This is a genomic window from Leptospira ilyithenensis (assembly GCF_004771005.1).
In the GTDB taxonomy this organism is placed as follows: domain Bacteria; phylum Spirochaetota; class Leptospiria; order Leptospirales; family Leptospiraceae; genus Leptospira_A; species Leptospira_A ilyithenensis.
Genome location: NZ_RQHV01000043.1, coordinates 57,672 through 115,342, shown reverse-complemented (window position 1 = coordinate 115,342; position 57,671 = coordinate 57,672). Strand labels below are relative to the sequence as shown.

The following is a 57,671-nucleotide window of genomic DNA, read 5'->3' as shown; positions in this document are numbered from 1 at the left end:
TCCTTCCAGATTATTGATTCTGAAAATGAAGAATTGAAAACTTTACTCGCGGAAGCCAGAGGAAAAAAACTGATTCGATTGGTTACGAATACTCCGTTTTTATCGCCTGGCGATTTTTCCCAAGGGAAGTTTGCTTTGGCGGAAGGATTAGGTACCGCTTATAAAAATAAGGATCAAATCTTGGGACAATTTGTTCTACCGGGTTTCCCATTCTAGAGTTTTCCTTTTCTTGTTTTTGTAATTTATATTTTTACTTTCCGAATATAAAACTATACTAATGTGGTATTTCACTTTATGGAATGGAAATCCGTAAATTATCCAAATTTATCCGCATTTTGTCCTACTGGTTTTTATTTATACTCTAGCACCGATTATGATTTTCATTGCGGACTCTAATGCGGAGAGTTATCAAGTGATTGATAAGCTTGTTAAGTGCCACGTGAATCGTCTTTTTTAATTGATAGGGGTTTTTACTAGGCTCTTATCTTTTTTGAGCATTTAATAAACATTATGTGTAGTTTTTTAAAATATAAATAATTTAAGAAATATTTATGAATATTCCTGATTTTGTCTAAGTAAGGTTCACTTAATTTGTGATAGGGCTTGTTTAGGAAGCATAGAATTCATTTCTTTATGAGTCATTTGGTGGCACATCGCAAACTTAAGATATTTAATTTAGAGGATATGGGTGCGTCAGAGGACGAAGATTTTTCAATTTGTATTTTTGAAAATCCGTCTGCTGAAAATTTCAAATGGACCGCCTTAAATACTCATAACTTTTCTACTTTAGTTTTTGTCACAAAAGGAGAGGCTAAAATCGAAATAGATTCCCGTATTTATATGATTTCTGAACAAAATTTGTTTTATCTGCCTCCTTATCTTTCTCATCAGTGTGAGTGGAACAAAATTACACAAGGAGTTTCCATCAAGTTTCAGGAGTCCTTTCTGTTCGGGTCAGGAAAAATAGGGTCCTTTTACAAATACCCCACTTTTTTCAGGACAAAGACTCCGGTGATTTTAAATATCAAAGATTGTTCTTCCATACAAAATAGTTTTCATTTTTTAAAAGAAGAATGGAATTTGGGATCAAAACTGGAAAAGGCTATCATCAAAAATTTTACCGAACTGATACTGTTATTCGCCGGTCGCTGTAATATATTGCCATTTCAGGAATTGCCGACCAAGGTGAATCGAATTGTTTATGATTTTATTTCTCTTTTGCAAGGTTCGCAAGGAGAGATTCGTTCAGTCCAATATTATGCATCGAAATTGGAAGTCACTCCGGGACATTTAAATGATACGATTAAAGAAGTAACGGGTCGTTCCGCTTCTGACTTTATAAAGGAAAATGTAACCCGGGAAGCACGTAGATTATTAGAATATACCGATGCTCGAATTTCAGATGTTGCTTCTCAATTGAATTTTCATGATTCTGCATATTTTACCCGTTTTTTTAAAAAAGAAATAGGAATCACTCCTTCGGAATTCCGACAAAAACAGAATCCGCAAATTATCCAATCCAATCCGTAATATGTCCTGTCCTTTTTGCTGTATTTGGTAGCAAACGTTAGTATTTTGATTGTGAGATATAATATTATGTTTTACTGATGATGATGAAATGAATGTCTCTTTTGAATCGGAATTTAAACCGCTGCTGAATGAATTATATTTCTATAAAAGTTTAAAACATGTACTTGATACTATACCTAGAGGCAGTTATGCGATATTTGATTCAAATCTGAGGTGTAAAATTATTGCGGGAAAAGACTTTGCTATCGACGATTTCTATAAGGACGGAATGATCGACAAGGATCTCGAAGAGATTCTCGGTTTGCCGTTTTTCTCAGATTCCAATCTTGATATCACATCTTTTCGAAACGCACTGAACGGTGTGCCTTACGAGAAAAATAGCATCATAAGACAGGAATTATATTCATTTACCATATCTCCGCTATCGCTGCCTGATGAGAGTCGGGATGTTACAAATACTAGCGAATCAGAAAAAAAATATATCCTACTTTCCTGTTTTCATTCTCCAAATCACAAGCTAACGGAGAGCAATCTGAATGATATTTTAGAAAAACAATCCTTGGTGATCGAGTATGAGGAAGAATTGTTTCGGGAGATAATTGAAATTTTCAATTGGCGTAGGGAAATGGAAGGCAAAGGGAAGCACAAAGTTTGGATGCGTAAAGCACTGCCGAATTTAAATACCAGCCTTATGCAAGGTTCAGGGTTAGGCGGTCTTGTTACATCAATGGGTGCGATGCTTCGAAAGGCTGAAAAATCGGAAACTCATGCAATGGTGCCTCTTCGGCATTTGGAAATGGTGGAGGAGAATTTTAAGAGTACTAAAAAATTAGTAAAATCTCTCGCGGATGCACAAGTTCTCTTTGAAGAAACAAGTTCTTTGTCTGAGAAAGTTGATTTGCAGGATGTGATAGATTTAATTGAAGAAGAAAGTCGTAGTTTGACAGGCATGCTTTCTATCAAAAAACAAAATGTCGTTGTTTCCATACTTAAAAATACCAAAGAATATTTTTTAAATATCAATAAGAATACTCTTAAAACAGCTGTTAGGGAAATATTAATCAATGCTATGAAATACTCCCCGGATGGGATCAGCATTATAGTTCTTTTTCTTATGTCGGAAGGGAAATTTATCATCAAATTTATCAATCCGACAAATGATTCCAGCATTCAATCTTTGAATTTCAAAGAAGCGGAAGACTTGGCTTTATTTCAGCCTTTTTTTCGGTTGAACAAAACTGTCGATGAAAGATACGAAAAAGAGGAATTCAGTCTGGGGCTTGGGCTAGCAGTTGTTAAAAAAGTAATAGAAGATATGAAAGGTCATATTCATATCAATTCTATCCAATCGGGAATTTATAAAAATGTACTGCGATCCGATAGCCAGCACTCTCTTCTTTCCGAAATTTGCATCACTTTGGAATTTCCGATTATTTGATTTTTATTTGGAATTTGTGATATTTTTTTTCTTAATTTGCAAATCTTCCGTTAATGGAACATTCAATATTTCCCTAGGGTGAACTCCCAGGGCATTTGCAATTCTGAAAAGGCTTTGAAGATTGGGAGCGTTTCCGCCTGATTCAATCCTCTGATAAGCTCTAACACCCATTTCCAGGCCGGAAACTTCCTCTTGAGTCATCTTTTTCTCTAAACGCAAATCTTTGATTCGCCGACAGACCTTTTCTTGAAATGTTACATAATCCATAACTATATTTTAGAAAAAATTAGACAATTACGCCATGACGATAAAGATACGTCATAAAAGACGTCGACATAATTGGCGTGTAAATTACGTTATACTTTAACATAGAGATAAAAAATGAGATTATCTGATTTATATTCCTTTGCGTTGTCTGGGTATTTTAGACGAATAAAAATAGATTCCTCTTCAATAAAGATAACAAAGTTCTTTTTTATTTTAGTAATTATCCTAGTTCCACTTTTAACTTTCAGGGCCGGCTGTTTTGCACGTGCCGGAATGTTAAATGCCTTTCATCATTCGGATACCTTATCAATAAATTGGGCTGGTGTTTCGAATTTATGTTTGGTTGTGAGATTCTTTCTTTTACAGCATTCTTTCCATTCGAAATATTCCGATTAAAATTGTTTCAACGTATGCTCATACTTGCTTACTTTCAATCGTTTCGGATCCTTGTTTCAAGCCTTATATAATGTTAGGATTTTGGTTTAATACTTGATTTTTTTATTATATCATATTAATCTTTGCCCTCAGGAAATTTGATTTCAGTTCGTCCAAAATAATCAAAAGATACAATTTGTACACATGAACATAAACACGTGGGAATCCGAAACAGCACCATACTTAGAATTAGTACTTAGTTCACTTCCGTATGGAAACTACGCTATCTTAGACGAAGATTTGCAATTCCTACTCATTACCGGAAAAGATTACTTGGCGAGAGGTTATCATTCGGATGCATTCGTTGGTAAAACCATTTTTGAAGTTCCACAAAGTTATCGTAGTCACTGGGAAGCTCATTTTAGGAACGCTTTGAACGGTGAAGTGTTTCAAGATGAATATCGCGTGGACGATGAAACCTATTTTGTCAAGATTTCACCGATCCGTTTTCCCAGCTCCGCACAACTGTTCATTCTGTTCTCGGGTTTAAACATCACCAAATACAAAGGGATTGAGAAACAGATGTTTGAGATTCTGGAGAAGCAAGGCACCCTCATTGAATATGAGGAAAATTTGCATAAAGAAATCATTCAAATCTTCAACTGGCGTCAAGAGATCGGAGGAAAGGGAGGAAATAAGCAGTGGATGGAGCAAGCTCTTCCCAATCTGAATACTTCTTTGATGCAAGGTTCGGGCTTAGGTGCTTTGGTGACTTCGATCGGAGCTATGCTCAGGAAATCCAAAAAGGAAGAAAAAATCGCAACTGTTCCTTTGACTCATTTGGAAATGGTGGAAGAGAACTTTAGAAGTACTAAAAAATTGGTAGAGACTCTCGCCAAAGCTCAGTTAATTTTTGAAGAAACCAAATCCGCGCAGGAAAAAAAATCTTTAAAGGAAATCATGCAGTACTTTGAAGAAGAACAAAAAAACTTAGAACCCATGCTCGCCATCAAAAAACAGGATCTAATCGTGTCTACTCTCAAGAATGCGGATTCATCCTATGTTTTGATCAACGAACATGCTCTTCGCAACGTAGTCAGGGAAGTTTTAATCAACGCTATGAAGTATTCTACGGACAAATCAACGATTGTTGTTCTTTTTATGCGTTCGGAAAGTCATTTTATCATCAAGGTAATGAATCCACCCGCTTATCCGGCCATCCAAAATTTGGATTATAAAAAGTCGGAAGAAGTTGTTTTGTTTCAGCCTTTCTACCGATTGAGTAGAGCAGTGGATGAACGTTATGATGCGGAAGAATTCGGTCTTGGTTTGGGGCTTGCGATTGTGAAAAAAGTGATAGAAGATATGAACGCTCGGGTTTATTTCAATGTGATTCAATCCAATATCTATTCCAAAGTAGGATCAGAAGTTTGTGTTTCTCTGGAGTTTCCCATTGCCAGTAAGTAAATTGATGAGTTTCGCAAAGATGATTGCTTTCCATCTCAATGTTGATGAGAATAGAACCCGAAAGTCTTTATTTTAAATAATTATGTCACAAGTTGGTAAAGAATGAGCGCATCTGATTTTGATATGGATCGCCTTAACGACGATCAGGACGATTTTGACGACGATGAAGATACGTTAGACGGTAGATTCCTGATTTTTTCGTTAGGCGAAAGAAACTACGGAATCGAAATCAAATATATTATCGAGATCGTGGGTTTGCAGACTATCACAGAGATCCCCGATATGCCCAGCTATATCAAAGGTGTGATTAATCTACGTGGTAAAGTTGTTGCTTTGATTGATGTCCGCAATCGTTTCAAGATGACGGAAATCGGTTATACGGAAAAGACCTGCGTGATCATTTTGAATATCCACGGGCAATTGGTCGGCTTGATTGTGGATACCGTGAGAGAAGTGATCAAAATCAATGCAAATCAAATGGAAGAGGCGCCTCGTTTCAGTGAGACGGAAGGCAGTCGTTTTATCAAGGCTCTTGCCAAAGTGAAGAATGATGTCAAAATCCTTCTGAATACCGACAGGATCATCAAAGAAGAAGATGCTAACGCATTAGAGACCGTTTTATCAAATTAAAGTATAGGTGATAGGAAATGAAAAATAGCAAATCCATGAGTGTAAAAACTAAACTAATTTTAGGATTCGCATTACTAATCGTATTTCTCGGTATTGGTGTATCTTCCGGAATATATTCACTCAATATCTTTAACTCCAAACTGACGGATATAGTGGAGATTTACAGCAGGAAAGTAGAACTTTCGTTAAACCTTCGCACGGCAGCTGTTTGGTTGAATCGAAACGAAAGAAACCTGATTCTGGAATTGGAAGATGCTAAAATGGCAAAACTCGTCGGAATGAGAACGGAGAAAATCACAGAAACTGACGAACTTTTTAAAAAATTGGAACTAATTTCCAACAAGCAGGATATGAAGTTTTTAAATGATTTGAAAGCTATCTATACTGAATATTCAAAGGAAGCAAATGCCCTCATCGCTTTGGCATTGCAAAATAAAAACACGGAAGCACGTCTTATTGGAAATGTCATAACCAGGCCCCTTGCAGATAAGTTTGAAAAAGTAGCGGACCAGGTAGTGACTTTTGCATCCGATGAAATGGATCGGGTAAATAAGGAAACGAATGAATATTATAATTCTACATTTATTTTTTTGATCTCGTTATTTGCCATCTCCGTTGCAGTAAGCATGGGTATGGCCACCTGGATTATTTTAAATATTACCAAAGCCTTAAATTCCGCCGTAGAAATTGCAGCTTCCGTGTCCAGCGCGGCGCAACAGGTGTCTTCCACTTCCTATACTTTGAGTCAAGGTGCGAGTGAACAGGCAGCTTCCATTGAGGAAACCACCGCATCCATTGAAGAGATGTCTTCTTCCGTCACTCAAAATTCCGAATCCGCTTTGGAAACAAACAGAATTGCTTCTACTTCCGCAAAGGAAGCTACCATTGGCCAAGACTCCGTTTTGAAAACTCTCGAAGCTATGAAAAATATTTCTTCCAAAATCAAAATCATAGAAGAGATTGCCTATCAAACCAACTTACTCGCATTAAATGCTGCTATTGAAGCCGCTCGCGCCGGAAAGCATGGAAAAGGTTTTGCGGTTGTTGCCGATGAAGTGAGAAAACTTGCGGAAAGAAGTCAGGTTGCCGCACAGGAAATCAATCAATTGTCTACCAATAGTGTTTCTCTTGCGGAGGAAGCAGGAAGGGTAATTGCAGAGATCGTTCCCAGTATCAAAAAAACAGCGGAGCTTGTTTCCAGCATTGCCGATGCATCGAGAGAACAATCCGCCGGAATCACGCAGATTTCGTTGGCTATGACTCAAATGGATCAAACGACACAACTATCCGCTTCTTCATCGGAGGAACTTGCTGCCACTTCCAATGAATTGAAAGAACAAGCAAACCATTTACTCACGATCATGGGAACGCTAGTTACGATTGATGAAAATAGATTGATGGCAAGTCATAAGAAACATTCTCAAGTTTCAAATCCGAATGAGTTGAAAAATATTGCTTTGGAATTCGGAAAAGGATCCAAAGCAGGCTATATGCTCGGCAATCAGCAACCAAACTTCGGTAACGGGCAACAGCCGAGGCCGCAATCCGGTAGCTCGGAAATCAGCGGTCCTGCGGAAAGGTTTTAATTTGAGAGTATGAGTAGAGAACAGCTCTTACTCGATTTTATTCCGGAAGCATTTGATCTCATCCAGGATTCCGAAACGGCAATCTTGGAGATTGAAGAGTTATGGGATAGCGGTGGTTCTTATAATGAAGAGCTTATCAATAATTTATTCCGATACTTCCACACTTTAAAGGGTTCCGCAGGTTTATTAAAATTAGAAACGATAGTTCAGGTGACTCATGAAGCCGAAACGCTTCTTGATATTTTGAGAAAGGAATCAATTTTACCTAGTGCGCATACATGCCAGATTCTTATCAATACTTGCGATCAGTTAAGAAAATTATTTCAGGTAGTTGAAGCTACCAAAGTGAATCCCGATCTGGAAGAAGAATCCTTGACGTTGATTGAAGCTCTACAAGGTGAAATCAAATCTCTCGGTAAAGCGGATGCGGAAATCAAACTGAAAAATACCTATGAAATCTTTGATTCTAGGAAAGATAAAAAGTCCAGTTATGAGATTTTTAATGATCCTGCCCCTCAAATAATTATAAAATCCGGTTATGAAATTTTTGAAGATCCTCCTGTTATAAAAAATGCAGCGAATCTAAAATTGCAGGCGCAGCCTGAAAGAGAAAATCTAACATGTGTTCGTTCCAGTCTCCTGAAAAAAGAAATCAAGGTTTCCAATGAAAAGTTGGACGCTCTCATGGATCTTATGGGTGAGCTGGTTATCGCCGAATCGAATGTAACTCAACATGCGGTTGTAAAACGATTAAAAAACGATGACTTCCATCTATCTTTGAACCGACTTAGGAAAATCGTTGCGGACTTGCAGGAAGTCGCTTTTTCCACAAGGATGATCCCTATTTCGGGAGTATTTCAGCGTATGTCCCGATTGATTCGGGATTTACAGAAAAAATCTATGAAAAAGGTCAGCTTGTACGTATCAGGCGAAGAAACCGAAATAGACAAATCCATTGTGGATTTGATTGCAGATCCTATCATTCACATCTTGCGCAATTCGATTGATCATGGGATAGAAGCACCTGATGATCGTTTGGCTGCTCTGAAATCGGAAGAAGGAAATATCTACCTTAGTGCCAAACAATCCGTAAATGAAGTTTGGATTATGATTCGTGATGATGGAAAAGGGCTGGATAGGGATAGAATCATTGCGAAAGCCGTTGAACACGGCATTTTAACTACCGATCCGAGTTTGCTTACGGATAAAGAAGTATTTCAGCTTATTTTTGCTCCTGGTTTGTCAACTGCAAAAGAAGTAACCGATCTTTCCGGACGAGGAGTCGGGATGGATATCGTAAAACAAAATATCGAAAGACTGGGTGGAAAGATCGATATTCATTCCAAACAGGGACTCGGTACAACCTTTGTACTACGTATTCCTCTTACGCTTGGAATCATGGAAGGAACTGTCGTTCGTATCGGAGACAAATACTTTACCATTCAAACGATCGAGTTACGCGAATTTGTCAGTCTATCGGATAAAGAAAAAATCCGCTTGGATGAAGGTCAGACGGTGATCGATGTCAGAGGAAAATTCATCCCGGTTTTCGATATTAATCAAGTATTGAACCATCGAATTCCTTTGGAATATGATGGAACCGATTTGCTGGCTGTTATCATCGAACATGAAGGCAGTTTATTCGGAATTCAAGTGGATGAAATAGTCGGAAATTATAATGTTGTAATAAAACCTTTGCATGGCCTTATGGAGAACGCGACTGGTGTGAGCGGTTTTACTATCCTTGGAAGCGGAAATGTGAGTTTGATTCTGGATGTTAAATCAATCTATACCAAGTTGCATGATGTTGTTCGATGATAAGGGTATTAATAGTCGATGATCAATCTTTGGTTCGGAATGTATTAGAAGAAGAACTGAACAAACATTCCGAAATCAAAGTTATCGGTAAGGCATCCAATGCCGCAGAAGCAAAAACTCTTCTCCCCACTTTAAAACCGGATTTGATCAGTCTTGATGTGGAAATGCCGGGAATGAGCGGGCTTGATTTTCTGGATTGGTTGTTTGCAAATTTTCCTACACCTGTGATTATGTTGAGCTCCTATACCGAGGTAGGTGCTCAAACTACCGCAAAGGCTTTGCAAAAAGGTGCGAGTGATTTTGTTCATAAACCTAACGGAACAGAAGAAGACTTTTTACGGATGTTAAATGAACTTACTTATAAAATCAAAAAAATAGGTTCTAGTTCGATCGCTGGGCAAAGAACTCCTCTCTCAGAAAAACGCATTACTACACATGAATCCACGACCAGTCAAATCAAACTCATTGCTATCGGGGCATCGACAGGAGGAACGCAAGCAATTGATTATATTCTGAATCAATTGCCGAATTTTCTCCCTCCGATTGTTATGGTTCAACATATGCCTGAACATTTTACCACTTTATTTGCAAATAGACTTGCGCAGACAAGCGGTTTCATTGTAAAAGAAGCCGCCAACGGTGATCTTTTGGAAGACGGTACCGCCTATCTCGCGCCAGGTGATCATCACCTCCTTGTGCGGAAGCTGGCGGGAAGGATGTATTTGGAAGTGGAAAAATTCGATAAAGTTTCAGGGCATAGACCTTCCGTTGATGTGTTATTCGATTCCATCGCAAGAGCAGGTCTTGCATCCAAGACACTCGGAATTTTACTTACCGGAATGGGAAGGGACGGAGCAAACGGTCTGCTTGCCATGAAGGAAAAGGGCGCAAGGACCATCGGTCAGGATGCAACTTCTTCAGTAGTATACGGTATGCCCAGAGAAGCCTTTGAACTGGGTGCAGTGGAAAAACAAGCGAGCTTAAATGATATACCAAGCGAAATTTTAACAATGATTAGATTCAAATAAGAGGATATATGTCAAAAAAAATATTAATCTGCGATGATGCGCCAACGGCACTTAAACTTATGGAAATGGTTTTGGCTGACGAGGGTTATGAAATACATAAGGCTGAAAATGCCGAACAAGCAATGATTCTGATTGATCAGAAAGGTCCCTTTGACGGCGGTGTTTATGATGTTAATATGCCGGGTAAAAACGGAATTGAACTTACCAAAGATACATTAGCGCATGCTAACGGAAAAAACATGAAGATCCTGATTGTTTCTACGGAATCAAGCGATCATTTGAGACAAGCAGGCAAAGAAGCCGGAGTGAAAGCTTGGATCGTAAAGCCGTTTGAAGATGAAGATTTGATTGAGGTTTTGGGTAAAATCTTAGTCTAAATTAAAATCGGAGGTAAATCTTTTGGACGGGAATGAAAAAAAAATTCTATTTGTCGATGATGACGAATCAATTACGAATCCGATTCGATCGGCTTTGTTCGGATCCGATATCTTTGTCGAATTCGTTCAGAACGGAATGGGCGCGTTAGAGAAAATAACACATGATTTTTTTTCAGTCGTTGTAGTAGATTTAAATATTCACGGAATGGACTGTTTGGGGTTGGTTAATCGTTTGAATTCTCTTCCGAACAAACCAATAATACTTGTTAGTTTTAAGTCTGGCGAAATTAATTCTGTTATCAATTTGTTCCAAGTCGGGGTTTATGATTACATTCAAAAACCCTATCGCTCCGTAGAGCTTCTTCATCGTATTCAAAAAGCACTGGAAGTCGCTGAGTTCCGATCCATTAATAATCAATTAGAAACGGAAAAAAAGAAACAGGTTCGAAAACAATCGAATTTGAATTTAAGGAAAGAAAAAATCATCAACGGGAATTCCGATGATTCTTCTGATGACCAACTGATCGGAAACATTCGTACGTCACTTAGCCAAGGGGCGGGATTCGGAGCTTTGGTCAGTCTGATCAAAAGGATAGAGAAAAAAGCCAAACGGAAAGGTGAGGATTATATTATTGATTCCTCTTTGATGGAATCTTTGTTTGAAAACGGTCAGGCTGCAAAACGTGTAATCAATTTGTTTGAAGAGATGGAAAATATAGGATCAAATGATCTTTCGGAAGAACTTCTTTCCCTATCCGATTTACATCAAACTCTTGAAGAAATTTTAGAATCACAACGTGAGTTGATCAATCTTCAAAATCATTCCGTGGTTCTCGGAAAAAATGCGATCGCCGAACAGAATGTATTTATCAACGGAAAGCTGGAATATTTGAGAAAGGCATTCGAGGAACTATTATTAAATGCTCTCAAATTTTCCATTCCCAATGCCAGGATTTATATCAATTTGAGCAAATCTCCCAAGTCAATGAAGATTGATTTTTTGAATCCACCGAATCGGGATCAGTACGGAAATTACGGAATTCCTGAGTCTTACGAAAGTTTGATATTTGAACCTTTTTTTCGTATGTCCAGATTAGTGCACGAAAGGTATCCTACGCTTGATTTTGGTTTGGGCTTAACCTACGTTGACAAAGTCATTCGGAAACACAACGGGCATATCAAATCCTTTTTGGTGAAAAACCAATTGGATGATTTAGGTGCTTCCGATTTTGTACATTTTGAGGTGGACATTCCGACAGTTGTGCTAGTTTAAAAGGTAAAAATGGATGATTTTTTTACCATTCTTTCCCGGACTTTGGATTCGAAATGTAATTCTTGTGTTTGAACTTCCATCACTAAATTAGGCTGGATTTTAGTGATGAATACGTCATATGAGTCAGTATGGAAGCTGAGTTTACGGTATTGCTCTCCACCAATATCCTGGCTTAGGATAGGTATTTTTTCAGTTGATAAAAATTCTTTTACAAATTGAATGTTTTTTTCACCGGCCTTATTTGTTGTTAAACGGTTTGATTGGCTACCGCCGAAGATTTTCGCTTTCAATTGGGTTCTTGGAATTCCATGCTTAACAAATTCATTGATCATAAGCTCCATAGAAGTGATTCCATAGCGAAGGCTTTGTTTTTCTTCTTTGGCGTCGAGAGAACCAGGAAGTAAAATATGGTTGATGGCAGAAAAACCGTTGTCAGTTTGAAAAAGGCAAACAGAAACACAGGAACCCAAAATCGTTCTGATTTCAAAATGGCTCGATGTAAAAAAGGCTTCTCCGATATTCAGGTATACTTTTTGTTTCATAAACTTACAGAGCTTAACTAATGAATCCTAACAGAAAGATACAAGTCCTGGTAATCGAAGATTCTAAAGCCGCCTATGCTTCTATACTCTCCAATCTTAAAGAAGGTGGTTGGGATGTCTATTCGGAAAGAGTGGAATGGAAAAAGGAATTGGAAGAAGCCCTTCTTAGAAGAAACTGGGACATCGTTATTTCCGATTATTATCTACCCGATTTCGATGGTAAAACTGCTATAGAAATGGTTAGGGAGAAATTTTCCGACTTACCTGTGATCTTAATTACGGAGTTCATCGGAGAAGAGATGGCTACCGAGATGTTTCGCATCGGTGCCAATGATTTTATACAAAAATCAAAAATAGAAAAACTAACATACGTCGTAGCGAGAGAATTCGAAAGTTATCAAGCGAAAAAGCAACAAAAAAAAGCGTGGGAGATGCTTGTGCATGGCGAAGAGATGCTGACTCGTTCCCAAGCTCTCGCCAAACTCGGACATTTTGAAATCCTATACCCCGAACGAAAAATTTTATGGTCTTTGGAAACTTATAAAATTTTAGGTTACCCTTACGGGGAGATGCCTTCAGAAGAAAAGTTTTTTAATCGTGTGCATGAGGCGGATCGGGCCAATCTGGAAAGTCTTTGGGAAAATGCACGAACGGAAGCAAAACAATTTGATCTCGAGTTACGTTTGAAATTGCCAAGTTCTTCCAAATTCGTCCGACTAACTTTGGAATGTGAACACCTTTCCAATGGTAAGTCGAGATACTTCGGAACTTTGCATGATACCTCAAGTTATAATTCTTTGGAGTCTGCAATCCGTCATAATGCGCAATTATTCAAGGGAATTTTTAATAACTCATCTCAAATCATCATCTTACTTGATTTAGAGGGTCATATTCTTAAAATGAACCGCACATCCGTTGCACTTCTGGAAAGAGAAGAAAGAGATATCCAGGGCTTGCATATTATATCTTCATTATTTTCCCAATCTCTTTCCGAAGTGAAACGAATTCTGGACCAAGGGATTGTTCGTGCTACAAAAATGGAATCTACGGAAGTGTTTGCGACTTATACTGCACCTTCGGGAAGAGTTATATTTTTGGATTGTGACATTTCCACCGTAGCAGATCCGTCAGGCGAGGTGATGTATTTGGTCTTTGAAGGAAAAGATATCACTGAGAAGATTGAGTTGGAAAGAGCTTACGGGCAAGCGCAGAAAATGGAAGCCTTGGGAACATTTGCAGGCGGTATCGCTCACGACTTTAACAATTTACTAACTCCTATGTTCAATTTTGTCAGCTTTTTACTTTCCGATTGGGAACCTTCGCGTTCGGATCCTGACAAAAAGAAAACCTTTTTTGCGTTAGATGGTATGATGAAGGCGTTGGAACGGGCAAAATCTTTGACAGGTCAGATTCTTGATTTTTCGAAAAAAGATGCAGTGACTCTTACGAATATAGATCTGCATATTTCATTGGAAGGTATTTTGAATGAACTTCAAAAAGGGAAACCTTTCTTTGGAAAACTGGTTATTGATTTTGAAGCGGGAAAGGCACAGATACAGGCGGATTCAACCTACTTATATCAAATTTTTTCCAATCTATATGAGAATGCTTTGTTTGCAATCTCCGAAGTTGAGCACCCGAAAATTTCACTTATAACCAGAAGGATCTGGATTGGTGAATCCCATTTACGCAATTATCCTTTTTTGAAACAAACTTATTATTGGGAAGTTGAGTTTCAAGACAATGGCTCCGGAATTCCTCCTGAAGTAATGAGTCGGATATTTGAACCGTTTTTTACTACGAAAGGTAGAAAAGGAACAGGTCTGGGTCTTCCTATCATCTACGGGATCATGAGACGAATGGGAGGGCTTATTACTGTAAAATCAGATCCAGGAAGCCGTACTTCTTTCTATTGTTATTTTCCCGCTTGGGATGTGTTGGAATAGAATCCTAGTTGGCAAGTTTTCAAAAGGATGTTATCATTGTTTAATGGCATTCGTGAAATCACCTAGGTTTATAGAATGAAATTTTGGATGTTTGCCAACAGGACTGCCGTTTATAAGTTCGCCTTACAATTAGTTTTTGTTCTGTTCTTAATTCTAAGTTTCGGAGTTGTTTGGAAAATATATACGATCCAAGCGGATGAGAAAGTCACCATTGCCAGACTCAGCTGGTCTCAAAATCTGGAAGATTATCTTTCTGCGCTAAAAGATGCGGAAACGAGCCAACGGGGATACCTATTAACAGGTGATAGGGATTTTTTAGAACCGTATTTTTATGCGATCACCCAATTCCCGATTCTGGAAAAAGTATTGTTGGAACAAGCGGAAGAAAAATATAAAAAGGATCTAATTCGTATATTCGAATTTTCGCTTAAGAAAAGAACGGAAATTAAAAATCGAATCACAGAAATTGATATTGGTCGTAAGGATTTGGCTCTTCTTGCGGTTCGTTCTAAAGTTGGCAAAAACCTGATGGATGAGCTCCGTAGAAACATTGCCAAACTTAGAAAGGAAAAGTCAATAGCGGAAGAAACAGACAGACTACGAAAAGAAAAGGAAAATACCACATTATTTACTTTTTGCCTGGTTGGTTTTCTAACAATATCCGCTCTAATCGTTTGGATGATTTTACTGATCATCCGAAATGCTAAAGTTGAATCGGAAAAAAACGAGATCAATTCCCGCTTTCTTGAAATTGACGATCTGTATCAAAATTCTCCCGTAGGATTTCATTCCCTTGACAGTGAAGGCAATTTTTTGAAGATGAACGATACCGCATTGCGTTGGTTAGGATATACAAGAGAAGAAGTTATCGGAAAAAAATCAGTTTTTGATTTTCTCGCGAAGGGAAGTGAAGAAATCTTTAAAAAGGAATTTCTCGCCTTCAAAGAAAGAGGGTATGTGGATGAGGTTAAGATTCAATTTTTAAAAAGAAACGGCGAGATCATGGATATTATATTATCCGCGACTGCGATCAAGGACGCATCGGGCAAGATGCTTTTGAGCCGCTCCACATTTATTGATAATACAAAATCATCCGAATACGAAAGAGAACTGGTCAAAGCAAAGAAAAAAGCGGAAGAGGCTAACCTTGCCAAATCCGAATTTTTGTCCAGTATGAGCCATGAACTCCGAACTCCTCTCAATGCTGTGATCGGACTTACCATTCTTTTGTTGGAAGAAAACCCGAAAGCAGAACAAATTGAAAATTTAAATAATCTCAAATTTTCCAGTGAAACCTTATTGTCTTTGATCAATGATATTCTTGATTTCAGTAAAATTGAAGAAAGGAGGATCAGTCTTGAATCGATAGTTTTCAGAATTGATTCTCTTCTCGGGTCTGTTTTTAAATCTTTTGATCAGAAAGCCAAGGAAAAATTGCTAAAACTCGTTACTCATGTAGATGCAAATTTTCCAAGTACTGTTAAAGCCGATCCCACCCGATTGCTTCAAATTCTTAACAATCTATTATCCAATGCGATTAAGTTCACCCGCGAGGGAGAAATTTCCGTTAACGCCAAACTGGTGTCACAAACTGATACCAGTTATATGATTCAGTTGCAAATTCAAGACACAGGGATCGGTATTCCCGAAGAAAAATTACAATTGATCTTCGATAAATTTATGCAAGTAAGTGGCGATACTACCAGAAGATTCGGCGGATCGGGATTAGGTCTTGCTATTTCTAAAGGACTTTTGGATCTAATGGGCGGTACGATCGAAGTAAAGAGTATTTTCGGTGTAGGAACGACGTTTACCGTTACTTTGCCTGTTGAAAGAACTTTAGAAACCATTGATACCGACGTCAACTTGGAGCATATAGATTATACTACCTTGCGCGGATCCAGAATTCTGATTGCAGATGATATTCTGATTAACCGCGAAATCGTGGCCCGCTTTTTAACCAAATGGGGTGTGGAGATCGGACATGCAGTCGATGGGATTGATGTATTGGATCAATTGAAGTCAAATCATTATGATGTGATTCTTATGGATTTGCATATGCCTGATATGGATGGATACCAGGCAACCCAAGTGATTCGAAAAGGGGATATTGTTCCTGATAAAAAAGACATTCCTATCATCGCTTTGACTGCTTCCGCACAATTGGAAACCCAGGAAAAAATCAAAGAGGTAGGTATGAATGATTATATTGCCAAACCTTTCTTGCCAAAGGAACTTTATACCAAACTAAAAATTCAGATTAGGAAGAACAATTCTTAACAATTTAAATACAAACTTCACTCTTTTGTGAGGTTTAACGCAAGTATCGTTATATCATCTGCGGCGCGTTTGTATTTTTGAAAACGGGAAACTTCGGATGTCACCTGATCACATATTGTTTGAGGATCAAGGTTGCTTATTTTTTGTAACACATCAATCAGTCCTTCTTCACCAAACAAAACTCCTGTGGTCGGGTTTCTGGATTCCAAAATTCCGTCCGTATATAAAATCAAAGTTCCCGATTTTGGCAAAGGAATGGTCAACTCTTTGATTTCCAAAGGCATGTATTCGGTAATGGCTCTGCCTTGAGAGTAAATATATTCGTATTCTCCGTTGGATTGCAGTAGAATCAAAGGATGGTGTCCTGCATTTACAAATTTCAAAATTTTCTTTTCCGGGTGAATGTAAATGAATACCGCTGTTAAAAAATTCCCGGAAAGACTTTCCAAAAGAGAAAGTCTTATTTTCTGAGCTGCAAGGGCCGGCTCATCCAATTTGTCTGCCCAGATCTGCAAAGAAACTTTTGTCATACTAGCGATTATGGCTGCGGGAATCCCGTGACCCGACACATCGCATAAAAATAGTCCGAAACAATCTTCTTTCTCAATGATCTGAACAAAATCTCCTCCGATCTCGGATGTAGGCATATAGCGGAATCCGAGCGGATATCCTTTGATGGAAGTGCGTGCCTTAGGAAGTAGGTCCTTTTGCAATTGCCTAGCCACTTTCAATTGAATGTCAATTTCACGTTTGTTTTCGGTATCCTTGCGAAGTTGTCTTACCTTTACCATGAGAGCTGTGCCAAGCAAAAAGATTTCCATCGTAGATCCGAGTGGTAACGAATACATGGCGAACAAAGTCGGTTGCACCAAACCTTGTATTGTCAAAGTGTTTACGGAGGCACCGACTAACACTGAGCTTAATGCGAAAAAGAAAAGATAATTTTCCAGGTTTCTTTTGTTCTGCATTAGAAAGTAAAAAGATATAAAAAGTCCGAGTAAGATAGGAATCATTACGATCAAAACCGCAATATGGATATAACTTCTCAAATCTATGAAGAGAATGGAAAAGACCATGATAATGCTGATTATTACCAAAACCTTGATCAGCTTGTGCATCTTAGGTGATTTTTTTGGAATATTTAAAAATTCAGAGGTAAATAATAGTCCGAAAATGCAGCTGAAGTAAATTGCTATTGGAAAAAGATAATTTTTCCAGGTGTGTGAGTCTCCTATTTCCACATACTGCATAAATCCTGTGGAATATAAATTTATCAGTAAGATAGTGGAAAGATAAAAAAAGTAAAAATAGAATTGTTTGTAACGTAATGAATAAGCAAGGAATAGACTATAGACAAACATAAAACCGCCTGCACCGAAGTAGGCGGCAAAGACAATGTCGTTCTTTTTGGAGTAGGCCAGGAATGAACGTGTGTCGTAAAGTGATACGAAATTGAATATCGGATTTGAGGATTCTATTTTTATAAAAACAGTGGTTTCTTCTCCGGGAGAAAGATACAAAGGAAATGCAGGTAAGTGCGAATAGATGGGTTTGTCCTTTTGCAACACCTGTTCTCCCGAGTTCATCTTGATCCATTTGTCTTTATATGGATAATACAATTCAAAAAGATCGACCACGGGACTTGAGAAAATCAAATAAAAAGTATGGGGTACATTTCCCTTATAACTCAGATGGAGTTTAAACCAAACGGGTCTTCTTTCTTTAGAAAAAGAAATGGTTTTGCCGGGATTTTTTTGCCAAACGGTTTCCGCCTTTTGTATGTTTGAAAGATCGGAATTTTCCTTTGGCAGGATGGCATATTCCAAATATTCTCCTATATGGGTATATTTGCTTCCTTCGGAAACAGAGATGGTTTCTCCGAAAAGTGAAAACGTAGAAAGAAAAAGAATCGCCATCACTGCATAAGAGAGCTTATGCGAGTTAGATGGTAGAGAACATGATTTTTTCATATTCTTTTAGTAGGAAGACCCGGCTCCTCCTCCGCCCGAGCTGCCTCCTCCCCAGGAGCCTCCTGAACCGCTACTAGAATAACCACCGCCCGACTTTCCGGAAGAAGATCGGGAAAGTTTTGCAGTGTGGACTTGCCTATTTTCCGTTAGTTTGCAATGCGCACATTCGTAATGATGAATTTCCAAACCACCTGCGTCATAGTCAGCTTTTCTTTTTACCGTTACGGAAATACATCGAAACGTTTGGTAATGACATTTTTTGCAAAGGGATGCCGGTAAATGACCAGTGTATCTTTCTTTGATTTGAACATCACATTCCTTGCAATTCCAAATATCGTAATCAACAGAATAGATTTTTTCTTCCGTTATTTCTCCGGGGCTCAAGTATGCATTGTCCTTTGTTTCGTTTAACTTTTGCATTTTTTTGGAACAGCTAGGACAATTTCTAGGATTGTTTCTCAATCTGTTTTCTATTTTTCTATTTCCGAAATATAATATGAATCCGATCGGAATCAAGTTTAATACGGAAAAGAAAGTATCTGATCCCGAAAGTTCCGCCGGTAGCAAACTAAAGCCGGCTGTTATTCCCGAAACCCAACTGAAGTATTTTCCAAAATAAGAATATACTTTATATATGGATTGATTTCCAAAAGGAAGAATGGATAAAAGTCCGCCAAATAAAAACCAAACGGCAATCATTCCCAATGATAGAAAAAAAATGAAAAATTCCTTCACACTTTGTTTTGGTTCGAATAATATTCGTTTAAAGATACCCATTCCCTTGTTTTCTCCGGAAATGGTATTTTCCGTAGGTTGGATATAATGGGAGATAGGCTGATCCATATAAGGAAAAAATTCCTCTTGTTCCGTCACCAGGTCGGACAATCCTATCTCCGGATTTTTGATTCCTCTTTGAATACCGCTGAGCCCCTTTATCATTCCTAACGAAAAGTTTTCTTTTTTAAATTCAGGAATCACCAATTCATCCAATATTCTTTTACACTTAATATCTGTTAGTATTGATTCCATTCCGTAACCGGTTTCGATCTCAAGTCTTCTCTGATCCACAACATGAAGAAACAAGATACCGTTATCTTTTCCTTTTTTGCCGATTCCCCATGTCTCAAAGAGAGCGGTCGCAAATTCTTTAGGCGAATTATCACCTACACTTTGTAATACGACAATCGCAATTTCTACTTGAGTCTCCGCTTCCGATCGGGAGATCCTCTCATTCAGTTCCGAAATGGCACCGGAATCGTTTAGATACCCAACTTGGTCCAAAACCCAACCGTTTGTAAGTCTCGGATTGGGGAGTTTGGAAATTTGCTCTTTTAAGGAGTCCCCAAAAAGGGACTGCGACAATGCGACAAATAGCAATAAGGAACGAAAGAGATTCAAAGAACAAATGCTCGACATGGTTCTTGGATGCTGTCCTGTTTCGCTTTTATGGAAAGATTTTTTCCTGATTTCCTTTGATTTCTTTGAGGTTTGAAAAATGATTTGATGAATTAGCAGTCTAATGCTTAGAGTGCTAATTAGGGGCTACTTCCATGAAACAATTCGATTCTATTGTGCAAGGGGCTTTGGACATCGCCCAAACCGAGGCGATTCGTAGAAAGAATCCTGAGATCACTCCTTCCCATTTACTTTGGGGATTTTTTTCCCATCCGAGCTCTCATTCGGGCAAAGCCTTGGCAAAATATAAAGCCGTAGTAGAGGCTAGCCTAAATAAATTACCGAAGATCGCAGGAGAGGTGGGATTTGAAAACCTCAGGACTTCTCCCCAGCTTTCCCAATGGATGACGATGGCAGGGTCACGTGCTGCCGAGAACGGTCGAGAGGAGTTACGTGAAGCTGATTTTTTAAAATTTTTGCCCAATATTTTACCTGAGTTAAAAATAGATTATAATGATTTGAATGTAAAAGAAACGGATGAGGAGGTTCCTAATTTTTTAATTAACCTCAACGAACAGGCGAAAGTTGGTAAATTGGATCCGGTAATCGGTCGAACCAAAGAAATCCGTTCCGTGATGGAAATTTTAGGAAGACGTTCAAAAAACAATCCAGTGTTAGTTGGCTCTGCCGGAGTGGGTAAGACCGCTATCGTGGAGGGTCTCGCGGAACAAATTGTAAAAGGCAAGGTTCCCGATGTTCTTCGCGGGAAAACTGTATATTCTCTGGATATGGGCCAACTTATGGCAGGTACGAAATACAGAGGTGATTTTGAGGAAAAATTGCAACATCTGCTACGTTTTGTAAAATCACAAGCGGGAGAAGCGATTCTGTTTATAGATGAAATTCATCAGCTAGTCGGTGCCGGTAGAACGGAAGGTGCGATTGATGCTGCAAATCTATTGAAACCCGCATTGGCACGTGGCGACTTACATTGTATAGGTGCAACGACTCCGGAAGAATTTCAAAAATATATTTTGGGAGATGCAGCATTGGAACGCAGATTCCGTTCCGTGCCTGTTTATGAACCTTCCAAAGAAGATGCGATTGAAATTCTGATGGGAATCAGAGATAAGTTTGAGATTCATCATGGAATCAAAATCTCGGATGATGCGATTTATGCTTCCGTGTTTTTATCCGATCAGTATTTGACGGATAAAAATCTTCCCGACAAGGCGATTGATCTTGTTGACGAAGCAGCTTCCGCATTGAAGTTGTCTGCGGAAGCAATGCCTGCCCATTTAGCGGAATTGGAAAGTGAGATTCGCTCCAAAAAGATATATGCCCAGGTAGAAAAGAAGAACGATGAAATTTTGAAAGAGATTGAGGAACTGGAGAAAAAATTCTCCGGGGAAAAATCGGTTTGGGAAAAAGAAGTAGGTGCCTTGAAACAAATGGCTTCCGTAAAAAATAAAATGGATCGTGTGAAATTTGATCTGGAAGCGGCCCAGACCAGAGCGGATTATACGGAAGCTTCTAGATTGAAGTATGCCGTATTACCAGAGTTAGAGAAAGAACTTGCAACTTTCCAAAACAATTGGATCTTGGGCAGGTCACATATAGGTTCGGTGATTTCCCGCCAAACAGGGATTCCTGTGGAGAAAATATTGAAAACCAAACAGGAAAATATCCTGGAATTGGAAAATCATCTGAAGTTGGCGGTTTTCGGACAAGAAGAAGTTTTGAAAGAGATTGCTGAGACGCTTCTCACAAGTTATGCGGGGATTTCCGCTGAGAATCGGCCTTTAGGCTCTTTCTTATTAAAAGGACCTACTGGTGTGGGAAAAACCGAAACTGCAAAGGCATTGGCAAAATATCTATTCGATAATGAGTCGAATATGATACGTTTGGATTTGTCCGAGTTTTCCGAAAAACATTCCGTTTCAAAACTCATCGGTGCCCCTGCGGGTTATGTTGGTTATGAAGAAGGTGGGATTTTAACGGAAGCAGCCCGAAGAAAACCTTATTCGGTGATTCTCTTTGATGAGATTGAAAAAGCGCATCCTGATTTTGCAGATATACTTTTGCAGATTTTGGATGATGGAAGGCTTACGGATAACAAAGGTAGGACGATTAACTTTAAAAATACGATTATTTTATTGACGACCAATTCCAAAGACATCTATGGCGATTTCAAACCGGAAGTTTTGGGAAGATTGGATGCCATTCTGACTTACAAATCAATTGATTCTTCCGTAATGGAAAAACTCATAGATAAACAATTGAAGCTTCTCAATGAAAGATTGAAAGTGAAGGGAATTGTTATCGAACTTTCGGAAAGTACGGAAAGGGCACTTACTGAACAGGGATATGATCCGAAGTTCGGAGCGAGACCTTTGAACCAAGTATTCAATCGGTTGGTTAACCGTCCTCTTTCCAAGGGAATCCTTGCCGGGAATTTGGCAGAAGGTGTTTACCGAGGGGATTGGGACGGCATAGAAGTCCGGTTTGAAAAACTAAGAGAGTCGAAACTGGTAGAAATTTGATTTCCTTTCTTTTGGAATAAGGCTGTAATGGAGACATGACAGCCTTAGTAAATTTGCAATCCAGAATTCCTACCAATCAATCCGTATCTGTTCCCGTGTTTGGACTGGGAGTTTGGAAATCAAGACCTAAAGAATGTTACACGGCTGTGCTTTCCGCTTTGGAAGTAGGTTATCGTCATATAGATACCGCTGCCATTTACGGAAACGAATCGGAAGTAGGTCAAGCGATCAAGGATTCCAAAATCCCCCGTTCTGAAATTTTTCTGGTAACCAAACTTTGGAATGCGGATCAGGGCTATAATTCTGCTTTGAAAGCAATTGATCGTTCTTTAAAAAACTTGAACACGGATTATGTGGACATGTATCTTATTCATTTTCCGGTTACGGAAAAAAGAAATGAATCCTGGAAAGCTTTGGAAGAAATCAAAAAATCAGGTAAGGCGAAATCCATCGGAGTGAGCAATTTTATGATCCCCCATTTGGAGGAATTGTTAAAGGAAACTTCCACCGTTCCTGCGATGAATCAAGTTGAGTATCACCCGTTTCTAAATAACAATGAATTGTTTCATTATTGTGAGAACAAAGGCATTCTGGTCGAAGCATACAGCCCGCTTGCCCATGGCCAAAAGATAGATGATGAGCGCGTTGCGATTCTCGCTAAGAAGTATAACAAGACAAATGCGCAAATCTTACTTCGCTGGGGTTTGCAGAAAGGAATGGTGTTGATACCAAAATCCGTGAAAAAAAATAGAATTTCGGAAAATGCAGACGTATTTGATTTTCAAATCAGCGAAGCGGATATGATGGAGATCGAGACTTGGGATGAAGGCTATCGCACTTGTTGGGATCCTACGACTGTGGAGTAGGGGACGGTTTTTTTGAATACTATCCCCGCCCTATCGACATTGGGTGGGGTTAACCACCCCGCCACCCAATGCGTTCCTTCTACCACATATGCTTCTCTTCGTAAACTTAAACCGGTTTTTCTTGGAATTTTATTTTAATAAGTTCGCCTTTTTGCCTTCTTATTTCTTTCGAATCACAAATAATACCGATTGTTTTTTGTCTTTCCCGCCGAGTACGCCATAACCGAAAGGAAAAGAAAGCGGTTCCGGATTTGCTTTGGAAAGTTCCAAAATCTCTCGCTGTTCTTCCGGTTTGACCGCACCGGAAAGGTTCCAGGATTTTGTATAATGTCCGTATAAAGATTTTTCCCATTCGGAGGAAGGAAAAAGTCGCAAAGGAAATCCCGAATCATCCTGTACAATCAGGCTTGTGCGTTCCAAAAGCAAGTCTCTGAATTTCGCTCTTTTTTCTCCGTGGAACAAATATTCGGCGGACTTTGTAAAAACCGCTATTTTCCCAAGCTCTCTAAAGTATTCATAGAGTCCGTCACCCGGCACTCCCTCATTGCCTGTTAGGAAAATCTTCCAATAGGTGAGAGTTTGTTTTTTCTTTAAACTAGGATCATAAATTTCAATTGTAAATCCTTTCCAGGTTCCTGTCCCCGAAACGATCGTTTCTTCTTTTGTATCTAGGATTTCTTTTCCCAGCCTTCTTAGAAAAGCGACAAAGACAGGATAAGCTCCTGACAAAGCAGGTCTCTTGGTCTCTTCTTTCATTTTTCGGTAGGTAAAGTAATTTCTGCCGGCAAGATGAGAGGATAAATTTCTGATTCCGGACAGAATGATTTTTTTCTCCGAATCCGATTTGGAATCCCAATCAAACGGATAACCGGGATCTTCCAGCCCAAATAACACGTAACGGTTCGCTTCCGGGAAGAAAGAGAAAAGATTTAAAACATCGATCCCGCTAAATGGATAAAGAATGGTGTTCTTGTTTGAAACGAGGGTTTCTTCTTTCCGAAAGTTTTGAATTTTTTCTTTTGTTTCCCTCATAATTTTCCAAGAAATATCCATTTCTGTGTTATGATCTTGGGATAATGGCGAGGGGGTTTGCCCCGACCAAATATCATAAGTTTGTCGATTGCGAATAGAATCAGCCGAAGGTTTGATTTCCATTCCGCTGCATGAGATAAGCAAAATAATATATACGAATGCGTTTAAAAAAATAAGTTTTTTCGTCATACCTAACCAAGGAAGGATCTTATGATCTCTGAAATATCTTCTAGTCCGGAATCTTTAAAAATTCGACTCAGTGAGCGAAACAAAAGGATCGAAGAATATCTAAGATTTCTTGATGAAGGTCCGCTGGGAAAAGAAGCCAAATTTAAAGAGTTTCAAACCACATTGGAAAAACTCATTTTTGCCAAGGAAGAGCTGGAAGAAGCTTGGGACGGAACCCCGATTCCTTCCTTTATTCTGGACAAAGATTTAAAGATCCTCAGATGCAACCAAATCGCGGCGCAGCTTTTTCAAAAATCCTTTTTCGAACTGAAAGGGGAGGTTTTCCCTTATTTATTTTGGAAAGATGAAATTTGGCAAGAAGAGGCTTCTGTTCTTTCCCAAACAAAAGGATATTCTTGTTTCCCAGCCATATTGTCCCGACTGCCAGGTTCTTTTCATATCATTTCCAAACCCTTGGAAAAGGAAGAGGTTGAAAAAAGGGTTTTGTATATCATTGATTTGGAAGCACTTCTGCTTCCTTCCAATTTTACTTCCACCCGCGCAACTCCGAATCTCCAAAATACAGATGAGGATAGGCACTTGCTTGCTTTGGAAGGGGGCAAAAACGGTGTTTGGGATTTTTATCTCACCGAAGGAAAAGCATATTTCAGTCCGCAGTATGCCCGCATTTTAGGATTCGATCCTGACAAGTTTCCAAATAACTTTTCTCATTGGGAAACTCTGGTGCATTGGGAAGACAAGGAAAAAACCAGAAGTCTGATTCAGGATTATATCAACGGAACCATAGAGTCCCATGACTTGGAACTCAGAATGTATTCTCTGACTGGAAAAACGGTATGGGTTTGGAGTCGGGGGAAAGTAGTGAAAAGAGATGCAATGGGTTATGCGGAAAGAGTAGTCGGTACCCATTTGGATATTACTGAAAGGAAAAAAGCTGAAATTCGTACGGAAGCGGTTCTTGCATTAAATCAAAAAACACTTGGGCTGGAATCGGAAGAAAGTATTGTTCTTTTGGGAATTCGATATGCAATGCAACTAACAGAGAGTGAGTGGGGCCTCGTTCGAATTCGAAAAAACGAGACTATTGAAAAAGAAATCGGCTTATATACCTATAAAGATGAAACATCATCCGTTTATCTTCCTTTGGAAGCTCCTTTTTCTTTTCCGAAATCATCAAGAATGCTTCAACTGAATTTTCCTTTATCGGATGATGCGGACGTCGAACTTACACTTGCCAACAAAAGAACCGATTTCGAAAGCACCGATCATAAGGAAATACAACTTTTAGGAAGTGAATTGTGTCAGGTTTTGCTTCGCAAACGTACGGAAGCGTTATTGCGTACCAGTGAATGGAATTTACAATCCATCGTAGAATGTTCTCCGAACGGAATTTTAATTTTACAAGATGCAAAAATTTCCTTTTGCAATAGAAGTGCTGAAATCTTTTTAGAAAAGAAAAGATCTGCAATTATCAATGAAGAGATTTCAGATATCATAGGAATCATCTCCGGCGAAGATCCTTACGAGTTGATTCGTCAGATTGCAGACGAAGACCAAGCGGTAATAGGAAGTTTGGTGGAGAAGAAAGTTGTCATTGCAAACGGACGTAAAAAATGGCTTGGTTTTTGGGCGATAGAAATTATCTATAATGGAAAGATCGGATTTTTGGTATATTTGAACGATATGTCAAAAACGAAAGAGACAGAGGGGCAGCTTTTACAAAGTGAAAAACTTGCCACTATTGGACAGTTGGCTGCCGGTGTTGCTCATGAAATCAATAATCCGATGGCGTTTATCCAAAGCAATTTAGATACTTTAAAAAGATATAATAAGAGTTTTGCCAGTGTTTTAAGGTTGATTCGCTCTTCTATCTTTGATGAAAATGCAACGGGGTTAAATCCCGAAATTCTTAATCTTTGGGAGAAGGAAGATTTGGATTTTTTACTGGAAGACACCGAATCTATCTTAGAGGAATCAAAAGACGGGTCGGATCGGGTCATTGAAATCGTAAAAAACATCAAGAGTTTCGCGCATTCGGACAAAGAAGACTGTCTGTCCAGTGCCAATGTAAATGAGTTGATTCGTTCTGCGGTAAATTTGATTTTTAATAAAATCAAATATGAATCCGAGGTCATATTCTCCTTGCAGGAGGAGTTACCTTTTATTTCATGCAGACCTCAAGAATTGGGCCAGGTTCTTATTAATCTCCTTGCTAACGCAGGTCAAGCGATAGAAGAGAAAAAAGAAAAAGGATTATTTCCCGAGGGAATCAAGGAAAGACCGGGAAAAATCGAAATTTCAACAAATATAAAAAAATCGATTTTCCCTAATGGTTCGGATGCGATAGAGATTTCACTCAAGGACAATGGGATTGGAATTCCGGAAGATGCTTTGTCCAGAATATTCGATCCTTTTTTTACTACAAAAGAAATAGGGGTGGGAACAGGACTTGGCCTTTCCATCAGTATGGACATTATTAGAAAACATCAAGGACATATTGATGTAGAAAGTGTTAAGTGTCAGGGAACAACGTTTCATATTTATTTACCAATGACGGAGAGGAAAGATGACAAGTGATATCAATGAAATTTTTGAGGCAGAACTGCAAAAGTACCACCAAGGAAATGTCGGAAGTAAAAATGAAAAAGTGATTAAGATCGTGATGGTGGATGATTTAAAATCCATTTCATCTTCCATGAAAAGAGAATTGATGTTCGTATCAAAAAACACAGAAGGGTATCGATTTAACATTATTGATTTTCAAGATTCTGAAGTAGCATTGAAATTTTTGGAAGCGAACCAACCTGATTTATTGATCTCAGATATTAAAATGCCTTTTTTGACCGGGGATAAACTTGTGGAAGAAGTAAAAAAGTTTTATCCCGATCTACCCATTATTGTTGTTACAGGATATGCTACGAGAGACAACATTCTTTCTGTTTATAAGTCGGATAAAAACAGCATCATTCTTACGAAACCATGGGAACCCAAACGATTGGTTCAAGCTCTTAATAAACTTTTGGAATTGGATCTTATTTGGCCGGAATAAATTACAATCTGATCATTTTATAAAAAAAGACCGGGGCTAACAGATTGTTAGCTCCGGTCAATGGTTCCTAAAAAGAAAGCCGTTAGCACTATAATAGGAAACTTACTCTCCTACTGCAACCTCGTCAAATTTTTCTGTGGAAAAACTGACCGGTTTTGATGGTTTTGTTTCCCTTTCAATGGATTTGACCTCTCTGGTTTGAATTTTTGAGGTTTCCACGACGAGAGGTAGACCATTTAGATCCCGCACCTGGTTTTCTACGGTAAGCGCAATCTCCGGATTTTCCAAGAGATAATTGCGAACTTGTTCCTTTCCTTGGCCGATTTTTTCCGCACCATGGGAATACCAAGACCCGGCCTTGGAAAAAATATCATGTTTTACCGCCAGGTCTACCAAGGCGCTTTCCCGGTTGATTCCGGTGGAATACATAATGTCGAATTCTGCCTGACGGAAAGGAGGTGCGCATTTGTTTTTTACGACTTTGACACGCACCCGGTTTCCAACCGGCTCCTCTTTTTCTTTGAGGGTTTCAATTCTACGAATGTCCAAGCGGATGGACGCGTAAAATTTAAGAGCATTTCCACCTGTAGTTGTCTCGGGGCTACCGAACATAACTCCGATTTTCATTCGGATTTGGTTGATAAAAATAACCATGGTATTGGATTTTGAAATGGTTCCTGTTAGCTTGCGAAGTGCTTGGGACATGAGTCTGGCTTGGAGACCCATATGAGAATCGCCCATATCTCCTTCGATCTCTGCTTTGGGAACAAGTGCTGCTACCGAGTCGATCACAATCAGGTCGATCGCATTGGAACGCACAAGGGATTCACAAATCTCCAATGCTTCCTCTCCGTTATCAGGTTGAGCTACAAGCAGGTCGTCTACATTGACCCCTAATTTTTTGGCATAAGATGGATCTAGTGCGTGTTCTGCGTCGATAAAAGCGGCAATCCCGCCTTTCTTCTGAGTCTGCGCAATGGCGGAAAGAGTAAGAGTCGTCTTTCCCGAAGATTCAGGGCCGTAGATTTCGATGATACGTCCTACAGGGAATCCGCCGATCCCCAGAGCAATGTCCAAGTCAAGGGAACCTGAGGAAATGACGGTAGCTTCCGCCATCCGGTTGTCTGCACCAAGGCGCATAATGGAACCTTTTCCAAATTGTTTTTCAATTTGGCCGACTGCGGCATCAATTGCCTGTTTTCTTTGGTCGGTTTCTTTTTCCGCTGCTTTCTCGGATTTTTCTTTTTTCGTGCTCATTTCAATCTCCTAAATTTCGGTGCTCCGAAAGACCTAGGTTTGCTTTCTTAAGGTTTGGTCCCAAAAAAACTGCCAACAGCCAAATGAATTCTCCCTTGGTTTCTTAGCCAAATGCTCTAGTCCAAGAATTCTAGTCTTTTTCTCTTCCGGTCTGGTTTGATTATGTCAGATTGCCCGGACAAAACGGATGAATCGAAAGTTTTTTTTCGAATTATGTCCTTTTTCTCAAAACCAAAGCTATTTAGGAAGTAAGTACCTGTATAGTAAAAATTTCAGGGGCCTAGTTAAAAAAATCACCGATAAGTGTAAAGTATGGTCACTGCCAATCTAGAAGTCCCGCTCCCGGAACACTCCTCCCCAGAAATGTCGGAATTCTTCAGAAGTTACCGAACTTACTTAAAGATAGAAAAGAACTACTCCGAACACACGTTATTTGCTTATCTCAGAGATCTGAAATTCTTTTTTGAGTTTTGTTTGAAAGAGGAGATCGACTTTCTTTCCATTGATGTTCTTGACGTTCGGGCTTATTTTGCCGACTTAAAAGCGACAAAGAAGCTGGATAAAAGAACACAAAGCCGTAAACTTTCTTCCTTACGCACTTTTTATAAATTTTTATTTCGTGAAGAGAAAATCGGCGCGAACCCCATACTCTCTGTTAGTTTTCCGAAAACAAAAAAGAAACTTCCCAAGAATTTCAACCCGATCGAAACGGAAGAAATCTTAGAATACAATAATAATGAAAAACCAACGGCTCTAGGCAAGAGAGACAAAGCGATCGTGGAAATTCTTTATTCCACGGGCCTTCGGGTTTTCGAGCTCGTAGGTGCCAAGTTAAGTGATCTAAACGAAGAGCTAACAAGTCTTAAGGTGATGGGAAAACGTAAAAAAGAAAGATTTGTATTCATTGGAGATGAGGCACGTGTTGCCCTGCAGGAGTATCTGGAAGAGAGAGGAAATGCGAAAGCGGAAGAAATCTTTCTCAACCAAAGAGGCGGTAAACTTACTACCCGGGGTATCCGTTACATTCTTGCGGAGAGAAGGTCTCTTATGGGTATGGAAAAGCCGATCACTCCCCACAAATTCAGACATACATTCGCAACTGATCTTTTGAATGCAGGTGCCGACATCCGTGCCGTTCAGGAACTGCTCGGGCATTCTTCTCTGTCCTCTACACAAGTGTATTTGAGTGTTTCTCAAGACCGCCTAAAGGAAGTTTATCGAAACGCCCACCCGCACGCTAAGAAGTAAACGTTCGATGCTTCCGGCTCCTGTGCGCGTGACTTCCTGTCACGACGCACGAGCTCGGCCGTCCTGGCCTCGCCACCGCCGGAAGCATCTCACTTGCTTTTTAAGAATAGAATTCCGTTGCCGCGAGGTGTGCTGCACATGTTTGTAAGAATAGATTATTTAGACTTAGTTTTGTATACTTAGAAAGATTGTAGGCTCCTGTGCGCGTGACTTCCTGTCACGACGCACGAGCTCGGCCGTCCTGGCCTCGCCACCGCCGGAAGCATCTCACTTGCTTTTAAGAATAGAATTCCTCCACTGCGAGGTGTGCTGCACATGTTTGTAAGAATAGATTATTTAGACTTAGTTTTGTATACTTAGAAAGATTGTAGGCTCCTGTGCGCGTGACTTCCTGTCACGACGCACGAGCTCGGCCGTCCTGGCCTCGCCACCGCCGGAAGCATCTCACTTGCTTTTAAGAATAGAATTCCTCCACTGCGAGGTGTGCTGCACTTGTTTGTAAGAATAGATTATTTAGACTTAGTTTTGTATATTTAGAAAGATTGTGGGCTCCTGTGCGCGTGACCTCCTACTCAATCAAGTTCCAAAATTAGAATGACTGTATTGAATAAAAGACAAGCTAGAGATGAGCAGTTTTTATTGCGATGGATAAGAAATAGTATTGGATTTCTTCCGGGATCCGGTAGAGTTTTTGTAACTCTACTTTCGGAAAGTGCTGATCAATCAATGTTTCCTCGTAAACCTTTACGTATCCTTTTTTTTGCTTTATTAGCAATCCTAATTATACTTTTTTTGAGACCTGTGAACGAAGGGTCTCCTTACTCCGAGTATTTCTCAAAATTAAACCGGGAACTGAAAGAGAATGGGACCGGCAAACCGGTGGTAATCTTGGATTTGGACCGATTGGACCAAAATCTAACGACTCTTTCCAAAAACCTACCGCCTCCTTTAAGCTATAGAATCGTTGTTAAGTCCCTTCCTTCATTGGATCTGCTTCGGTATATTATAAAATTCACTCATTCGAAAAGACTGATGGTATTTCATTCCGGTGACCTTGTGATGTTACTGGAGCATCCTGAATTTTCGCCCTTTGATATACTTTTGGGAAAACCGATGCCCATCCGTGCACTGGAAGATGTATATAGAAAAACAAATCCGGTTCAATTCCAAAAGATTCATTGGTTGGTGGATACGGAAACAAGGCTCTTTCAATATTTGGATTTCGCAAAAAAGAAAAATCTAAACTTAAGTATCGTATTGGAAATCGATATAGGACTTCATCGAGGAGGTTTCTCAAATACGGAAATATCCGGAATTGCATTGGATTTTATCTATAAAAACCAAGATCATCTCAAGTTTGGCGGCTTTATGGGTTATGAACCACATGTGGCTTCCGTTCCGAACATTTTCGGCGATAAAAATGATGCTGTTGAAAAAGCCTTACAATCCTCCCTTTCCATCTATGAAGGATTTATCTTGGAAGGAAAAAAATCATTCCCGTCTCTTTTTGAAAAAGAACTTATATTGAATGGAGGAGGAAGTAAGACATACAGATTTTATCAAAAAGAAAATCGGATTGTAAACGATGTCTCCGTTGGTTCCGCGTTGGTAATGCCAACTGACTTCGACGTGAGCACACTAAAAGAACACAAGCCGGCATTATTCATCGCAGCACCGGTATTAAAGAGACTGGAAGGTACAACCATTCCGTTTTTAGAAAAACTTTCGTTTTTGTTCCCGATATGGAACCCGAATCTACAAGTAACTTATTTCACATACGGTGGATCTTATTCGGCAAAAAAGGAATCTCCGCAAGGGCTCTTCGACAATAGTTTGTTTGGTGCTAGTACTAACCAGGGAATTTTGAATGGAAGTAGACTTACTGATCTTTATCCGGATGATTATGTTTTCTTTCGTCCTACGCAAAGTGAGAAGGTAATGGCGGAAATGGGCGAAGTAACACTTATTCGGAATGGCAAAATATTCGGATACTGGAAATGTTTCATTAATTAAGTGCGAAAGTGTTCGCTTAGTTAACCTTGATTTAATTCCCCTTAACATAGATCAGCTGTTGTGTCCCGCTACTGGCTGCAGTTGCATATATAGAGGGAGTTCCTATGACACCGTTACTCGAAATGGAATAGACGCCGACATCACCTGTGATCGTACAAATTGCATACAAAATAGTCCCATCTGCATTGATTTGAAGATTTGTGCCGATGTTACTCGAAGTACTGCAAGAATTCGGTGCAGGCAAACTATTTACCAGTGTCCCGATGAGTCCGGTCGTAGAACTCAGATTATAAGAAAAGATATTCGAATTTCCATATACGAAAATATAATTTCCGTTAGGGTGAAGAATCAATGATTTCGGACCGAGGTAATGTGTTGGAGTCTCAGGTGCTATGTTGAACGGTGATAGGGAAGTAAGGGCAGTAGATGTAACGGACATTTGTTTGATGTCTCCTCCGGATTTACTGCCGGGAACATCCCCGCCGTCAGCGCAATAGAGGTAATTGCCGTTATGGGAATAGGAACAACAATTCGAGCAAGCTTCCGGAAAAAAGGGAGTTGCAGTGATATTTGTACCATTCGCCACGCCTCCTCCAAGAGCGCCGGTAGTTGTGTTTGCAATTGGAAAATAACCTTGAGCTTGACCGCATCCCGTATTGAAAGTCCATACATTGTTTGAGGCGGGATGAACCGGTCCTACAACCAAATAACAACCGCTACCGTAACTTGTTTCGGCGGAAAGCAGCCCATCGGTATCGATCTGAATCTTTGAAAAGAAATTAGAACTGGAATGTGCATAAAAAAACTTTCCGGAAGGTTCGAAGTATTGACTTCCGCCATCCAACGCGTTTGTCAAAGTCAGTGAATTTGAGGAAGTGATCGTTCCGTCAGGATTTCGCAAATATGATTTTACATCACTCCCCCCGCCGATCACAATATGTTTTCCATTCCAAAGCATGAATCCGGCACTTATCCCCGTGCTGTATGTATTCAAAAGAGAAAGGGACCCGTTTGAACTTACAGTCATGGCACGAATGATTTGGGCCTGTGTATTTAAGACATAGAGTGTAGTAATTGTTTCACAAATAATGGAAACCGAACTTACATTTCCATTCATCGTACCTGTGTTATTTGATATAGTACATACATTTCCTGAAGGCTGATTCGTTATACTAATGTTATACGTTGATTCGGGATTGATCTTATTTGTAAATTGAAAAGCACTGGCACCGGACGAAACAGTCAACGATTCCGGGCTTGCGGTTCCGCTAGATAGCACAAGCCCAGAATGGGTTAGTCCGGAGATGCTGCCACCTAATGCAAAGCTATCCGAGCCGATTTCTGTTCCGCCGAGAGCTAAAAATAGGAATGGGTTGATTGATTTGTCTGTTTCGGGAAAAATATATTCTATAAAGAGCGGGTTCAATAGACAGGAATTGAAAAAGATAATGCTATTTAAGAGACAAAGACAAAAAATCTTTCGCATGGTCTTTTAAATACTATGAATCCACTTCTAAATTCAATAAATTATTGATTCATTTTATTGTATTTTATATTTTATTTTAGATATTTCCCTGCCCGCGTTAGGGATCTGCAGGGCTTGGTCCGAAGGACGGGAGCGTAAGCGCACCCCGGAAGAGCCCGACCCTTAATAAAAACAAATACTGAATCCTGATTCCATCGGGAACGCACGGGAGTTTAAGGATTCGTTCCCATCGTAATGATAGCGGTAGGACCTGTACCAGCTCCGATGGGCGTGCCGGTAGTTAGGCCGCCGGTTTCCTGGGAGATTGTAAAGACGGAGATGTTATCGGAGGAAAAATTCGCAGTATAAACAAATCGTCCCGAAGTATCGACCGTAATTGCGGTCGGAGTTAGCCCTGCAGTCGTCTGTGGCTCGGCGGTCAGACTTCCATTCGTCTGGTTCACTTTGAAAATAGATATATTGTTTGAATCTTCATTCGCAACGTAAACATATCTACCTTTCGGATCCGCGTTCAGTGAAAGAGGGAAAAGTCCGGTCGCTGCGGTAAGAGGAGTCCCTGCTTGGAGGAGTCCGGTACTCGCATCAATTTTGTAATTGTTTACCGTTTTGTCGGTTTCATTTAACACATAGAGTGTTTTTCCATTGCCCAATATATCGATGGACCTCGGTTTAATACCGGAGCTTATGGTCGGTGGTTCGGTAGCGCTGAGTAACCCCGCCTGTTCGCTGATCTTGAATATTGCGACTGCGGCCGCACCGTATAAGGACACATAAAGAAATTTTCCAATCGGATCAATCGCAACGGAACTAGTGCCTCCGGTTAATACAATCGAACCAATATTTGTTATTGCACCGGTTAGTTGGTTAACCGAAAAAGTTTGTACATTGAGACTTGTGCAAACGTAAAGATAATTTCCTGAAGGATGGTAAACGAGAGCAATCGCTTCGTTAAGTCCTACAGGCTCGGTAAATTGGAGAGTGATATCTCCATTGGTTTGATTCACTGAAAAAATATTAACATTCTGCGAACTCCGATTTGCAACCGCTAGGAATCGGTTGTCAGGGGTGAAGGAAAGCGAATTGGGCCCACCTCCCGCTGTCCTGGTAAAGAGATTCGTTAACGCGCCTGATGTGGGATTGATCGAATAAACACTGATATTTCCTCCTGTGTAATTGCCTGCATAAGCAAATTTGGGAATATACAAAACTTTAATACCCAAGATGGTTTTTGTTTCTTTCGTGCCATGATAAGCAGTGATCGTATAATGTTTTGTTATTTGGCCGGAAACAGGGGTTCCCCCAAGCGCACATGTTATACTATCAAATATGAGTCCTGTTGGTAAACTTGGAGTGATTTCACATCTTGTGATCGACTTTGACGCGGTAGGCAGAATTTCATTTACGGTTTCATTTTGGGTTAAAGCTAAAAAATCATTTTCGTATTTTATTTCAAATAAGCTTTCACTGGATGAAGCCGAAATGTTGGAACAGGCATAAGACGGGTCTCCTTGGGATGCTTTTAAAAAGAGAGAAAGTAGGAAACCTTTGCTTTCCGGATCACAGGCACCATTTAGCATAGGTGGTTTGCAGTTCAGAAGTGAATTTATAAAAAATAAGATCGATATAGAGCTAACGAATATTTGTTTATAAATATGACTTCGATTTTTATCAAATGAAATAATGAAATCATGTTTGTTTTTTCTTATCATGGCGGATTCGGATCTCGGTTTTTATAAACCATAAGAATATTCGAAATCTTTACTTTTGTCGTCCTGGGACGGGAATTCGGAGGGTTGGGTTATGATATTTTTTGTTTTTCAACTAACGAAGACTGGCGAACCCGTCAAAAACGCTACAAAATCGGCACTTTTGACGGGTTATAAACTTAGAGTCCTTTTGTGCAACGAGCTCGAAAGGAGATCGTATTTGTCGCAGGTGTGATTGTTCCAAATATTTTATCAACAGCACATTTTTTTACCTGGATGTCATAAATGGTAGCGGAGTTTTCAAGGATCTTTGTTTCGCAAGTGCTGACCGGATCATAACCGCCGCCTCCTGGCATATCGACATTCAATATAAATGTTCCGAGAGCTGCTAGAGAAACACCTGTACTTTTTGTAAAATCAACCCTATGTAAATAAAACGAGGGTAAAACAAGATCATTGCCTGAGATTGCTACGTCATCATTCCCGTTTACATTCAAATTGCCTTTACAAATTCCCAGTATTTTTACATACTTTGTTTCCCCGACTGTCATTTCCACAGTATTGATTGCCGGTTGCGGTAGATTTTCTTCAGTCGGAGCAGAAGCAGTACTACTTGTTGGCTGAGTGGATTGAGTCAACAAAATGGCAGAGTATAACTCTTGCGAGCTACTATCTTTTTTATCATAACTACCATCATTGCAGCTCAGCAATAACGGTAACAATAAGCATGCTCCCAGAATCGAAAAATACCTTTTTGGCATTTTATTTTCCTTTAAGAAAGAAGTCTTCAATTGATTCTCCTTCTGACGGAACTTACTCCATCAAATTTATCAAGTTATACTGATGATAGCTTTGAAAATAAATGTTGTCGTCCTGGGACTGGAATCGGGAGAAATAAATTTTTTACGATCATTGCGAAAAATGTTAGGCGTGAATGATCGTCCGTGGTATCGCCACATTTTCGAATTCATTTTATTTCGATGGCAAAGATAAATTTTCAATATACGGTGAAATTAATGTTCCAGAGAAAAGTTGAAGATCATTTCATTGGATTTTAAGATTTAAACATGTATATCTGTGGTAACAAACTTTATCTTCTTCTCATTTTTGCCCTGATATTTTTCGGTATATCTTGTTCCAACGGACAAGATATACCTGATACGACGGCTGAAAACGGCCTTTTCCTTTTGAACGAACATTCTTCCGATGAACATTCGTTAGTCAAACTTGACGGGGAATGGGAATTTTATTATGAAAAATTTTATACCGAAGACGATTTTGCGAAGGATTCGTCACCTAACAAATATTATTTTAATTTGCCTGGGTTTTGGAATGATAAAATGATCGATGGGACTAAACTGAAGGGCACGGGTTTTGCGACTTATCGATTGATTGTAAGATTACCTGACAAACTTCGAAACAGGTCGCTCGGATTGTATGTACCTCATGCCTTCACTGCATACCATATGTACATAAATGGAAAATTAGAACTGCAAAACGGAACCCCGGGCAAAAACGCATGGGAGACAAAGGAGTTTTGGCTTCCATCGGCTGTTTTTTTTACCACTCCGGATCCGGAAATAGAAATCATTATCCATGTTTCCAATTTCAAATCTTTGCATGGAGGATTTCGTCAAAGTATCGAACTGGGAACTGCTGAAGATGTTTTGAATACCAAACAGATGCGTTTGGTCATGGATCTTGTATTAGTTGGCGGTCTCTTTGTGATCTCTCTACTTCATCTGTGCATTTATTTGATAAGGCCTGAGGATAAGAGTATTTTGTATTTTTCCATTTATGCTTTTTTGGGAGTGCTTTATAAAGTCACTAGCGGTGAATATTTTCTGGTGATGCTATTCCCTGAGATCAACTGGGGATGGTTGGTTAAAATATTTTTACTCTCCGTGTATTTGACTTTTCCCGTTCTTCTTAGCTTTGTAAAAAAGATGTTTCCGGAAGAGACTCCGGGATGGATCGCCCGGACAATGCAATGTCTTTTTGCGATTCCTGTTGTTTTCGTAGTATTTTCCGAATCATCCTGGCTTGAATATTCACTGATTCCCGGCGAAGTTTTGGTTATGTTGTGTTGTTTATTCGTTTTGTATATATTTGTCCGTGCGGTGATTCGGAAAAAAGAAAGTGCGATCGGATTTCTTGCCGGCTTCTTGATCTTCGTGATCGCAATCATTAATGATATACTTTTTGAGAAAAACATCATAAGGACGGAAGTATATTCACCAATCGGATCTTTTGTGATGTTTTTTTCGCAGGCGTTTTTCCTTTCAAAGAAATTTACAAACGTACTTTTTACGGTGGAAAAACAAAATATCGAATTGGAACAATCGGTAGTAATCAAAGAAAAATTATTTTTTACTAATATCCAATCCAAGAGGATGGAATTGGAACTTTTGAAAAAAACGATCCAACCTCATTTTTTGATGAATTCACTTTCTGCCATTCGGTATTGGGTTATGGAAAACCCCGAAAGATCTACGGATATCCTGGACGCCCTTGCGGGAGAATTGCGTATCATTCAGAATGTTGCAAACAAAAAACAGATTTCCATCATTGAGGAATTTAAGCTTTGTGAATGCCATGTTGCTGTCATGGGAATGCGTATGGAAAAGACGTATCGGTTGAAGTTAAGGGGCTTTGTCGGTGATGAAACCGTGCCTCCTCTCGTATTTCACACTCTTCTTGAAAATGCATTTACACATGATGATTCGGAAAAAGCGAAACTTTCATTCTGTATTTGGAAAAAAAAGAATGCAAAGAGTGATAAAAACCCGGAACATTATTGTTTTATTGTACACAATCATAGTAGGAATTCTAGGACAAGTGTTACAAAAAACGGATCCGGAACCGGTATGGAATATATTCGTTTGCGTTTGGAAGAGTCTTATCCTGGAAATTGGAAATTAGAACACGGTAAATCGAAAACGGGTTATCGCGTCTTAATCACAATCAAGACCGAAGATTAGAGCAAAAAAATATACAATGAATATCCTAATCGTTGAAGACGAACCAATCCATGCAAGGTATCTTAGAAGGCTTCTGGAAAAGGTGTTAGGCAATGACATCGAAGCGATATTCCATGAGGCATCGCTAGTTCAATCCGAAAATTATTTGAAAGAAAGTCAAATTGACCTTTTGTTTTTGGATCTTAATCTGTTTGGTGAAAACGGATTCGATTTACTTAATACTGTTCCGACTACGAATATTTTTACAATTGTGGTTTCGGGAAATACTGATCAGGCGTTATCCGCATTTGAATATGGTGTGATTGATTTTATAGCAAAGCCTGTTTCGGAAGATCGTCTACGTTTGGCTTTGGAAAGATATGATTCCTTCCGCCGTATTTATAATCCGAAATCGGATAAGAAACTTATTCATAATATAAGGATTAAAGAAAATTCAAGATTAGAAACAGGTCAATATACAAAGACCCGTTTGTTGCAAGTAGATCTGGAAGATTTGCAAACTCGTCTGAACCATCTGATGGACGTGAAAAAAATTTACCTTGATGAGGATCTTTCTTTGGAAGTTTTGGCAGAGCAACTGGATTTGCATCCTAGGCAACTTTCAGAGTTTTTAAACGGAAGAATGAATATTACTTTCAATTCGTACGTTCATAAATATAGAATCAATGAGGCTAAAAAAACTCTCCTTGAATTTCCGGAAAAAAATGTGAGCGATGTGGGATTTCATGTCGGTTACAAATCACTCTCAAGTTTTTACGAAGCATTCAAAAAGGAGACCGGAATGACTGCATCGGAGCTTCGCGCAAACGAAGTGGTTCGGTGCAGGTGACCAAACGAATTCTCATCACCAGTCATTTTACAGTTGAAAAAACAGTGTCATATTACTCTCTTTTTCATTAAAATGGTCTACATGGATCTTCATTTTAAATTTCAGGCAGGCTAAATTAGTGTTTGAATCGGGACCGGTGGGAATAGTTAAAAATTGATTCTGAAATCGAAAACATACTTTTGTCTGATCGCCTGGTCGATCGTTCCCTGTTTGAGTAATTGTTCCCATTTCGAATGGGGGAATCCATGTGATCCCAAGAGCAAAGCATATCTGGAATCCTTATTTTTAAAAGGAATCATCGGGGACGGCTCACCATATTGCGGCAATGGCATAGGCACTCCAACCGCTCTTACCGTGGTAGGCGGATTCAGCCAAACAACGATTTCCTGGCAAAATGTTCCGGGAGCATCCTCCTACAAAATTTATTGGAAAACGTCCCCAGGTGTAACAAAGTCCGACTCCTCGATCGGAAGTGCCTCCAGTCCCTATTTGCACTCCGGGCTCGAAGGTGGTTTATCGGTTTATTATAGAGTGGCTTCCATCGGTGGTCTCATGGAAGGTGCTCTTTCGGAAGAGGTAAGTGCTGTAACTGGTGTTATTTTTTCTAATTTTCAAAATGCTGACATAGTGATCGGTCAACCGGACTTTGCAACTAGGACGAATACTCCGGCAACGAGAGAACGTTTGAACCAGCCGGGACCGGTTACAATCAGCGGAAACAAACTATATATATCCGATTCCAGAAATCATCGCATTTTGGGTTATCATCAGATTCCTGCAACGAATGGTGTTACGGCAGATTTTGTGATCGGCCAGCCGGATTTTATTTCTTCCGGTTTGGTGAACCCTCCGACAGCAACCTCTTTTTCTTCCCTGTGGAGTGTCGCATCGTCTAACGAGAAACTATTTGCTGCAGATGTATCCAACAATCGGCTCTTGATCTATAACTCTTTACCTGCCACTACAAATGTCAGCGCTGATGTTGTACTTGGCGTTTCAAATTTTACAACGATAGGTAATACAGCATGTTCCAATTCGGATTTATTCGGTAGCGAGGGAGTGTCCGTTGCCAATGGTAAATTATTTGTTTCCGACGAAACTCACCATAGGATTTTGATTTGGAATACAATCCCTACTTCCCATTATACCCCGGCTGACATTGTACTCGGCCAAGCTGATTTTACTTCCTGCACTGCCAATCGAGGAGGTCCCACGCCTACGGCCAGTACCCTATCCACACCGGGAGGGGTTTGGAGCGACGGAACCAGGCTATTTGTTGCGGATTCAAATAATGCCCGAGTGTTGATTTGGAATACCATTCCGACGACAAACGGACAACCGGCGGATTTGGTTTTAGGTCAAACTTCGATGGAGAGTGCAGTCTCTGCTGCAACGAGCAGTAATTTTCTTATCGGCGGTGTCTATAATGTATTTTCTAACGGAACTCAGTTGATTGTAGGTGACGGGTACAACCATCGGGTTTTGATTTGGGATTCCTTACCGACTGTGAACGGCCAAAGTGCGGATAAAGTTTTAGGTCAAAGTAATTTTACAAACAATGCCGGCAATGACGATACGCAAATCGGGGTTGCCGGAGCGAGTCCCACAGCAAGGACGTTAGCTTATCCTTACGGTGTATACATGGTCGGCAATCAGTTGTTAGTTAGTGATCATGATAATAGTCGCATTCTCATATTCAAAGGAAAATGATTTCTAAATTTTAAGAAATCAGTTCGGTTAAATCATTCGGACTGTGATCTGTTCTTTTGTTTCTTTACTCTATTAGGTGGAGAAGACCATCCAATGAAGAATATTCTGAAATTGTAAATCAACTTCTCGGCTTTTTGAAAATCAACTCTGTCGATATTTTTTCACATGATTTGGGAGTAAGTGTGATTCAGAAATTATTGGCTCGGGAGCCGGAAAACAAAAACGGTTTTCAAATCCGATCGTTTGCATTTATGAAAAGAGAAAATAAAACTAAATACGCACTTCTGGGAATTTTATCCTAATCTCACCAAACTTGTAGAAGACGGTCTGATCCGCGAATTGGAAAAAACGGAAAGTTCCGGAAAAAAGAAAAAAGTTTTTAAAATCACACGAGCCGGATTGAACGAGTTCAAACGATGGATGGAGTCTTCGGTGATTTCCTCCAACGAACCAAATGAAATGTTATTCAAGTTTTTTTCGGAAGGCATACGCATCCTGAAAAATTAATGCAACAATATGATGCGAAATCGAAAAAGAATATAGAAGATCAGGGCTTTTATCGGATTTCAAAAAGGAACTAAGCACTGTTTGGCTGGAGCACCCTGATTATGAATATTGGACTTTGGCTTTGGAGTATGCGGAAAAACAATCCGATTTGAATTTGGAAAAAGCAGTTCTTGCTGCATCGCTCTTAAGCATAGCGGTAAGCCGCAGTTATACGAAGTATTTTTTGTAATTAAGTAAATTATTTACTCCAATTTTCTATTCTTAAGCCTGGAATTATAGAGAAATGTTTTTCATTGTTGGTAACTAATGTATAATTTAAAAATAATGCAGTTGAACCGATTAGCAGATCAAAATCGTCGATTGTATTTCCTTTCCTTTGTGTCACAGCTTTAACTTCTCCGAAAGTTTCAACTATTCCCTTTGTTAATTCAATTACAGGAAATAGTTCCCCAATTCTGTATACGGTAGCTAAATTCTTTTCTCTACTTTTGGATTTCTTAGCACCGAATATCAATTCTCCATATGTAATTACAGAAATAGATTTTGAAATATTCTTTTTATTCATTAGGTTTTGTTGAACCTTTTCATTTCCTTTCAAGCTATAGATAATAATATCAGTATCAATCAAATAACTCATTAGTAATCCTTGATCGATTATTTTTGGATCTAGAAGATTTAAGATCAGAAATTATTTCTTTAGCGCTTTTATCATCATGCCAAGAATTAGCTAGTTTAAGAAACTCAAGAGTTTGTAATTCAGTTTCTAAATTATCTCGTTTGAGATGACTTTCAATGATCATAACAACTTCCTGACTGACAGATCGATGTTCTAATTCCGCTCTTCTTTTTAAAGATTCATAGAGCCTATTATCAATATCTCGGACTTGTAGGTTTGCCATATTTTTTAATACTTAGATTTAATATGGGTCTATTTCATGAGTCTGCAAGCATTTTTCATGCAATTTTTGCAAAAATAATTTTAAAAATAAGGCATTGTTAGCCGATGGTTGCAGTTTTAAGATTAGATTCTTAAAACCTGTTTCTATGCTTTCTTTAGTTTTTCCGGTAATGCGTTGTTTAAAAAAATTGAAGTAATAAGATAACGGCTTGCGCTAGCAAAAGCCAATTCGAAAAACATATTTTCATCTTCAAAATTTGGTCTCATGAGATAACTTATGGAAAATGGCGTGGCGATATGAGAAATAAAATTAAGAAAAGGATTGATTTCTATTTTTATTTATACTCCAGCAATGTATATTTCAGTGAAGGCTTTTTATAATTATAAAATGTCAATACTTATTTGTTATCGAGTTGTTCCGCCAAACCGATTAAAAGTCCTTCGGTTCCGCGAATATAACAGAGCCGATACGAGTTCTCGTACTGAACCACTTCGCCAACGAGCCTAGCACCATACTTAGTGAGTCTGGATACCATTTCGTCAATGTCTTCAACGGTGAACATGACGCGTAGATAACCGAGAGCGTTTACAGGAGCAGTCCGGTGATCTGAAATAGTAGGTGGGGTGATAAATTGCGAGAGTTCAAGTCTGCTGTGGCCATCTGGGGTAATCATGATAGCAATCTCTACGCACTGAGAACCCAGTCCGGTTACGCGACCAGCCCATTCACCTTCTATGGTGGCCCGCCCTTCGAGCTTCAAGCCAATCTCCTCAAAGAAAGAGATTGCGTCATCAAGGGATTTTACAACGATGCCGACATTGTCCATTCTTAGTAATTTGTTTTTTGCCATAGTTTTTATCTCCCTATGTCTACAAATTTTTTACATTATAATTATTCTATTAGAAAACTTCAAATTCCTTCCAAACAATTAACGCCTTGTCACAGTTCATGATAACAAAGAAAAAGTCAAAGTATAGGAAAATGTGGCTTTAGCCCGAGCAAGGGTGAGCGAAAGCGAATCCCGAAGCGTATCGTTAAGTCGTAGTTATGTGACGTTTGTGCTTTATAGAAGAGTGCTTAAGATTTTTTGATTATTTTTGTTGAAAGGATTAAGGATTTTCAGCTTATTTATCTTCGTACCATCATTAAAATCTTCAGATAATAAGTAATCACAGTCAAGTTCCAAAGCGGCTAAAGCTATCAGAGAATCATAGTAAGATAATTTATTCTTTTCTGTTAACTTAAGAGCATTTTTATAAAAATCAATGTTTGGGAAAAAAGAACACATCGGATCAAGAATTTTTTCAATTAGACTTGAAATATCCCGTTCTTTCATTGGCGGTTGACCTTTTGTAAGCATAACATTGCTAAACTCTTGGATAACTTGGTAACTAATGAGAAACCTATCAGATTTAAAAGAAGCTTTTATGATATTAGAAGAGATTTCTTTTTTTTCTAAGTCCTTAGCAGAGAAGAAGTAAATAAAGACATTTGTATCAATGAATACCTTACCTTTCATTTGCTTCTTCACGTGAAACTTTTCTATTGATCTTTACATATTCAAATTTTTTTAAATAGGAATCTAAATCGAAGTCTTTAGGTTCGGACTCAGAATAAGCCCGAAGCCAGTCATTAAATATGTCATTTAAAGACCTTTTTTGCTTACTTGCTTTTAAACGAGCTTTTTCAATGGCTCTTTCATCCGCTCTAAAAGTAATACTCTTCATAGGTATTATTTTACACGAATTTCGTGCAATTTGTCAAACTAAAAATTATACATTTTTGAAGCAGTTTCTGGAAAGAGAATTAATTTAAGCGATTTTTGTCTTATAAGTTTTTTCCTTCTTACAATCTTTCAAAGGAAGAATTTGCACATATGTCGCATAATGAACTAACCTTACCGGCGTTGTCCGCGGCTGAGCCTAGCGAATCCCGCAGCGTAGCGGTAAGGCGAAGTTATACGCCGTCCCTGAGCATTAAATTATCTTTTATACAAATTGGCGAATTCGTCAAAAACATCTTTTCCATTGCCAGCTTCATTCAGGCACCATTCTCTTACTTTTTCTAAATCGAATTTTTGAGTCTTAGCAACTAATAATGCTTGGTCTAAACATTCGCGAGCCTTGAAGTGTAAGTATGATGCTAACCTGTCCTTAATACAATCAGTAGGTGAAAGAATTTTAAGAATCTTTCCTTTAAATTCTTTTTCATCAGGAACAATTTTATAATCATCACCTATAGATACTGGCGCAGAAACGAATTCAATGTATAGATGTTTGCATTTCGGATGAACATAATGACGATTAACTTTATTAAACCCGATGCTTTCCATTACGGATTTAATATCAGCAGCTCTTGATAGAAGAGGCTCAACTAAATCTAAATCGCCAGAACGATAAGCTCCCTTTGAGTAAATAGCGACGACTGCGCCACCGACCAAAATAGATTGAATTCCTTTATTTGCTAGATGCCATCCAACAAATTTCCAAAGTTCCTCTTCATTCACATTGGACCAATCAGGTTCTTCCATAAATGGGTTTACCTTTTTGTCTCGGTCTTCTTCGGGTAGAAAAGATTTTTTCTTTCTCTTCTATAGTTAGTGAATTATAAAATATCTCTAAAATTGCTTTGATTGGCTTAATAAAGGGAGATTTTTGATTAAATGAAAATACTCTAGTTCTTCCAACATTTTTAGCAACCAGGATGCCAACCTTTTCGAAACGCTCCAGCTGCATTCTAATGGGTGTAACGGCAACTCCATAGTCGTTTGCAATGGCTGCAGAATGAATTTCATTATAATGAAATAAGTGCAAAAGCACTTTTGACGCAGTTTTATTCCCAAAAATACCATCAAGAATCATACTTGATACTTATGAGTTCTTCTGTAAATATCAACCAAAAAATAGTCGATATAGACTAAAAAGTAGTTCAAAGGGATGACGCATAACGAACTAGCCTTACCGACGTTGTCCGTAGCTGAGCCTCTGAGGAGGCGTTAGCGTCGGCGCGATTTCTTGCTTAAGCAAGAAACGTGACGGAGGACAATGTGGCTTCAGCCCGAGCAAGGGTGAGCGGAAGCGAATCCCGCAGCGTAGCGGTAAGGCGTAGTTAGCCGAAGTTTGTGCTTTAATTAATTTTTTATCATGCTTTCATTAATGATTTTTAAAGATTTTCCCTTTTTTGATTTATAAAATCGGAAGTCACTATCTAATGTGAAGATATTTGGAATTTCGTAGAACTCTGAAATTGTCATGAGTGAAGCGTCAGCAAAATCCATTGGCCGATCTGAATATTTGTCCATAAAAAACAAAATCGAACTAAATTGTTTATTATCCTGATTTAATATTGAAATTGCATTGTTATCAATCCATTCGATAAATGCCTTCTGTATTCTTTTATTGTCTGACAATAGATAAGAAACTTCCGTAACAACAGCGAGTGAGGTAAACAATCTGCCTTTAAAATTTTTTAGAAATGACCTACATTGAAGACAGTAATTATCTGATTCATCGAAAAAGGCAACGATTGGACCAGTGTCAATAATTGCTTTTATCATTTTCGTTTTTTGATCAAAGCATCTTTTATATATTTTTGATGGTTTATTGATTTGTCGGAAATTCCGCTTTTGTATAATCCGAAGTATTTTTCTCCTAATTCAAAAGCTGAAGGTTGTTTCGCAAAATTATTGATATAGTAAACTAAAGATTCTTTTATTACTTCAGATTTACTTTTGTTTTCGATTTTTGCAACTTCAGAGAGTTTCTTTTCAAGTTCTTCTGGTAATCTTAAGCTGATCATAAAGGCCTCGTAATACACTTGTATTACATGGTTTTTTGATTGTCAAGAGGTTCTTTTTTGATTTTTATATTTTAAGTCATCCAAAGTAAATTTGCACAACTTTCGGCTAACTTTTTATAAGCGAATTGCAGAACATTGACTCGTTGAAAGTTTCTTCGGCCGATACACTGTCGGCTCTTGTGGGGATTTAGGAAGGGAATGAGATCAGAATTATCATCTAGTATATGTTATCGTATGTATGAGGCACCCGGGTTCTTTTTGTTCCGGCAAAAACCAAGTGTGGAAACATTTTCGAACTTTCGAAACGAATCGAACTGTGTCGCTCCGTAGTCTGCACAAAATTTCCAAAGTGGGGTGTATACAATGGATGAGCCTCAATTGGTTCAGATGGAATTTTCCGAATTGACGGATGAAATTGATCGGGTTGCTTCCCAAGCGGAAGTTCAATCAGATGAATCTTTTCCAAGGTGATTTTTCCGCTTCGTCGCGAACAGCTTTCATCTGGTTTATTTCTAAAATCCGATCTCAGTCGTCTTTGTTTTCATTGCAACAATGACAGCCAAATCACTTGGTCTTACGAGACCGGATGGCAGCAATTTGGCTCTCTCAAGTTCAAACTTTGTAATTAAAATCCTGGAAGCTGTGATTGCAAAAATCAATCGGGAGAGGGCAAATTTGAATCGGGATATGCAGGATTCTTGAGCCCGAGCCCGTTCCAGCCATCATGTCCCAATTTGCGAAGAGTATCGATGTTATTCTGATAAATCGAATCTATGTCGGGATGGTTGTCATTTGCACGCTCCACGCTATCTTCGCGTAACAGATGTAGCATGGGATAAGGGGAACGGTTTACAAAGTTAGTGATGTCGTCGGCTTTCCTGCCCGCAAACTGATAATCAGGATGGAAGCTTGCGATTTGCAGGAAACCTTCCAGTTTCAGTTGTATGATAATCTTATCTGCGACTCCGAGAAAATCATTATAATCTAAAAAATTCAGTAGCGCATACGGATGTATCAAGAGAGTGGTTTCCGTTTGTTTCGGATCCGCTTCCGATAGTTCTTTCAATTCTTGTTTTAGATCGACTGTCAGATTTTGTTTGGAGTCGGCACGACTCACTACAAAACGAATCAGATTGGCATTATACACCGATTTGGCGAAGGGGCAAAGATTAAGCCCGATCACCGCTTTTTCCAACCAGGTTTTTGTTAAGTCAATGATCGGATCATCATTGTTCGAAAAGTCGGTTCGGCTGTCGGGATTCATATGATTTATATTCCATGATACATACTTGATTGGAAATTACACTGAATTCTTGTCCGGTTATTTGTTATTTTACAATTTGACTTTCCATTTCGTTCAACTGTAACATACAGTAAAACTATGGCATTCCCATGACGCAAACACTCAGCTTGAAATCCGTATGGACCAATTTGGTCCTTGCTCCTTTCTGGTTCCTTCCTATCATTATTTGTTTCGGATTTTACTTTGGATCATCCGGGATGGAATCCGGGGAAATATCTCTTGCGATTTCCAAGAAAATTTCCCTGATTCTTCTTTTGGCACAAGTTTGCACTGGGGGCTTTCTTTTTTATTCTTTGAAAAGAAATGGTTTGTCGTTTTTTACTATAGGCTGGGACGGAAGGTTAAATAAGGATTTGTATTGGGGGATCCTGTTTGGTGTTAGTCTAGCGGCTATTTATATTCATCTCGTTTCTCCCATTCATATTTATTTGCAAACTACTTTGGGAGATTATATTCCGCCGGGTGAAACCATAAATGAATTCGGAGAAGGGATATTTCCTTTTTTTCTGGCGAACGTAATCTTTGCACCCTTTGTGGAGGAAAGTTTATATCGGAATTTTGCCTTACGAACATTTGGGACTGCTTACTCTCCCAAGATGTCCGTACTGCTTTCATCGGTTTTGTTTGGAATGTTTCACTGGTTAGGCGGATTTTGGTACATTTTGATAACCATGATTGTGATTGGAATCCCCTTCGCATACATTGCTGGGAAACGAGGAAATCTGTTTTTTGTTTTTATTGCCCATTTAACACTGAATTCATGCGAATTTTTATACGTATTGTTCCGATAATTTCAACGAATGCCTGTCGGATTATCTGATTTTGATTTCCTTTTTTAAACCGTCATTCGTTACTTGGGCGGTTTTTTTACCCACATCAATAGAAACCGAGTCGTATTCTAAGGAGACCACAATTTTTCCTTTTTTGTCAATCGCTCCGTACTTTCCGCCTTTGATGACGGAATGTTCTCCTGATTTTTTCGAATAACATCCGTTACATACTATTGAGAATTTGTTTTCAAAAGGCTGAGCAAAGTCATAGTCAGCTTTGATCTTTTTTTTGCAGGCAGAATCGAAAAAACCTATCTTTCCTTTTTCAACGAATCTTCCCATCCCCTCTGACAGATAATCCGGGCCGTTGTCAAATATAAAAGGGGATAACAAATGTTTGTTATTTGAGTCAATGCAGCTCCATCCGTCTTTGCCCAAAACAAAAGCCACTTTCTTTTCGTTAAAATCGAACACATGGGAATACTGAGGGGGAATTATAACCTTGCCTGTTTTGTTTTTAAATCCAAACAGATCATTTTCTTCAAATGAGACTAAGGGTTGTCGGCGGCTCTCCGAATAAGACAGAGAAGGTACTAAAATCAATAATAAGATCAACTGCAAAGAGATTCGGTTCATATAATTCACTCCGGTAATAAGTCTTTGTTATGAGAATAGTAGGGCGGAAAAAAGCAATCCTTTCTGCGCCCCGGAGGTCTCTTTGATCATTGACAAATAATGGAAAAAGAGAAAAGAGAGATAACTCAAAATTAGGATTTGATAAAACTATGAAAAAAATTAAAAACCGTAAAAAAAATTTCCCTTTTTTCAGTATCACGCTTTTTGCATATACTCTTCTTTTTTCCTGCGGAGGCGGCGGATCGTCTTCCTCCGGTGATGCGGCGCTCCTTCTTCCCATATTAGGCGGTAGTTCTTCCGGCGGTTCCGGCTCTTCTTCCAATGCTTCGTCGGGAAATACACCGATCACATTTACGGGAACCTCGGGTACTCCTTCCTTTTACTATTACGAATCCAATTCCGATTCAGTGAAAATCTCAGGCCAAAGTCTGAATGTAACGGTGAATAACAGCTTGGGGAGTAGCACCGCCACCAAACAGATCGTAATTTCCACCGATTCAACACTCGATGCAAATGATACAGTAGTGGGGACTTTCACTTTTGGCAATAGCGGTTATACGGTTAATGTCCCCACCGGTTTGGTGGCTTCGGGGACTTTGGTTCCGGTTCGGTATTATTACGGACTGATCCCCAGGGAAACCGGTTCTCCCTCGCCTAAATCTGTTTTGATTCTTCCGAGTGACTCCGGTTATATGAGCACAAGCTCGGGGACTGTGTATCAAAATCAAATTCTGAATGATACCACTCCTTTGCAATTTTACTCCTTTTACATATATTCAACTACTTCAAAATTTACTTTGAGTGCACATCATGTTTCTTCCGGATTGGATGTGGCACTACTTGCAATGCGCGCAGACGGAACAACTATCGGACCTGATGTAAATGCAAACTCTACAAACAATTATGAGTTTGGTTCTTATACCGCTTCCGGGGGAATTCTAGGCTCCAATCTCTTGGTTCGGGTCCGCAGAATCGGAACAACCCAAGGGACATTTTCATTCCATGCACTTCAGAATGGATTGGTTCTTACTCCTCTCGGTACTTCTTGCTCGGGAGGAACCGGTGTATTTGCAAACCGTTGTGTGACCTATCCTTCCGATCATCTGAATCGTCCGACTAACAGTTCTACCTGTGCTGCGTTCCAGGGAACCGGTAGTACTTTTTCCGCTTCCGTTTGTAATAGTACAAATCTAACGGGAAAATGTTTTGCAAATCCGCTTACAAACAATGGTCGTGCTGTAATTAGTTTTTATTCTCCCGAAACGACTTCGGACGTAAATACAACTTGTAGCGGTGATATTTCTTATTAGAAGTAAATCTTCGGAACCAAAAAGAACGATAGTTTGTGAAAGTTTTCATTTGATGATTTGATCATGCGTTAGGGACACGGAGGGCGCCGTAAGGCGGCCAAACTTTGTTTGGCGGATACCCCGAAGTGGCCCGACCCTTATTAAAAATTAGGATTAGAATCAATCCAATTGGGAACGCCCGAAACAATGTATTGACTTAGGCTAAATCCTAAGATTAGATGTAATACCAGTCACGCCCTTGCCATCGGATTATGTAAGTGCAGTGCAAAAAAATCCTCCTTTACGAAAGTGTATAAAAATTTATTCGTTCGATGAAATTTTTATTTATTTTCTTTTTATATATTATTAATATCTAAACTGTTTTTTTAGTACAGTATGTACTGTTCGCAAAGATCGACCTATCGTTGGACAAAAATCCTTACCGGCGAACTGTTTTGAAAAGATGATTTAACCTTAACATTTTAGTGGGTATGATTCGGACAAATAGAAAATGTTTGTCTGAATCCATGCCAAAAGAGTAAAATTTTTAAAAGCAAGAGGGAACTCTTATGGCTAAACACGATTTTTGTAGGGAAGTGTTGGTATGAGCACAGGTAAAAAAATACCGGATTCGTCGTCTTCATCCGTATCTTTATCAACTGGCCCTGATTTTCGCGCATTGTTCGAATCTGCACCGGGTTTATATCTTGTATTGGATTTTGATTTCCACATTATAGCTGTTAGTGATGCATATGCGAATGCCACTATGATCCGCCGGGAAGACGTTCTTGGCAAAGGTATCTTTGAAGTTTTTCCCGACAACCCAGATGACCCTGCCGCCGACGGAGTGCGCCATCTCAGGACTTCTTTGTTACAAGTGCGCAACCATTGTGTTCCTAGTACGATGGCTATGCAAAAATACGATATACGGAAACCGGATTCGGAAGGCGGTGGTTTCGAAGCTCGTTACTGGAGTCCGAGGAATTCACCGGTTTTGAACAAGGACGGCACTCTTGCCTATATCATTCATCGGGTAGAGGATGTGACGGAGTTTGTCCGACTCAAACAAGAAGGAATAGAGCAAACCGAAGTGACTCAGGAAATGCGCGAACGAATGGAGCGTATGGAAGCTGAGGTTTATATCCGTGCAAAGGAAGCGATTGAGGCCAACGAAGGACTGCGCAATAGTCAGGAAAATCTTTCCGTTACTCTGAACTCGATCGGGGATGCAGTACTAACTACGGATGCAGGCGCGCGAGTGACCCGCCTCAATCCGGTTGCCGAACAATTGATCGGATGGACGCAAGCGGAAGCTATTGGTCGTTTGGTGGTAGAAATTTTCCATATTATAAATAATGAAACGCGCGAGCCTGTTTCCGTCCCGGTGATAGATGCATTGACACACGGAACGACCCAAGGTCTCAGCAACTCACTCTTGATTTCCCGTGACGGCAGGGAACATGCCATTGCAGACAGTTGCGCGCCAATCCGTAACCGGGATGGTGTGGTGACGGGAGCTGTACTAGTGTTTCGTGATGTCACTGAAGAGCGTGCAGCCAGGTTTGCATTGCAGCGGGCAAAGGAAGATGCGGAGCTTGCCAATCGTTCGAAAACCTCCTTTTTGGCCACAATGAGTCATGAAATCCGTACGCCGTTGAGCGGCTTACTGGGAATGTTGGAATTACTCAGTCTAACGGTACTGAATCTAGATCAGAAAAAGATGGTAAAGGCGGCGAGAGATTCAGGAAACGGTTTGTTGCGTATCTTAAGCGACATTCTCGATTGGTCCAAAATCGAAGAGGGCAAATTGGAGCTTTCTTTGCAAGCGACTTCGATTGCGCAGCTTTCGTCCGAGGTGGTGGAAACCTATTCTCATGTTGCAAGCTCCAAGGGATTGGCGCTGCGCTATGAAGTAGATACAAAATTGACTTTGGCCCATATCGTTGACCCGCTTAGGCTTTCACAAGTCCTCAATAATTTCGTAAGCAATGCGATCAAGTTTACTGCAAAGGGGGAAGTTGTATTACGTGCTGATTTGGTTAAGGATCTTTCCTACGCGCAAAAGGTGCGGTTTTCCGTCCAGGATACCGGTATAGGATTGAATCAGGAAGAACAATCCCGTTTGTTTCTCCGTTACGCGCAAGCGACTTCCGATACGGCACGTCTGTACGGAGGAACAGGCCTCGGCCTCGCCATCAGCCGTAGATTGGCGGACTTAATGGATGGAGTGATCGAATTGGAAAGTGTTCCCGGCAAAGGATCCACTTTCAGTATCACACTTTTTCTCCCTACATCGGAAATGGATTTTGTGAATACTATTTTGGTCGGGCCTGACATGGAAGCTGTCAAGCCCATTCCGCAGGATAGAAATAGTATACATACCGTGCTTGTTGTGGATGACCATTCGATCAACCTAACTTTGTTGATACGCCAAGTCGAACAACTCGGATTGCGTGTGGAGGGTGCTGAAGACGGGGAAGATGCTCTTAAATTATGGAAAGAGAAAAAATTCGATATGATCATTACTGATTGCCATATGCCCAAAATGGACGGATACGAGCTAACGAAAGCCATTCGGGAAATTGAAGCTGCTCAGGCATTACCACGCATACCTATTATCGCTTATACCGCCAATGCGCTCGGGGAAGAAAACGGACTCTGCCATTCTGCCGGTATGGACGAAGTGATGGTTAAGCCGGCCAAAATGGTTCAATTGCGGGGAACCTTCATGCGCTGGTTATCCGGTATCGGTGAAGCGGAAGGACCTGCGAATCCATCTTTGGAAGATGATGCGGATTCACCGGTTGATTTTACAAATCTCCGCAATATCATACCTGATCGGGCCGGACAGATTGCATTATTAAATAAATTTCAATCACACCATCGGGAGGATCGGGACAAGTTGATCGCCGAACTGGACAATGGAAATACGGCAGAGATAATGAGTCAGGCCCATCGTCTCAACGGGGCAAGTCAGATTGTAGGAGCAAGTGAACTTGCAAATGCATACGCAAACATAGAACGGTCTGCCAGACAAAACAATTTGCAATCGGCCCGTGCGGAGATTCCGAAACTAACGGAAGCTGTGGGTCGATTTGAAAAATTTCTTTTTACGTTAATTGAAAAAACAGGAACGATTTAAGGAGTAATGATGATGAGTGCAAATGATCTGGGGTTCTTGGTAGTGGAAGATGATGATTTTCAGCGTCAAGTAATTGTAGATATATTGCGCAAGCTGGGGATCACAAGGATATCCGAAGCTATCGGGGGAGTGCAGGCATTGCAAGTATTAGGTGGTAGTAATGCAAATCCTGTGGACATTGTTCTTTGCGACCTGAATATGCCTGAAATGGACGGGATGGAGTTCCTTCGGCATCTGGGAAATTCCCATTCCAGCATTTCCACGATCATTATGAGTGCGTTAGACGGTGCTCTGATTGCTTCCGTAAAAAAAATGGCGAGAGCATACGGAATCATTCTCTTGGGTGCAATGGAAAAACCGATTACTCCGGCAAAACTGGAAGTCATGATTTCTTTGTATCGAAATAACCAATCCGGACAAAAACGGGAGTTCCCTGCAGAAAGAACGTTCACTTTGGAAGAAATATTACAAGGGATCAAAGATAAACAATTCGAACCTTTTTTTCAACCTAAAGTGGATATTGCGACGGGTGAAATAACCGGCGCCGAAGCATTGGCCAGGTGGGTGCACCCTAAACACGGAGTCATCGCTCCTTATGCCTTTATCGAAATTCTGGAAGAAAGCGGAAATATAGACGAACTAACTTTTGTTATGCTCGAAAAAGCCGCAACCGCATGCCGCCTATTGCATGACAAAGGCCATAAAATTACCGTCTCAGTGAATCTTTCGCTAGTATCGCTCGCAGATGTTTCTTTGGCGGATAGGATCACTCACTTGGTAATAAAATCCGGAATCGAGCCGCGCCAAATGATTTTGGAGATCACAGAAACCGCTGCTATGACCGAAATGGCGCCGGCTTTGGAAAATTTGGCACGCTTGCGTATGAAAGGATTCGGGCTTTCGATTGATGATTACGGCACAGGTTATTCCAGTATGCAACAGATCACACGGATTGCCTTTACCGAGCTTAAGATAGATCGTTCTTTTGTGAGAGATATTACGGAAAGCAGGGTTTTGCGCATTGTTGTTAATTCCAGCATAAAAATGGCGACTAAACTTCAGATGAAAAGTATCGCCGAAGGGGTTGAGACAAAACAAGATTGGGATACCTTGAAACTTTTGTCCTGTGACACGGCACAGGGGTATTATATTGCAAAACCGATGAATCTATCTTCTTTGATAGAGTATCTGGAAAAGATAACTTCCGTTAAATGATAAATCGTGAAGTTACAAATTCGAAATTTTTACTGTTAAAAAACTTTTTTTAAAATACCTTATTTTTTTCTATCCAAACGGATTTAGGTCATTATATCTTTTGATGAATCGCAGTAGATTTCAAAGGGAACTTATGGACAACAAAACAAACGGTCGATATACTTTAACGTTTATTATAGCATTGGCAGTTGCAATCAACTGCACTAAGTCAAAGAGCACAACGGAAGGAATCCTCACATTCACTTTAGGTAATATAATAATAGAAAGATCGGGGGAGAAAATTTCAGCAAAAACAGGAGATTCCATCCAAAAAGGAGACACTCTCAGATCCGGCGAAAAATCAGCGGCCATCGTTGAGTTTGGAGAAGAAGAAGCGGTCATAGAGATTCAATCGAATTCTGAATTCAGTTTTTTAGACACTGGCAAAAACAAAGAATTTATGCTGAGTAGCGGCCGATCCTGGCTGAAATCCGCTAAGTTAAAAAAAGACGGAACATTAAATCTAAAGACTCCTACGACCGTAGCCGGTGTCCGAGGAACAAAATTTTTCACTTCCGTAGTTGGAGACATGACATTGACCTGTCATTGTGAAGGAGAAATTGATTTAAAGAATCTCAGTAACAATTCGGGACGGGTCAATGACAGAGATTATCTGGCAATCGTCAAAAAAGACAAGATTGTCTATGTCTTTCCTGAGGATCTGAAAGCATTAAACATTCCTTATACTCATGATCATAGCGAACTCGGTTCGAGTAAATTAGGAGAACAAAACAGATTAAGTAATGAACAATTTGTAATAATGATGCGACTTGCAGAGAAAAAATTCCAAGAACTGAAATAGTTAAGTAAAACGATTATCAGTTTCATCTTAAACAAATGTTCGTTATGGTAAACATTTTCCGCAAGGGATCAACGCGAGGCGACCAAAGGTCGCCGTCCGAAGGACCGAAGCCGAGAGGCGAAGTCGCAAAAGAGCCCGGTCGGGGCAGTCAACAGAAGCCATCTCATCTAACACATCCGATGCGCCCAAAAGCCTGGAGTGTTGATCTTAAATCGAAGATATCGACCGAGTGGATTTTTCTTTTTTGGGAAAAGCTCCGATGATGGCACCGGCCACAAGAAAAACAAGGAAATCATAGCCTGAGTCGATGAGTAATCTTTTTTGAGAAAGATGGGCATAGTAGGTATGCATGGTGGAAACAAAGACGGAAAAAAATAGGAAAAACAAAATAGCATACCTTATTCCGGTAACGAGCGTTCGTATTCCTATTTGTCGGAAAATCCATGAGATCCCCAGGGAAAGAAAGATAGAAGAGATGATGCCGGTGAGATAGGGGATCGGATCTCCTGCACTTGCTTCAAAATCGGCGCGGGTTTTTCCGAGAGATTCCGCCCATGCCCCGCCCAGGATTCCATAATAGACTGCGCCGATGGCTTGTTGCACTAATACCGAAATGAAAATTGCGACTGCGTTCATAATCCTTCTTTCCTAACCTTCGATTTTGTAAAAATGATTAGGCACCGTTTTATAAAAAAAACAATCAAATTTTCAGTTTTAGCTTTGCGGGCAAATGAAAGTAGTGGATACGGATAAGAATCTATGAGCAAATTGCAAACTTTCCTGAAATACTTCGGACCTGGGTTAATGTATGCCGGCGCGGCGGTAGGAGTCTCCCATTTGGTGCAATCCACAAGGGCGGGGGCGGTTTACGGTTATGAATTGTTGGGTGTAGTTATATTTGCGAATATCATAAAATTTCCATTTTTTGAAATCGGAACCCGTTATACGATTGTTACAGGCAAGTCTCTTTTGGACGGATACCAGAATTTGGGAAGATGGCCGATTTGGATTTTTTTCATTATTTCTTTCGGAACCATGTGTGTGATTGTAGCGACTGTAACGCTTGTTACATCCGGTTTGTTTGCAACGATCCTGGGAGTTGAAATCCAACCTTGGTTGCTATGTGCGATTATCTTGAGTTTTTGTTTTTTGTTACTTGCTGTCGGTAAATATTCCGCTTTGGACAAGTTGATGAAATGGATTGTGATCGGTCTCACTCTCACAACCATTCTCGCGGTCTTTTTTTCTTTCTTTGCAAATGTTCCCAAACTTTCGACTCCTGCAAAAAGTTTTTCTTTGTCGGATGCTGTGGATGTTTCCTTTTTGATTGCTCTTATGGGTTGGATGCCGATCCCGATCGAAGCTGCGGTTTGGCAATCCGATTGGACCTTGGCTAAAAAAGAACAAAACGGCGGAGAGCTTCCTCCCATGAAATGGGCGTTACTCGACTTCCATATAGGATATTGGGGAACGACAGTGCTTGCTATTTTCTTTCTGATCTTAGGATCAAATATGATGTACAATACGGGAGGTCAGTTTTCCACCAACGCGGTTACTTTTGCTTCTGAGCTGATTCGTCTTTATACTTCATCTCTCGGGTCTTGGGCTTATCCCATTATTTTACTCGCTGCATTTTTTACGATGTTTTCCACAACACTGACTTGTTTTGATGCCTATCCCAGAGTGGTTGCCAATGCAAGCCAGAGAGTGATTCCTAGGCTAGCGTCTGTTTCGCGAGAAAAGTTGTATTGGATTTGGATCGTTGTGGTTGCTTTGGGATCTGTGGGTATTTTGGCATTTTTTCTCACCAGTATGAAAGGACTTGTCGATTTTGCCACAACGGCTTCCTTTTTGAATGCACCGATCCTTGCACTGATTCATCATTTGATTTTATTCGGAAAAGACATTCCTAAAGAACATAGACCTTCTCCTTTTGTAAATCTGCTTTCCTGGTTCGGAATTGTGTTTCTATTCGGATTTTCCATTTATTTTCTTCAGGTTCGTTTCTTTTCCTAAAGAAGAATGAGAAAGACGAAAGATATCTTTCTTTCTCTTTCTCCCGTTCTGTATCTGTTGTGTTTTATTTTTCTATTTAGGCAGATTTTTACTACAGACCCTTTGTACGGGTCGCACCAACTATCCCTGATTCTGGCAGGTGCGGTCGCTATCTGGCAAAGAAGAAATATACACCACGCCAAACAAGCGTTCCTACTTGCATGGAAAAAGAATTTTTTATCCGTATGGCCCGCCATGGAAATATTGTTACTCGTGGGGATCCTGATCGGTTCCTGGGCGGACGCAGGAGTGCTTTTTTCCATGATCCAACTGGGAGTTCGGGTTCTCAGTCCTGAATTTTTTTTACCGGGAGTTTGTTTGATTTCAGGGATTGCTTCACTGATTTCCGGTTCTTCCTGGACCACTGCCGGGACCTTGGGAGTTG

The 57,671-nt window shown here is 39.7% G+C and carries 51 protein-coding genes (2 of these 51 cut by a window edge); 30 read left to right on the top strand and 21 right to left on the bottom strand.

Annotated features, from left to right (window positions below):
• The 3 genes from EHS11_RS09005 to EHS11_RS08995 all read left to right on the top strand — a co-directional run.
• Positions 1 to 216 carry the final stretch of a patatin-like phospholipase family protein gene (locus tag EHS11_RS09005; protein WP_135764062.1) on the top strand. Its footprint begins 642 nt before the window's first position, so the window shows 216 of its 858 coding nt (coding positions 643-858); its start codon lies beyond the left edge, outside the window; the stop codon is at positions 214 to 216.
• 429 nt (positions 217 to 645) lie between these two features.
• Positions 646 to 1,530, top strand: a complete 885-nt coding sequence (locus EHS11_RS09000; protein WP_210413663.1) for an AraC family transcriptional regulator — start codon at positions 646 to 648, stop codon at positions 1,528 to 1,530.
• 268 nt (positions 1,531 to 1,798) lie between these two features.
• On the top strand, positions 1,799 to 2,968 hold the full coding sequence (locus tag EHS11_RS08995; protein WP_167884391.1) for a sensor histidine kinase: 1,170 nt from the start codon (positions 1,799 to 1,801) through the stop codon (positions 2,966 to 2,968).
• Between the two features lie 3 nt (positions 2,969 to 2,971).
• Here EHS11_RS08995 and EHS11_RS08990 read toward each other — a convergent pair whose 3' ends face one another.
• Positions 2,972 to 3,235, bottom strand: a complete 264-nt coding sequence (locus tag EHS11_RS08990; RefSeq protein ID WP_135764059.1) for a helix-turn-helix domain-containing protein — start codon at positions 3,233 to 3,235, stop codon at positions 2,972 to 2,974.
• Positions 3,236 to 3,814: 579 nt separating this feature from the next.
• Between EHS11_RS08990 and EHS11_RS08985 the strand changes: the two genes are divergently transcribed.
• The 7 genes from EHS11_RS08985 to EHS11_RS08955 all read left to right on the top strand — a co-directional run bounded on the left by EHS11_RS08985 (position 3,815) and on the right by EHS11_RS08955 (position 11,789).
• The gene (locus tag EHS11_RS08985) at positions 3,815 to 5,077 is read left to right on the top strand and encodes a sensor histidine kinase (RefSeq protein WP_135764058.1); all 1,263 of its coding nucleotides are present in this window, start codon (positions 3,815 to 3,817) and stop codon (positions 5,075 to 5,077) included.
• A 102-nt stretch (positions 5,078 to 5,179) separates the two neighbouring features.
• On the top strand, positions 5,180 to 5,707 hold the full coding sequence (locus EHS11_RS08980) for a chemotaxis protein CheW (protein WP_135764057.1): 528 nt from the start codon (positions 5,180 to 5,182) through the stop codon (positions 5,705 to 5,707).
• Between the two features lie 17 nt (positions 5,708 to 5,724).
• Positions 5,725 to 7,293, top strand: coding sequence for a HAMP domain-containing methyl-accepting chemotaxis protein (locus tag EHS11_RS20400; protein ID WP_135764056.1), 1,569 nt, complete (start codon positions 5,725 to 5,727; stop codon positions 7,291 to 7,293).
• A 9-nt stretch (positions 7,294 to 7,302) separates the two neighbouring features.
• Positions 7,303 to 9,111, top strand: a complete 1,809-nt coding sequence (locus EHS11_RS08970; RefSeq protein ID WP_135764055.1) for a chemotaxis protein CheA — start codon at positions 7,303 to 7,305, stop codon at positions 9,109 to 9,111.
• Positions 9,108 to 10,139 (top strand): protein-glutamate methylesterase/protein-glutamine glutaminase, encoded by a 1,032-nt coding sequence (locus tag EHS11_RS08965; protein ID WP_135764054.1) that lies wholly within the window; start codon positions 9,108 to 9,110, stop codon positions 10,137 to 10,139. Before EHS11_RS08970 ends, EHS11_RS08965 begins: the two co-directional genes overlap by 4 nt.
• A gap of 8 nt (positions 10,140 to 10,147) precedes the next feature.
• The gene (locus EHS11_RS08960) at positions 10,148 to 10,516 is read left to right on the top strand and encodes a response regulator (RefSeq protein WP_135764053.1); all 369 of its coding nucleotides are present in this window, start codon (positions 10,148 to 10,150) and stop codon (positions 10,514 to 10,516) included.
• Positions 10,517 to 10,538: 22 nt separating this feature from the next.
• Entirely contained in the window at positions 10,539 to 11,789 is a 1,251-nt protein-coding gene (locus EHS11_RS08955; protein ID WP_135764052.1) for a hybrid sensor histidine kinase/response regulator, read from the top strand.
• Here the strand turns inward: EHS11_RS08955 and EHS11_RS08950 are convergent.
• The gene (locus tag EHS11_RS08950; protein ID WP_135764051.1) at positions 11,786 to 12,331 is read right to left on the bottom strand and encodes a chemotaxis protein CheD; all 546 of its coding nucleotides are present in this window, start codon (positions 12,329 to 12,331) and stop codon (positions 11,786 to 11,788) included. The genes EHS11_RS08955 and EHS11_RS08950 overlap by 4 nt on opposite strands.
• A 20-nt stretch (positions 12,332 to 12,351) precedes the next feature.
• Between EHS11_RS08950 and EHS11_RS08945 the strand changes: the two genes are divergently transcribed.
• Together EHS11_RS08945 and EHS11_RS08940 are read left to right on the top strand one after the other, a co-directional pair.
• On the top strand, positions 12,352 to 14,277 hold the full coding sequence (locus EHS11_RS08945) for a hybrid sensor histidine kinase/response regulator (protein ID WP_135764050.1): 1,926 nt from the start codon (positions 12,352 to 12,354) through the stop codon (positions 14,275 to 14,277).
• A 75-nt stretch (positions 14,278 to 14,352) separates the two neighbouring features.
• A complete protein-coding gene (locus tag EHS11_RS08940) occupies positions 14,353 to 16,557 on the top strand; it encodes an ATP-binding protein (protein ID WP_135764049.1) in 2,205 nt (734 codons plus the stop codon).
• Positions 16,558 to 16,574: 17 nt separating this feature from the next.
• Here the strand turns inward: EHS11_RS08940 and EHS11_RS08935 are convergent, their stop codons facing one another.
• Positions 16,575 to 18,527 (bottom strand): SpoIIE family protein phosphatase, encoded by a 1,953-nt coding sequence (locus tag EHS11_RS08935; protein ID WP_135764048.1) that lies wholly within the window; start codon positions 18,525 to 18,527, stop codon positions 16,575 to 16,577.
• Between the two features lie 6 nt (positions 18,528 to 18,533).
• Positions 18,534 to 19,943, bottom strand: a complete 1,410-nt coding sequence (locus EHS11_RS08930; protein WP_135764047.1) for a TPM domain-containing protein — start codon at positions 19,941 to 19,943, stop codon at positions 18,534 to 18,536.
• Between the two features lie 134 nt (positions 19,944 to 20,077).
• On the opposite strand from EHS11_RS08930, the gene EHS11_RS08925 reads away from it, so the two are divergent.
• Both EHS11_RS08925 and EHS11_RS08920 read left to right on the top strand, forming a co-directional pair.
• A complete protein-coding gene (locus EHS11_RS08925; RefSeq protein WP_135764046.1) occupies positions 20,078 to 22,465 on the top strand; it encodes an ATP-dependent Clp protease ATP-binding subunit in 2,388 nt (795 codons plus the stop codon).
• A gap of 35 nt (positions 22,466 to 22,500) precedes the next feature.
• A complete protein-coding gene (locus tag EHS11_RS08920; RefSeq protein ID WP_135764045.1) occupies positions 22,501 to 23,331 on the top strand; it encodes an aldo/keto reductase in 831 nt (276 codons plus the stop codon).
• 159 nt (positions 23,332 to 23,490) lie between these two features.
• On the opposite strand, the gene EHS11_RS08915 is transcribed toward EHS11_RS08920, so the two are convergent.
• On the bottom strand, positions 23,491 to 24,552 hold the full coding sequence (locus EHS11_RS08915) for a hypothetical protein (RefSeq protein ID WP_135764044.1): 1,062 nt from the start codon (positions 24,550 to 24,552) through the stop codon (positions 23,491 to 23,493).
• Positions 24,553 to 24,573: 21 nt separating this feature from the next.
• Here EHS11_RS08915 and EHS11_RS20475 point away from each other — a divergent pair, with 21 nt between their 5' ends.
• Entirely contained in the window at positions 24,574 to 27,129 is a 2,556-nt protein-coding gene (locus EHS11_RS20475) for an ATP-binding protein (protein ID WP_135764043.1), read from the top strand.
• Positions 27,119 to 27,601, top strand: coding sequence for a response regulator (locus tag EHS11_RS08905; protein ID WP_135764042.1), 483 nt, complete (start codon positions 27,119 to 27,121; stop codon positions 27,599 to 27,601). Before EHS11_RS20475 ends, EHS11_RS08905 begins: the two co-directional genes overlap by 11 nt.
• Positions 27,602 to 27,703: 102 nt before the next feature.
• Here the strand turns inward: EHS11_RS08905 and recA are convergent, their stop codons facing one another.
• Entirely contained in the window at positions 27,704 to 28,858 is a 1,155-nt protein-coding gene (gene recA, locus EHS11_RS08900; RefSeq protein ID WP_135764041.1) for a recombinase RecA, read from the bottom strand.
• Between the two features lie 312 nt (positions 28,859 to 29,170).
• Here recA and xerA point away from each other — a divergent pair, with 312 nt between their 5' ends.
• Both xerA and EHS11_RS08890 read left to right on the top strand, forming a co-directional pair.
• Positions 29,171 to 30,106 (top strand): site-specific tyrosine recombinase/integron integrase, encoded by a 936-nt coding sequence (gene xerA, locus EHS11_RS08895; protein WP_135764040.1) that lies wholly within the window; start codon positions 29,171 to 29,173, stop codon positions 30,104 to 30,106.
• Between the two features lie 726 nt (positions 30,107 to 30,832).
• The gene (locus EHS11_RS08890) at positions 30,833 to 32,119 is read left to right on the top strand and encodes an alanine racemase (protein WP_135764039.1); all 1,287 of its coding nucleotides are present in this window, start codon (positions 30,833 to 30,835) and stop codon (positions 32,117 to 32,119) included.
• A gap of 31 nt (positions 32,120 to 32,150) precedes the next feature.
• Here the strand turns inward: EHS11_RS08890 and EHS11_RS08885 are convergent, their stop codons facing one another.
• The 3 genes from EHS11_RS08885 to EHS11_RS08875 all read right to left on the bottom strand — a co-directional run bounded on the left by EHS11_RS08885 (position 32,151) and on the right by EHS11_RS08875 (position 36,102).
• Positions 32,151 to 33,605, bottom strand: a complete 1,455-nt coding sequence (locus EHS11_RS08885; protein WP_135764038.1) for a lactonase family protein — start codon at positions 33,603 to 33,605, stop codon at positions 32,151 to 32,153.
• A gap of 212 nt (positions 33,606 to 33,817) precedes the next feature.
• A complete protein-coding gene (locus EHS11_RS08880; RefSeq protein WP_167884390.1) occupies positions 33,818 to 35,182 on the bottom strand; it encodes a lactonase family protein in 1,365 nt (454 codons plus the stop codon).
• A gap of 308 nt (positions 35,183 to 35,490) precedes the next feature.
• Positions 35,491 to 36,102, bottom strand: coding sequence for a hypothetical protein (locus tag EHS11_RS08875; protein WP_246047722.1), 612 nt, complete (start codon positions 36,100 to 36,102; stop codon positions 35,491 to 35,493).
• 276 nt (positions 36,103 to 36,378) lie between these two features.
• Between EHS11_RS08875 and EHS11_RS08870 the strand changes: the two genes are divergently transcribed.
• The 5 genes from EHS11_RS08870 (at position 36,379) to EHS11_RS20470 (ending at position 41,338) form a co-directional block, all read left to right on the top strand.
• On the top strand, positions 36,379 to 38,292 hold the full coding sequence (locus tag EHS11_RS08870) for a 7TM diverse intracellular signaling domain-containing protein (protein ID WP_135764036.1): 1,914 nt from the start codon (positions 36,379 to 36,381) through the stop codon (positions 38,290 to 38,292).
• Positions 38,293 to 38,308: 16 nt separating this feature from the next.
• The gene (locus EHS11_RS08865; RefSeq protein ID WP_135764035.1) at positions 38,309 to 39,121 is read left to right on the top strand and encodes a response regulator transcription factor; all 813 of its coding nucleotides are present in this window, start codon (positions 38,309 to 38,311) and stop codon (positions 39,119 to 39,121) included.
• Between the two features lie 153 nt (positions 39,122 to 39,274).
• Positions 39,275 to 40,831, top strand: a complete 1,557-nt coding sequence (locus EHS11_RS08860) for an NHL repeat-containing protein (RefSeq protein WP_246047720.1) — start codon at positions 39,275 to 39,277, stop codon at positions 40,829 to 40,831.
• A gap of 56 nt (positions 40,832 to 40,887) precedes the next feature.
• Positions 40,888 to 41,133: a hypothetical protein gene (locus EHS11_RS20125; protein ID WP_246047718.1), complete on the top strand. Its 246-nt coding sequence runs from the start codon at positions 40,888 to 40,890 to the stop codon at positions 41,131 to 41,133.
• A gap of 37 nt (positions 41,134 to 41,170) precedes the next feature.
• A complete protein-coding gene (locus EHS11_RS20470) occupies positions 41,171 to 41,338 on the top strand; it encodes a hypothetical protein (protein ID WP_246047716.1) in 168 nt (55 codons plus the stop codon).
• Positions 41,339 to 41,576: 238 nt separating this feature from the next.
• Here EHS11_RS20470 and EHS11_RS08850 read toward each other — a convergent pair whose 3' ends face one another.
• The 10 genes from EHS11_RS08850 to EHS11_RS08805 all read right to left on the bottom strand — a co-directional run bounded on the left by EHS11_RS08850 (position 41,577) and on the right by EHS11_RS08805 (position 47,299).
• Positions 41,577 to 41,975 carry a type II toxin-antitoxin system VapC family toxin gene (locus EHS11_RS08850; RefSeq protein ID WP_135764034.1) on the bottom strand — a complete coding sequence of 133 codons (399 nt, stop codon included), beginning with the start codon at positions 41,973 to 41,975 and terminating at the stop codon, positions 41,577 to 41,579.
• A complete protein-coding gene (locus EHS11_RS08845; RefSeq protein WP_109022130.1) occupies positions 41,959 to 42,237 on the bottom strand; it encodes a FitA-like ribbon-helix-helix domain-containing protein in 279 nt (92 codons plus the stop codon). The genes EHS11_RS08850 and EHS11_RS08845 overlap by 17 nt, the downstream gene beginning before the upstream one ends.
• A gap of 397 nt (positions 42,238 to 42,634) precedes the next feature.
• On the bottom strand, positions 42,635 to 43,087 hold the full coding sequence (locus tag EHS11_RS08840) for a VOC family protein (RefSeq protein WP_135764033.1): 453 nt from the start codon (positions 43,085 to 43,087) through the stop codon (positions 42,635 to 42,637).
• Positions 43,088 to 43,300: 213 nt separating this feature from the next.
• Positions 43,301 to 43,756: a PIN domain-containing protein gene (locus EHS11_RS08835; RefSeq protein ID WP_135764032.1), complete on the bottom strand. Its 456-nt coding sequence runs from the start codon at positions 43,754 to 43,756 to the stop codon at positions 43,301 to 43,303.
• Complete coding sequence (locus EHS11_RS08830; RefSeq protein ID WP_135764031.1) at positions 43,746 to 43,964, bottom strand: antitoxin; 219 nt, start codon at positions 43,962 to 43,964, stop codon at positions 43,746 to 43,748. The genes EHS11_RS08835 and EHS11_RS08830 overlap by 11 nt, the downstream gene beginning before the upstream one ends.
• Positions 43,965 to 44,218: 254 nt before the next feature.
• A complete protein-coding gene (locus EHS11_RS08825; protein WP_135764030.1) occupies positions 44,219 to 44,767 on the bottom strand; it encodes a hypothetical protein in 549 nt (182 codons plus the stop codon).
• A complete protein-coding gene (locus EHS11_RS08820) occupies positions 44,754 to 45,098 on the bottom strand; it encodes an ArsR family transcriptional regulator (protein WP_135764029.1) in 345 nt (114 codons plus the stop codon). Before EHS11_RS08820 ends, EHS11_RS08825 begins: the two co-directional genes overlap by 14 nt.
• Positions 45,099 to 45,367: 269 nt before the next feature.
• Complete coding sequence (locus EHS11_RS08815; protein ID WP_135764028.1) at positions 45,368 to 45,793, bottom strand: type II toxin-antitoxin system VapC family toxin; 426 nt, start codon at positions 45,791 to 45,793, stop codon at positions 45,368 to 45,370.
• Positions 45,790 to 46,035 carry a ribbon-helix-helix domain-containing protein gene (locus tag EHS11_RS08810; protein WP_135764027.1) on the bottom strand — a complete coding sequence of 82 codons (246 nt, stop codon included), beginning with the start codon at positions 46,033 to 46,035 and terminating at the stop codon, positions 45,790 to 45,792. Before EHS11_RS08810 ends, EHS11_RS08815 begins: the two co-directional genes overlap by 4 nt.
• Before the next feature lie 655 nt (positions 46,036 to 46,690).
• Positions 46,691 to 47,299, bottom strand: coding sequence for a DUF1415 domain-containing protein (locus EHS11_RS08805; protein ID WP_135764026.1), 609 nt, complete (start codon positions 47,297 to 47,299; stop codon positions 46,691 to 46,693).
• Positions 47,300 to 47,427: 128 nt separating this feature from the next.
• Here EHS11_RS08805 and EHS11_RS08800 point away from each other — a divergent pair, with 128 nt between their 5' ends.
• The gene (locus tag EHS11_RS08800) at positions 47,428 to 48,129 is read left to right on the top strand and encodes a CPBP family intramembrane glutamic endopeptidase (RefSeq protein ID WP_135764025.1); all 702 of its coding nucleotides are present in this window, start codon (positions 47,428 to 47,430) and stop codon (positions 48,127 to 48,129) included.
• A gap of 21 nt (positions 48,130 to 48,150) precedes the next feature.
• On the opposite strand, the gene EHS11_RS08795 is transcribed toward EHS11_RS08800, so the two are convergent.
• A complete protein-coding gene (locus tag EHS11_RS08795; protein WP_135764024.1) occupies positions 48,151 to 48,744 on the bottom strand; it encodes a WG repeat-containing protein in 594 nt (197 codons plus the stop codon).
• Between the two features lie 149 nt (positions 48,745 to 48,893).
• Here EHS11_RS08795 and EHS11_RS08790 point away from each other — a divergent pair, with 149 nt between their 5' ends.
• The 4 genes from EHS11_RS08790 to EHS11_RS08775 all read left to right on the top strand — a co-directional run bounded on the left by EHS11_RS08790 (position 48,894) and on the right by EHS11_RS08775 (position 55,231).
• Positions 48,894 to 50,054: a hypothetical protein gene (locus EHS11_RS08790; protein ID WP_135764023.1), complete on the top strand. Its 1,161-nt coding sequence runs from the start codon at positions 48,894 to 48,896 to the stop codon at positions 50,052 to 50,054.
• 583 nt (positions 50,055 to 50,637) lie between these two features.
• A complete protein-coding gene (locus EHS11_RS08785; protein WP_135764022.1) occupies positions 50,638 to 53,175 on the top strand; it encodes an ATP-binding protein in 2,538 nt (845 codons plus the stop codon).
• A gap of 12 nt (positions 53,176 to 53,187) precedes the next feature.
• Positions 53,188 to 54,390, top strand: coding sequence for an EAL domain-containing response regulator (locus EHS11_RS08780; protein ID WP_135764255.1), 1,203 nt, complete (start codon positions 53,188 to 53,190; stop codon positions 54,388 to 54,390).
• A 103-nt stretch (positions 54,391 to 54,493) separates the two neighbouring features.
• Positions 54,494 to 55,231: a FecR family protein gene (locus tag EHS11_RS08775; RefSeq protein ID WP_135764021.1), complete on the top strand. Its 738-nt coding sequence runs from the start codon at positions 54,494 to 54,496 to the stop codon at positions 55,229 to 55,231.
• Between the two features lie 207 nt (positions 55,232 to 55,438).
• Here the strand turns inward: EHS11_RS08775 and EHS11_RS08770 are convergent, their stop codons facing one another.
• Complete coding sequence (locus EHS11_RS08770; protein ID WP_135764020.1) at positions 55,439 to 55,867, bottom strand: DUF1761 domain-containing protein; 429 nt, start codon at positions 55,865 to 55,867, stop codon at positions 55,439 to 55,441.
• 123 nt (positions 55,868 to 55,990) lie between these two features.
• Here EHS11_RS08770 and EHS11_RS08765 point away from each other — a divergent pair, with 123 nt between their 5' ends.
• Both EHS11_RS08765 and EHS11_RS08760 read left to right on the top strand, forming a co-directional pair.
• A complete protein-coding gene (locus tag EHS11_RS08765; RefSeq protein ID WP_135764019.1) occupies positions 55,991 to 57,247 on the top strand; it encodes an Nramp family divalent metal transporter in 1,257 nt (418 codons plus the stop codon).
• Between the two features lie 6 nt (positions 57,248 to 57,253).
• On the top strand, positions 57,254 to 57,671 hold the 5' end (the start) of the coding sequence (locus tag EHS11_RS08760) for a Na+/H+ antiporter NhaC family protein (RefSeq protein ID WP_210413662.1). It continues 962 nt past the right edge of the window; only the first 418 of its 1,380 coding nucleotides appear in the window; its start codon is at positions 57,254 to 57,256; its stop codon lies off the right edge, out of view.

Excerpts from the sequence above, each read along its gene's own strand:
- EHS11_RS08830 (WP_135764031.1), bottom strand. The coding sequence starts at position 43,964 with ATGAAGAGTATTACTTTTAGAGCGGATGAAAGAGCCATTGAAAAAGCT.
- EHS11_RS08795 (WP_135764024.1), bottom strand. The coding sequence starts at position 48,744 with ATGAACCGAATCTCTTTGCAGTTGATCTTATTATTGATTTTAGTACCT.
- EHS11_RS08960 (WP_135764053.1), top strand. The coding sequence starts at position 10,148 with ATGTCAAAAAAAATATTAATCTGCGATGATGCGCCAACGGCACTTAAA.
- EHS11_RS08840 (WP_135764033.1), bottom strand. The coding sequence starts at position 43,087 with ATGGCAAAAAACAAATTACTAAGAATGGACAATGTCGGCATCGTTGTA.
- EHS11_RS08925 (WP_135764046.1), top strand. The coding sequence starts at position 20,078 with ATGAAACAATTCGATTCTATTGTGCAAGGGGCTTTGGACATCGCCCAA.
- EHS11_RS08815 (WP_135764028.1), bottom strand. The coding sequence starts at position 45,793 with ATGATAAAAGCAATTATTGACACTGGTCCAATCGTTGCCTTTTTCGAT.
- EHS11_RS08845 (WP_109022130.1), bottom strand. The coding sequence starts at position 42,237 with ATGGCAAACCTACAAGTCCGAGATATTGATAATAGGCTCTATGAATCT.
- EHS11_RS08995 (WP_167884391.1), top strand. The coding sequence starts at position 1,799 with ATGATCGACAAGGATCTCGAAGAGATTCTCGGTTTGCCGTTTTTCTCA.
- EHS11_RS08915 (WP_135764044.1), bottom strand. The coding sequence starts at position 24,552 with ATGACGAAAAAACTTATTTTTTTAAACGCATTCGTATATATTATTTTG.
- EHS11_RS08930 (WP_135764047.1), bottom strand. The coding sequence starts at position 19,943 with ATGTCGAGCATTTGTTCTTTGAATCTCTTTCGTTCCTTATTGCTATTT.
- EHS11_RS08890 (WP_135764039.1), top strand. The coding sequence starts at position 30,833 with ATGTTTCCTCGTAAACCTTTACGTATCCTTTTTTTTGCTTTATTAGCA.
- EHS11_RS08885 (WP_135764038.1), bottom strand. The coding sequence starts at position 33,605 with ATGCGAAAGATTTTTTGTCTTTGTCTCTTAAATAGCATTATCTTTTTC.
- EHS11_RS08785 (WP_135764022.1), top strand. The coding sequence starts at position 50,638 with ATGAGCACAGGTAAAAAAATACCGGATTCGTCGTCTTCATCCGTATCT.
- EHS11_RS08820 (WP_135764029.1), bottom strand. The coding sequence starts at position 45,098 with ATGATTCTTGATGGTATTTTTGGGAATAAAACTGCGTCAAAAGTGCTT.
- EHS11_RS08835 (WP_135764032.1), bottom strand. The coding sequence starts at position 43,756 with ATGAAAGGTAAGGTATTCATTGATACAAATGTCTTTATTTACTTCTTC.
- EHS11_RS08780 (WP_135764255.1), top strand. The coding sequence starts at position 53,188 with ATGAGTGCAAATGATCTGGGGTTCTTGGTAGTGGAAGATGATGATTTT.
- EHS11_RS08945 (WP_135764050.1), top strand. The coding sequence starts at position 12,352 with ATGAATCCTAACAGAAAGATACAAGTCCTGGTAATCGAAGATTCTAAA.
- EHS11_RS08985 (WP_135764058.1), top strand. The coding sequence starts at position 3,815 with ATGAACATAAACACGTGGGAATCCGAAACAGCACCATACTTAGAATTA.
- EHS11_RS08920 (WP_135764045.1), top strand. The coding sequence starts at position 22,501 with ATGACAGCCTTAGTAAATTTGCAATCCAGAATTCCTACCAATCAATCC.
- EHS11_RS08990 (WP_135764059.1), bottom strand. The coding sequence starts at position 3,235 with ATGGATTATGTAACATTTCAAGAAAAGGTCTGTCGGCGAATCAAAGAT.
- EHS11_RS08805 (WP_135764026.1), bottom strand. The coding sequence starts at position 47,299 with ATGAATCCCGACAGCCGAACCGACTTTTCGAACAATGATGATCCGATC.
- EHS11_RS08800 (WP_135764025.1), top strand. The coding sequence starts at position 47,428 with ATGACGCAAACACTCAGCTTGAAATCCGTATGGACCAATTTGGTCCTT.
- EHS11_RS08810 (WP_135764027.1), bottom strand. The coding sequence starts at position 46,035 with ATGATCAGCTTAAGATTACCAGAAGAACTTGAAAAGAAACTCTCTGAA.
- EHS11_RS08940 (WP_135764049.1), top strand. The coding sequence starts at position 14,353 with ATGAAATTTTGGATGTTTGCCAACAGGACTGCCGTTTATAAGTTCGCC.
- EHS11_RS08865 (WP_135764035.1), top strand. The coding sequence starts at position 38,309 with ATGAATATCCTAATCGTTGAAGACGAACCAATCCATGCAAGGTATCTT.
- xerA (WP_135764040.1), top strand. The coding sequence starts at position 29,171 with ATGGTCACTGCCAATCTAGAAGTCCCGCTCCCGGAACACTCCTCCCCA.
- EHS11_RS20400 (WP_135764056.1), top strand. The coding sequence starts at position 5,725 with ATGAAAAATAGCAAATCCATGAGTGTAAAAACTAAACTAATTTTAGGA.
- EHS11_RS08870 (WP_135764036.1), top strand. The coding sequence starts at position 36,379 with ATGTATATCTGTGGTAACAAACTTTATCTTCTTCTCATTTTTGCCCTG.
- EHS11_RS20475 (WP_135764043.1), top strand. The coding sequence starts at position 24,574 with ATGATCTCTGAAATATCTTCTAGTCCGGAATCTTTAAAAATTCGACTC.
- EHS11_RS08770 (WP_135764020.1), bottom strand. The coding sequence starts at position 55,867 with ATGAACGCAGTCGCAATTTTCATTTCGGTATTAGTGCAACAAGCCATC.
- EHS11_RS08790 (WP_135764023.1), top strand. The coding sequence starts at position 48,894 with ATGAAAAAAATTAAAAACCGTAAAAAAAATTTCCCTTTTTTCAGTATC.
- EHS11_RS08965 (WP_135764054.1), top strand. The coding sequence starts at position 9,108 with ATGATAAGGGTATTAATAGTCGATGATCAATCTTTGGTTCGGAATGTA.
- EHS11_RS08905 (WP_135764042.1), top strand. The coding sequence starts at position 27,119 with ATGACAAGTGATATCAATGAAATTTTTGAGGCAGAACTGCAAAAGTAC.
- EHS11_RS08850 (WP_135764034.1), bottom strand. The coding sequence starts at position 41,975 with ATGAGTTATTTGATTGATACTGATATTATTATCTATAGCTTGAAAGGA.
- EHS11_RS08880 (WP_167884390.1), bottom strand. The coding sequence starts at position 35,182 with ATGCTAAATGGTGCCTGTGATCCGGAAAGCAAAGGTTTCCTACTTTCT.
- EHS11_RS08825 (WP_135764030.1), bottom strand. The coding sequence starts at position 44,767 with ATGGAAGAACCTGATTGGTCCAATGTGAATGAAGAGGAACTTTGGAAA.
- EHS11_RS08765 (WP_135764019.1), top strand. The coding sequence starts at position 55,991 with ATGAGCAAATTGCAAACTTTCCTGAAATACTTCGGACCTGGGTTAATG.
- EHS11_RS08935 (WP_135764048.1), bottom strand. The coding sequence starts at position 18,527 with ATGAAAAAATCATGTTCTCTACCATCTAACTCGCATAAGCTCTCTTAT.
- EHS11_RS08775 (WP_135764021.1), top strand. The coding sequence starts at position 54,494 with ATGAATCGCAGTAGATTTCAAAGGGAACTTATGGACAACAAAACAAAC.
- recA (WP_135764041.1), bottom strand. The coding sequence starts at position 28,858 with ATGAGCACGAAAAAAGAAAAATCCGAGAAAGCAGCGGAAAAAGAAACC.
- EHS11_RS08950 (WP_135764051.1), bottom strand. The coding sequence starts at position 12,331 with ATGAAACAAAAAGTATACCTGAATATCGGAGAAGCCTTTTTTACATCG.
- EHS11_RS08970 (WP_135764055.1), top strand. The coding sequence starts at position 7,303 with ATGAGTAGAGAACAGCTCTTACTCGATTTTATTCCGGAAGCATTTGAT.
- EHS11_RS08980 (WP_135764057.1), top strand. The coding sequence starts at position 5,180 with ATGAGCGCATCTGATTTTGATATGGATCGCCTTAACGACGATCAGGAC.